Annotated in this window: 53 protein-coding genes (2 of these 53 only partly in view); 30 read left to right on the top strand and 23 right to left on the bottom strand. The window is 61.7% G+C overall.

Going from position 1 to position 56,685, the window contains the following annotated elements:
- The 3 genes in view from AB4O09_RS16510 to wecB are tightly spaced (at most 38 nt apart) and all read right to left on the bottom strand, a layout consistent with a single transcriptional unit that may run on beyond the window.
- Window positions 1–1,699: the 5' portion of a glycosyl transferase family protein gene (locus AB4O09_RS16510; RefSeq protein WP_003201631.1), read on the bottom strand. It extends 416 nt beyond the left edge of the window; the window shows 1,699 of its 2,115 coding nt (coding positions 1–1,699); it begins with the start codon at window positions 1,697–1,699; the stop codon falls past the left edge of the window.
- Between the two features lie 12 nt (window positions 1,700–1,711).
- Window positions 1,712–3,925, bottom strand: coding sequence for a hypothetical protein (locus AB4O09_RS16505; RefSeq protein WP_460107214.1), 2,214 nt, complete (start codon window positions 3,923–3,925; stop codon window positions 1,712–1,714).
- Between the two features lie 38 nt (window positions 3,926–3,963).
- Entirely contained in the window at window positions 3,964–5,190 is a 1,227-nt protein-coding gene (gene wecB, locus AB4O09_RS16500; RefSeq protein ID WP_080560970.1) for a non-hydrolyzing UDP-N-acetylglucosamine 2-epimerase, read from the bottom strand.
- A 936-nt stretch (window positions 5,191–6,126) separates the two neighbouring features.
- Between wecB and AB4O09_RS16495 the strand changes: the two genes are divergently transcribed.
- The 3 genes from AB4O09_RS16495 to AB4O09_RS16485 are packed head-to-tail and all read left to right on the top strand — an operon-like array spanning window position 6,127 to window position 9,039.
- A complete protein-coding gene (locus AB4O09_RS16495; RefSeq protein WP_003201637.1) occupies window positions 6,127–6,687 on the top strand; it encodes a TRAP transporter small permease in 561 nt (186 codons plus the stop codon).
- Window positions 6,684–7,964 (top strand): TRAP transporter large permease subunit, encoded by a 1,281-nt coding sequence (locus tag AB4O09_RS16490; RefSeq protein WP_003201639.1) that lies wholly within the window; start codon window positions 6,684–6,686, stop codon window positions 7,962–7,964. The genes AB4O09_RS16495 and AB4O09_RS16490 overlap by 4 nt, the downstream gene beginning before the upstream one ends.
- Before the next feature lie 55 nt (window positions 7,965–8,019).
- Window positions 8,020–9,039 carry a TRAP transporter substrate-binding protein gene (locus AB4O09_RS16485; RefSeq protein ID WP_027911695.1) on the top strand — a complete coding sequence of 340 codons (1,020 nt, stop codon included), beginning with the start codon at window positions 8,020–8,022 and terminating at the stop codon, window positions 9,037–9,039.
- Window positions 9,040–9,189: 150 nt separating this feature from the next.
- On the opposite strand, the gene AB4O09_RS16480 is transcribed toward AB4O09_RS16485, so the two are convergent.
- On the bottom strand, window positions 9,190–9,981 hold the full coding sequence (locus AB4O09_RS16480; protein ID WP_027911694.1) for a transporter substrate-binding domain-containing protein: 792 nt from the start codon (window positions 9,979–9,981) through the stop codon (window positions 9,190–9,192).
- A gap of 92 nt (window positions 9,982–10,073) precedes the next feature.
- Entirely contained in the window at window positions 10,074–10,727 is a 654-nt protein-coding gene (locus AB4O09_RS16475) for a TetR family transcriptional regulator (protein WP_003201644.1), read from the bottom strand.
- Window positions 10,728–10,868: 141 nt separating this feature from the next.
- On the opposite strand from AB4O09_RS16475, the gene AB4O09_RS16470 reads away from it, so the two are divergent.
- Together AB4O09_RS16470 and AB4O09_RS16465 are read left to right on the top strand one after the other, a co-directional pair.
- On the top strand, window positions 10,869–12,095 hold the full coding sequence (locus AB4O09_RS16470) for an arabinose transporter (protein WP_460107211.1): 1,227 nt from the start codon (window positions 10,869–10,871) through the stop codon (window positions 12,093–12,095).
- A gap of 55 nt (window positions 12,096–12,150) precedes the next feature.
- A complete protein-coding gene (locus tag AB4O09_RS16465) occupies window positions 12,151–13,020 on the top strand; it encodes an SDR family oxidoreductase (RefSeq protein WP_043042270.1) in 870 nt (289 codons plus the stop codon).
- Between the two features lie 59 nt (window positions 13,021–13,079).
- Here the strand turns inward: AB4O09_RS16465 and AB4O09_RS16460 are convergent, their stop codons facing one another.
- Window positions 13,080–13,712 carry a response regulator gene (locus AB4O09_RS16460; RefSeq protein ID WP_013693308.1) on the bottom strand — a complete coding sequence of 211 codons (633 nt, stop codon included), beginning with the start codon at window positions 13,710–13,712 and terminating at the stop codon, window positions 13,080–13,082.
- Window positions 13,713–13,743: 31 nt separating this feature from the next.
- On the bottom strand, window positions 13,744–15,105 hold the full coding sequence (locus AB4O09_RS16455; RefSeq protein WP_013693309.1) for a cache domain-containing protein: 1,362 nt from the start codon (window positions 15,103–15,105) through the stop codon (window positions 13,744–13,746).
- A 310-nt stretch (window positions 15,106–15,415) separates the two neighbouring features.
- Between AB4O09_RS16455 and AB4O09_RS16450 the strand changes: the two genes are divergently transcribed.
- Together AB4O09_RS16450 and AB4O09_RS16445 are read left to right on the top strand one after the other, a co-directional pair.
- Window positions 15,416–17,476: a carbon starvation CstA family protein gene (locus tag AB4O09_RS16450; RefSeq protein WP_003201654.1), complete on the top strand. Its 2,061-nt coding sequence runs from the start codon at window positions 15,416–15,418 to the stop codon at window positions 17,474–17,476.
- Between the two features lie 15 nt (window positions 17,477–17,491).
- Window positions 17,492–17,689, top strand: coding sequence for a YbdD/YjiX family protein (locus AB4O09_RS16445; RefSeq protein ID WP_003201656.1), 198 nt, complete (start codon window positions 17,492–17,494; stop codon window positions 17,687–17,689).
- Between the two features lie 192 nt (window positions 17,690–17,881).
- On the opposite strand, the gene AB4O09_RS16440 is transcribed toward AB4O09_RS16445, so the two are convergent.
- Entirely contained in the window at window positions 17,882–19,678 is a 1,797-nt protein-coding gene (locus AB4O09_RS16440) for a methyl-accepting chemotaxis protein (protein WP_460069020.1), read from the bottom strand.
- Window positions 19,679–19,969: 291 nt separating this feature from the next.
- Here AB4O09_RS16440 and AB4O09_RS16435 point away from each other — a divergent pair, with 291 nt between their 5' ends.
- Window positions 19,970–22,093, top strand: coding sequence for a TonB-dependent siderophore receptor (locus AB4O09_RS16435; protein ID WP_013693312.1), 2,124 nt, complete (start codon window positions 19,970–19,972; stop codon window positions 22,091–22,093).
- Window positions 22,094–22,161: 68 nt separating this feature from the next.
- Here AB4O09_RS16435 and AB4O09_RS16430 read toward each other — a convergent pair whose 3' ends face one another.
- From AB4O09_RS16430 to ribBA, 8 genes are all read right to left on the bottom strand, one after another.
- Window positions 22,162–23,169 (bottom strand): acyltransferase family protein, encoded by a 1,008-nt coding sequence (locus AB4O09_RS16430; protein WP_027913030.1) that lies wholly within the window; start codon window positions 23,167–23,169, stop codon window positions 22,162–22,164.
- 227 nt (window positions 23,170–23,396) lie between these two features.
- Window positions 23,397–24,440 (bottom strand): LLM class flavin-dependent oxidoreductase, encoded by a 1,044-nt coding sequence (locus AB4O09_RS16425; RefSeq protein ID WP_028237709.1) that lies wholly within the window; start codon window positions 24,438–24,440, stop codon window positions 23,397–23,399.
- A gap of 29 nt (window positions 24,441–24,469) precedes the next feature.
- On the bottom strand, window positions 24,470–24,955 hold the full coding sequence (locus tag AB4O09_RS16420; RefSeq protein ID WP_013693314.1) for a flavin reductase family protein: 486 nt from the start codon (window positions 24,953–24,955) through the stop codon (window positions 24,470–24,472).
- A gap of 44 nt (window positions 24,956–24,999) precedes the next feature.
- Window positions 25,000–26,151, bottom strand: a complete 1,152-nt coding sequence (locus AB4O09_RS16415) for an ABC transporter ATP-binding protein (protein WP_027913031.1) — start codon at window positions 26,149–26,151, stop codon at window positions 25,000–25,002.
- Window positions 26,152–26,168: 17 nt separating this feature from the next.
- Window positions 26,169–26,978: an ABC transporter permease gene (locus AB4O09_RS16410; protein WP_003201669.1), complete on the bottom strand. Its 810-nt coding sequence runs from the start codon at window positions 26,976–26,978 to the stop codon at window positions 26,169–26,171.
- A gap of 6 nt (window positions 26,979–26,984) precedes the next feature.
- Window positions 26,985–27,929, bottom strand: coding sequence for an ABC transporter permease (locus AB4O09_RS16405; RefSeq protein WP_013693316.1), 945 nt, complete (start codon window positions 27,927–27,929; stop codon window positions 26,985–26,987).
- Window positions 27,914–28,939, bottom strand: a complete 1,026-nt coding sequence (locus AB4O09_RS16400; protein ID WP_013693317.1) for an ABC transporter substrate-binding protein — start codon at window positions 28,937–28,939, stop codon at window positions 27,914–27,916. The genes AB4O09_RS16405 and AB4O09_RS16400 overlap by 16 nt, the downstream gene beginning before the upstream one ends.
- Before the next feature lie 364 nt (window positions 28,940–29,303).
- Window positions 29,304–30,413 (bottom strand): bifunctional 3,4-dihydroxy-2-butanone-4-phosphate synthase/GTP cyclohydrolase II, encoded by a 1,110-nt coding sequence (gene ribBA, locus AB4O09_RS16395; protein WP_028237712.1) that lies wholly within the window; start codon window positions 30,411–30,413, stop codon window positions 29,304–29,306.
- A gap of 81 nt (window positions 30,414–30,494) precedes the next feature.
- Between ribBA and AB4O09_RS16390 the strand changes: the two genes are divergently transcribed.
- Window positions 30,495–30,788: a DUF1330 domain-containing protein gene (locus AB4O09_RS16390; RefSeq protein ID WP_028237713.1), complete on the top strand. Its 294-nt coding sequence runs from the start codon at window positions 30,495–30,497 to the stop codon at window positions 30,786–30,788.
- Window positions 30,789–30,794: 6 nt separating this feature from the next.
- Here the strand turns inward: AB4O09_RS16390 and AB4O09_RS16385 are convergent, their stop codons facing one another.
- From AB4O09_RS16385 to AB4O09_RS16355, 7 genes are all read right to left on the bottom strand, one after another.
- Window positions 30,795–31,358, bottom strand: coding sequence for an NUDIX hydrolase (locus tag AB4O09_RS16385; protein ID WP_038859623.1), 564 nt, complete (start codon window positions 31,356–31,358; stop codon window positions 30,795–30,797).
- 2 nt (window positions 31,359–31,360) lie between these two features.
- The gene (locus tag AB4O09_RS16380) at window positions 31,361–32,113 is read right to left on the bottom strand and encodes a GntR family transcriptional regulator (protein WP_003201683.1); all 753 of its coding nucleotides are present in this window, start codon (window positions 32,111–32,113) and stop codon (window positions 31,361–31,363) included.
- Between the two features lie 60 nt (window positions 32,114–32,173).
- Window positions 32,174–32,578: a carboxymuconolactone decarboxylase family protein gene (locus AB4O09_RS16375; protein WP_003201685.1), complete on the bottom strand. Its 405-nt coding sequence runs from the start codon at window positions 32,576–32,578 to the stop codon at window positions 32,174–32,176.
- Between the two features lie 133 nt (window positions 32,579–32,711).
- Window positions 32,712–33,197 carry a flavin reductase family protein gene (locus tag AB4O09_RS16370; protein ID WP_003201687.1) on the bottom strand — a complete coding sequence of 162 codons (486 nt, stop codon included), beginning with the start codon at window positions 33,195–33,197 and terminating at the stop codon, window positions 32,712–32,714.
- A 12-nt stretch (window positions 33,198–33,209) separates the two neighbouring features.
- Window positions 33,210–34,691: an aldehyde dehydrogenase gene (locus tag AB4O09_RS16365; RefSeq protein ID WP_003201689.1), complete on the bottom strand. Its 1,482-nt coding sequence runs from the start codon at window positions 34,689–34,691 to the stop codon at window positions 33,210–33,212.
- Window positions 34,688–35,521, bottom strand: coding sequence for an alpha/beta fold hydrolase (locus AB4O09_RS16360; protein ID WP_013693318.1), 834 nt, complete (start codon window positions 35,519–35,521; stop codon window positions 34,688–34,690). The genes AB4O09_RS16365 and AB4O09_RS16360 overlap by 4 nt, the downstream gene beginning before the upstream one ends.
- A gap of 45 nt (window positions 35,522–35,566) precedes the next feature.
- The gene (locus AB4O09_RS16355; protein ID WP_003201692.1) at window positions 35,567–36,157 is read right to left on the bottom strand and encodes an amino acid synthesis family protein; all 591 of its coding nucleotides are present in this window, start codon (window positions 36,155–36,157) and stop codon (window positions 35,567–35,569) included.
- A gap of 203 nt (window positions 36,158–36,360) precedes the next feature.
- Between AB4O09_RS16355 and AB4O09_RS16350 the strand changes: the two genes are divergently transcribed.
- From AB4O09_RS16350 to AB4O09_RS16250, 21 genes are all read left to right on the top strand, one after another.
- On the top strand, window positions 36,361–37,386 hold the full coding sequence (locus AB4O09_RS16350) for a hypothetical protein (RefSeq protein WP_460107207.1): 1,026 nt from the start codon (window positions 36,361–36,363) through the stop codon (window positions 37,384–37,386).
- Window positions 37,383–37,847: a hypothetical protein gene (locus AB4O09_RS16345; protein WP_460107205.1), complete on the top strand. Its 465-nt coding sequence runs from the start codon at window positions 37,383–37,385 to the stop codon at window positions 37,845–37,847. Before AB4O09_RS16350 ends, AB4O09_RS16345 begins: the two co-directional genes overlap by 4 nt.
- A gap of 503 nt (window positions 37,848–38,350) precedes the next feature.
- The gene (locus tag AB4O09_RS16340; protein ID WP_003201697.1) at window positions 38,351–39,760 is read left to right on the top strand and encodes a circularly permuted type 2 ATP-grasp protein; all 1,410 of its coding nucleotides are present in this window, start codon (window positions 38,351–38,353) and stop codon (window positions 39,758–39,760) included.
- Window positions 39,761–39,763: 3 nt separating this feature from the next.
- Window positions 39,764–40,714: an alpha-E domain-containing protein gene (locus AB4O09_RS16335; protein WP_003201699.1), complete on the top strand. Its 951-nt coding sequence runs from the start codon at window positions 39,764–39,766 to the stop codon at window positions 40,712–40,714.
- Window positions 40,711–41,508 (top strand): transglutaminase family protein, encoded by a 798-nt coding sequence (locus AB4O09_RS16330; RefSeq protein WP_003201701.1) that lies wholly within the window; start codon window positions 40,711–40,713, stop codon window positions 41,506–41,508. The genes AB4O09_RS16335 and AB4O09_RS16330 overlap by 4 nt, the downstream gene beginning before the upstream one ends.
- A 763-nt stretch (window positions 41,509–42,271) precedes the next feature.
- Window positions 42,272–42,874, top strand: coding sequence for a transposase (locus AB4O09_RS16325; protein ID WP_003201705.1), 603 nt, complete (start codon window positions 42,272–42,274; stop codon window positions 42,872–42,874).
- 26 nt (window positions 42,875–42,900) lie between these two features.
- Window positions 42,901–44,505, top strand: a complete 1,605-nt coding sequence (locus tag AB4O09_RS16320) for a ShlB/FhaC/HecB family hemolysin secretion/activation protein (protein ID WP_027913037.1) — start codon at window positions 42,901–42,903, stop codon at window positions 44,503–44,505.
- 17 nt (window positions 44,506–44,522) lie between these two features.
- Window positions 44,523–46,322, top strand: coding sequence for a DUF2341 domain-containing protein (locus tag AB4O09_RS16315; RefSeq protein ID WP_003201708.1), 1,800 nt, complete (start codon window positions 44,523–44,525; stop codon window positions 46,320–46,322).
- A gap of 10 nt (window positions 46,323–46,332) precedes the next feature.
- Entirely contained in the window at window positions 46,333–46,758 is a 426-nt protein-coding gene (locus AB4O09_RS16310) for an ExbD/TolR family protein (RefSeq protein WP_003201710.1), read from the top strand.
- A gap of 2 nt (window positions 46,759–46,760) precedes the next feature.
- The gene (locus AB4O09_RS16305) at window positions 46,761–47,465 is read left to right on the top strand and encodes an energy transducer TonB family protein (RefSeq protein WP_003201712.1); all 705 of its coding nucleotides are present in this window, start codon (window positions 46,761–46,763) and stop codon (window positions 47,463–47,465) included.
- A 38-nt stretch (window positions 47,466–47,503) separates the two neighbouring features.
- Window positions 47,504–49,195 (top strand): putative porin, encoded by a 1,692-nt coding sequence (locus AB4O09_RS16300; protein ID WP_003201714.1) that lies wholly within the window; start codon window positions 47,504–47,506, stop codon window positions 49,193–49,195.
- Between the two features lie 15 nt (window positions 49,196–49,210).
- Entirely contained in the window at window positions 49,211–49,858 is a 648-nt protein-coding gene (locus tag AB4O09_RS16295) for a hypothetical protein (RefSeq protein ID WP_013693324.1), read from the top strand.
- A 22-nt stretch (window positions 49,859–49,880) separates the two neighbouring features.
- Complete coding sequence (locus AB4O09_RS16290) at window positions 49,881–50,360, top strand: YbjN domain-containing protein (RefSeq protein WP_027913039.1); 480 nt, start codon at window positions 49,881–49,883, stop codon at window positions 50,358–50,360.
- Window positions 50,357–51,301, top strand: a complete 945-nt coding sequence (locus AB4O09_RS16285; protein WP_003201720.1) for a peptidylprolyl isomerase — start codon at window positions 50,357–50,359, stop codon at window positions 51,299–51,301. Before AB4O09_RS16290 ends, AB4O09_RS16285 begins: the two co-directional genes overlap by 4 nt.
- Window positions 51,302–51,341: 40 nt before the next feature.
- Window positions 51,342–52,322, top strand: coding sequence for a LysR family transcriptional regulator (locus tag AB4O09_RS16280; RefSeq protein ID WP_003201721.1), 981 nt, complete (start codon window positions 51,342–51,344; stop codon window positions 52,320–52,322).
- A gap of 153 nt (window positions 52,323–52,475) precedes the next feature.
- Entirely contained in the window at window positions 52,476–52,973 is a 498-nt protein-coding gene (locus AB4O09_RS16275; RefSeq protein ID WP_003201722.1) for a GNAT family N-acetyltransferase, read from the top strand.
- Between the two features lie 99 nt (window positions 52,974–53,072).
- Entirely contained in the window at window positions 53,073–53,567 is a 495-nt protein-coding gene (locus tag AB4O09_RS16270) for a hypothetical protein (RefSeq protein ID WP_027913040.1), read from the top strand.
- Between the two features lie 94 nt (window positions 53,568–53,661).
- Window positions 53,662–54,333, top strand: coding sequence for a DUF3313 domain-containing protein (locus AB4O09_RS16265; protein WP_003201727.1), 672 nt, complete (start codon window positions 53,662–53,664; stop codon window positions 54,331–54,333).
- 126 nt (window positions 54,334–54,459) lie between these two features.
- On the top strand, window positions 54,460–54,960 hold the full coding sequence (gene tpx, locus AB4O09_RS16260) for a thiol peroxidase (protein WP_013693326.1): 501 nt from the start codon (window positions 54,460–54,462) through the stop codon (window positions 54,958–54,960).
- A 177-nt stretch (window positions 54,961–55,137) separates the two neighbouring features.
- A complete protein-coding gene (locus AB4O09_RS16255; RefSeq protein WP_003201731.1) occupies window positions 55,138–56,454 on the top strand; it encodes an MdtA/MuxA family multidrug efflux RND transporter periplasmic adaptor subunit in 1,317 nt (438 codons plus the stop codon).
- A protein-coding gene (locus AB4O09_RS16250) for an MdtB/MuxB family multidrug efflux RND transporter permease subunit (RefSeq protein WP_003201732.1) crosses the window boundary here: on the top strand, window positions 56,451–56,685 show its 5' portion. It continues 2,861 nt past the right edge of the window; the window shows 235 of its 3,096 coding nt (coding positions 1–235); its start codon is at window positions 56,451–56,453; its stop codon lies beyond the right edge, outside the window. The genes AB4O09_RS16255 and AB4O09_RS16250 overlap by 4 nt, the downstream gene beginning before the upstream one ends.

Below are 56,685 nucleotides of genomic sequence, written 5' to 3'. Positions count from 1 at the left end.
CGGGGCTCAGCGGGGACGTCGAGGCAGCGGCTTTCTCGGCGACATCAAAGACCCGTGGCAGGTCATTCTGGAACGCGATGGCTTCGGCCAGGGTTTCATCGTCCAGCCAGCCGTTATTGAGCAGAATTCGCCCCAAAGGCACGTTGCGCGACTGTTGTTCGTGGAGGGCGCTTTGCAGGGCCGTGTCGGTGATAGCCTGCCAGGACAGCAACACGCTGCCCAGGCGGCGCGGCGCGATGGCGACCAGGTCGGTGGAAGGAAAATCGTGCATGGTCTTGTCCCAGACCAGCTTGCGATTCATCACCTTGCCCACCAGGAACATGCGCCAGGCCCGGGAAGCGGCCATGAAGTTGACGAAGTTGCCCACCAGCATGCGCGGCATGGACAGCAAGCCATGCTGCCAGCCGTACAGCACGGCGGTGAAGTAATAACGGTGCAGGATTCGCCAGACCAAGGCGACGCCGTTGGCCAGCAGCAGGTATTTGATCAGGTCATTGCTTTCAAACGGCGTAGGGAAGGTGACGTCCCATAAGCCGCTGTGGCGCAGGACGATCAAGCCCAGCAGTTGCACCAGAATAACGTAGGCAATGATGCTCACGAACGCCGTCACCACGCCCTTGCGGTCGCGAAACAGCAGGTATCGGTTGGCCAGCGAGCCGTTCCAACCCATCTGCTCCCAGCCTTGCAAGCCGATGCCCAGGGTCCAGCGTGCCTTCTGCCGGAAGGCGGTGCGGAACGTGTCCGGGAAGAACTCGCGCACGCACAATGGCATGGTCAGGGTCGATTCGTAGGGTTTGCGAAACCAGGATTTGCGCAGCACCCGGAACTGCACCGGGAAACGTACGAAGATCGCATTCATGCCAACCTTGGCCAAGCGCGCGCCAACGTCATAGTCCTCGGTGAGGCTGTCGGTGTTGAACGGCTGGTTTTCGGTTTCACCGGCCAGCACCCGCAGGGCGCGATGGGAAAAGCAGGTTCCGACGCCGGCCGAGGGTACGGTATCGGTCATGCTTTCACGCACCACCAGGTCCTTGCCGTGCCATTCGGCGAACTCGTCCATGTAGACGCCCGCCACCCATTCGTACCAGTTGCGCTCCAGCGACACCACGGGCAACTGGATCATGTCCTTGCGCGGCAACAGGTAGTTGAACAGACGCAGTTCCAGCGGATGCAGCACGTCCTCGCTGTCGTGCAGGACGACGCCGGCGAAGGTCATGCCATGGGTTTTCTCATGCAGGAAAATCGCCTGGATCACCCAGTTCAAGCAGTCGGCCTTGCAGGTCGGCCCGGCATGGGGCACTTCCACGCGGTGCAGTTGTTTGTAGCGTCTGCGCATCCGCTCGACTTCGTCGATGGTGCGCTGGTCGTTGATGTACGTACCGACGAACACCACGTAGTTCTGGTAGTCGAGTGTCGACACCATGTTCTCGATCATCGGCGCGATGACGTCGTATTCCAGCCAGGCCGGCACCATGATCGCCAGGGGCTGTTCGTCCCGGGCCAACAATTGCTCGACGGTCAGCGGCCGGTAGCGGCGGTCCACGGTGAACTTGCGGTACAGGCGACGAGACCAGTACCACACGTCAACGATCAGATCGTCCAGGCTGGAGATCAGGATCAGCACCGCGACCACGATGGTCGCGATCTCCAGGTAGTTGTAGTAATGGGCCAGCCAATAGGGCCAATAAATCGACGTCATCGAAGGGTACCGTTACTGGCGATTGCGACGGGCGCTACGGCCTGCCAGCAACAAGAGGAGGAACAGGATAATGGCGCCTGGAATCAACCAGAGCAGCGAAGGTTTACGCCAGGCGTCCAGGCCCTTGGGTTCTTCGCTGCCGATCAGCAGGCTACCGCTTGGGTCTTGGGTATCGAAGATCGCCACGGCCCCGTTGTTGCCCAGAATCGCCACGTCGCCACGGGTCAGCACAATCGGCTTGGCCGGGCTTGGCGGCTGGTTGCCCAGGGCCCGGTAGACCAGGCCCTGCTGGCCTGCGGTCTGCACCACTTGCAGCGAGGCCAATTGGTTGAGGGGTTGTACGTCCAGCAACACCTGGTCCTTGTGGTTGATGCGCAGGCGACCTTGCTCATCGACCTGGACCGATTCCTGGCTGTCCTTGAGCGGCAACTCGAAGGCCAGGAAGGCTTTGTCCGGGCTGACGACGGCTTTCGGATCAGCGCTGACCTTGAGCTGCGCGCGCAGCGGCGATACGCCGCTGGTATCGGCCACCGAAATGACCCGCGTCAGGCTGCTGGCCGGTTGGTCGAGGTAGGCCTGGGGAACCAGGATCTGGGTGTCCACGGCGAAGCGTGCGGCCATGCCGGAGAAGTCGTCGTCAAGCGAGGTTTTTTCCAGGACGATGTGGCTGGTCGGCAGGACCGATACCGGGAAGGCTTGCGGCGTTTCCAGGCAGCGGTCGCTGACCGGCTGGCGCTGGAACGACACGCGCAAGGTGTTCTTCGAGCCCAGGGCGTAGCGTGGGATGTGGGCCTGGATGCGCTGTGGCTCACCATCGGTAGTCAGTTGCTGCGCGCCGATCAGGAAATCATTGAAAAACAGCGAGGCCACCGGTGCTGTAGCGGAAGCCCCCGGGGCTGCGGAGACGTCCACCACGGCCGTGACCGGCAGGCGACCGTCGTAAGCCACGCTGCCCAGAGGGAACGAAGTGCTCCAGTCGAATCGCGAGGCCACGTCGAAGTTGCCAGGGGCGCCGCCCAGTCGCGACAGGGCTACACGGCCATCGTCGCTCAACGGTGTTTGCGCTTCGCTCACGGTCAATTGACGACTTTTCGCCAGTTTGCTCCACGCCGAACCGAGCAGCGACAAGGCTTTGCCGGTGGATTGCGGGGCGATCATCAGGACCGGGCGAGTGCCGAGCAGCGCCAGGCTTACGTTGTCGGTGCCGGCGCTCGCCAGCGCTGCGTTGACGTGCTGTTCGCGCCATTGGGTCAGCGCGCTGGCTGCCGTTGTGTCGAGGCCCTGGACCTGGTTTTGCAAGGCGTCCAGGGACTGGTTGATGGCCTTGAGCAGTTCCGGGTCGTTGATCGCCAGGTCTGCCTGTACGTTCGAGGTCTGGCCCAACACCAGCAGTGCGCCGATCTCGGCCGTGTTGGCCAAGGTGTGCGGGCCTTTGCCGTTGAGGCCGGCGAAGGCTGGAATGCTCAATAACTCGGCAGGAATGCGCAGGCTGCTCAGGTCCACGCTGTCCTGCACGACAGGGAAGGGCAGGATGCGGCTGTGTTTGCCGATGCGTTCCAGTGCCACGCCCAGGCGCCAGGCCAAATCGTAGCTGGCAGCGGACAACGAACCGGGGGCGACGAGGATGCCGGGTTCACCGGGCAGGGCCGCCCAAGCCGTACCAACGTCGCGTAACTGACTGGCGTCGTAGCTGTAGTTCAGGCGTGTCTCGGGTTGGATGCGCAGCACGTTGCCGATGACCCGATCGTCTTCGCACAACGGTCGAGACACCACCGAGGACCAGGCAACGCCCAGGCGCACCAGGCCGTTGTCACGCGCGGCCTTGTCGACGCCGAGTGTGGCGCTGGCATCGCCTTGTGCCTCGCTAAGCCCTTCGGCGCGCACCGGGTAACCATCGAGGGACAGCAGCAGGGTGTTGCGACCGCCTTCGCCATTGAGGTAGCTGGCATCCAGTTGCAAGGTTGCGTCATCGAGGGCAACGCCGGCGGGCACTGGCAGGTAGAGTTCGCGGCGGGCGTCGCTGGCGCTCAAGAGGATCGGCGCAGTGATACCCAGGTCGCTCAAGCGCACTTCACGTGTCTGGCGGGTATCGGCGTTGAGTCGATGAATAGCCTGGGTCAGCGGGCTGTCCGCAGCCAGGGCAAAGGTCGGCATGAGCGCGAGCAGGCTCAAGCCGCAGGCAAGGGCGCTGAGCGCACCCGTAGGGATGGCAACGGAAGGCTTCATTCAGGCAAGTCTCGATCTGATAAGAGGAATAACGGTGGTCAGTTGAAATCGGCGAGCAACTCACGCGGCTCGGACAGTGATGGAGCGACTGGCTGCTGTGCAGGCGGTTGGGCCACGACGAAGTCGTCGACCGGGCGCCCCATCAGGGTATCGACGATGCGTTGGCTGGCATTGCCGTCGCCATAGGGGTTGGCGGCTTGTGAGGCGCGGCGCCACAACGCGTCATCGTCGAACAATGCGTCCACGCCAGCGATGATCGATGCCGGCGAGGTGCCGACCAGGCGCACCGTGCCCGCCGCTACTGCTTCAGGGCGTTCAGTGACATCGCGCATCACCAGCACCGGTTTGCCCAGCGACGGCGCTTCTTCCTGCACGCCACCGGAGTCGGTGAGGATGACATGGGCGTGTTGCATCAAGCGTACGAAGGCCAGGTAGTCCAGCGGCTTGATCAAATGCACATTGAGCAGATCGCCCAGCTGTTCGGTCACCGGGCCTAGTACGTTGGGGTTGAGGTGCACCGGGTAGACGATCTGGATATCCGGTCGCTGGGCCAGGTGACGCAAGGCCTTGCAGATGTCCAGGAAGCCCTCGCCGAAGTTTTCTCGGCGGTGGCCGGTCACCAGCAGCAGCTTGCGTCCGGTTTGCAGGTACGGGAACTGTTGATCCAGTTCGTCACGCAACCGGGCATCGTCATTGATGCGTCGGGCCGTCAGTTGCAGCGCGTCGATCACGGTGTTGCCGGTCACCAGGCAACGGCCTTGCAGACGTTCGCCCAGCAAGTTGTCACGCGATTGTTCGGTAGGTGCGAACAGCAGGTCGGCGCTGAGGTCGATGCAGCGGCGGTTCATTTCTTCCGGCCAAGGGCTGTAGATGTCGCCGGTGCGCAGGCCGGCTTCCACATGGCCGACAGGGATGCGTCGATGGAAAGCGGCCATCGACGCGACCATGGCCGAAGTGGTATCGCCGTGGACCAACACCCGATCCGGCCGGGTCTGTTCCAGCACCGGGTCGATGGCTGCGTACAACGCGGCAGTCAGGGAGTTGAGCGTCTGGTGCGGCGTCATCACGTCGAGGGTGAAATCGGCCTTGAGGTCGAACAGATCCAGGACCTGCTTGAGCATGCTCTGATGCTGGCCGGTGACACAGATCAGTGACTCAATGCCCGGTTCGGCGGCGAGGGCCTTGACCAAGGGGGCCATCTTGATGGCTTCCGGACGGGTACCGAAGATCGAAAGGATCTTGATTCGTGGATGATTAGTTGCGATGACGCCCTTCCTCGCGCAGTTTGCTGCGCCGCACAGCAGCTCGCCCGGACGCGATGAGGCATTCGAGAAAGCAAGCGATTTAAGTTGAGTAGTGACCCGTTGTCAGACAGCGGTTTGACGTACACAGGAAGTGACGCAGTGGCATCTTGAAGTTCGGGGCGGCAGATTATTAGCATCAAAAATCATGAGCGCAAAGATTTATATGCGGAAGTTTCTTAATAATTTTTCTGAGGGTTGTTTAGTGGTCGGGTAGAGGTGTCTTAAAGATGCGCTATAACTTCTGTTACTTGTTGATATAAAAAGATTTTTTATTATTTAGATGCCGATTTAATGGCCTGTGCAGAATTGGGACGGTGGTGCCGATGTTTTTTTGGCGCCTAATTTCTCGCTTGGCCGGTGCGGGGGTGTCATTGGAATGGCGCCTGTAAGTCGTCTGAAATAACGGTTTTTACTTGGTTAGTTGGAGTTGAAGTTGGCTATCTGTAAAAAAGTTCAATTTAATTTTAGCTTTTATACTATTAAGCCAAAAGAATGGTTCCACTCGCAATGGCCCACTAGGCGGAGTCGTTACTTGTAATCGGTAAGTTGCGTAGAACGGTCCCACTCACATCCAAGAGGCGGTAAGTCGTCCTCTCATGGCGACCGATAATCGCACGCTTTGTGTTGTACGCCTGTCGGGGTTATTGACCAAACTAACCGGGTGGTACATTTTATCGGCAACCCGTCTTGCCCAACGAGGCCAAGACCATAATAAAAATAGAGGAATACTCCATGCCTACTCGTCTGCGAGCGCCACACGCCTTTCCCTTGATCCGTTGTTCCAATCCGGAAGCATCTTCCAGCCTCTCAGGTTCGATCCGCTAGCGGTCCACGCTGTTTGCGGTCTTATCGCGCCAATGGGATGTCGGCGCTCGACAAGCCTCGGAGTTCTTCAAGATGACAAAAATCGTCGATCTGTATTTCAAGCTGCTCAAGCTACTGATTGTGTTGTGCATGGTCGCGATGATCGTGCTGGTGTTCGGCAATGTGGTGCTGCGTTATGCCTTCAACTCTGGCATCAGTGTGTCGGAGGAGCTGTCGCGCTGGTTCTTCGTCTGGATGATTTTTCTCGGTGCCCTGGTGGCGCTCAAGGACCGTGCTCACCTGGGCATGGACAGCCTGGTCAAGCGCTTGCCGCCGGCCGGAAAGCGTATCTGCCTGGTGATCAGTCATCTTTTGATGTTGTACATCTGCTGGCTGATTTTCAGTGGCAGTTGGCAACAGGCCGCGATCAACCTGAATGTAGTTGCCCCGGCGTCAGGATTGTCCATGGCGCTGTTTTATGGGGCCGGCCTGGTGTTTGGCGCCAGTGCCGCAGCGATCCTGCTCTACGAGCTCTACCTGGCGCTGTCCGGCAAGCTGGGGGATGACGAGTTGGTGATGGTCAAGGACAACGACGCCGAGGTGATCACACCTAACTCCATCACCCCTGACCACATCAAGAGTACCCGCCCATGACGCTGGTTATTTTCCTCGGTTCCCTGATGGGCAGCATGGCACTGGGCATGCCCATCGCGTTTGCCTTGCTGGTGGTCAGTGTGGCGTTGATGTTCTACCTGGATCTGTTCGACGCGCAAATCATTGCCCAGAACCTGCTCAACGGGGCGGACAGCTTCCCACTGATGGCCGTGCCGTTCTTCATGCTGGCCGGCGAGATCATGAATGTCGGTGGCTTGTCCAAACGCATCGTCAACATTGCCATGGCGCTGGTGGGGCACAAGCGCGGCGGTCTCGGTTACGTGGCGATCATCGCGTCCTGCCTGCTGGCGTCGCTCTCCGGTTCGGCCGTGGCCGATGCGGCGGCACTGGCGGCCTTGTTGGTACCGATGATGGTGCTGGCCGGGCATAACCGGGCACGCTCGGCGGGTTTGATTGCCGCCGGTGGAATTATCGCGCCGATCATTCCGCCGAGCATTGGCTTCATTGTCTTTGGCGTGGCGTCCGGGGTGTCGATTTCCAAGTTGTTCCTGGCCGGCATCGTGCCGGGGATCATGCTCGGAGCGGCGCTCGCCATTGCCTGGTGGTTCGTTTCCCGCAGCGAGAATGTCGAGACGCCACCCAAGCAATCCCGTGCCGAGGTCCTGCGGGCATTGGTTGAGGGCAGCTGGGCCATGGGCTTGCCGATCATCATTATTTTCGGCCTCAAGTTCGGCATTTTCACCCCTACGGAAGCGGCAGTGGTGGCGGCGGTCTATTCGCTATTCGTGTCCCTGGTGATCTACCGGGAAATGAAAGTCAGCCAGTTGTACGAGGTGATCCTGTCCTCGGCCAAGACCACCTCGGTGGTGATGCTGCTGGTCGCCGCCGCCATGGTTTCTTCCTGGCTGGTGACCATTGCCGACTTGCCAGGCCAATTGGCGGCGGTGCTCGAGCCGTTCATGGATAGCCCGACCCTGCTGTTGGTAGTGATCATGCTGATGATCATCCTGGTCGGTACGGTCATGGACATGACGCCGAGCATCCTCATCCTCACACCGGTGCTGATGCCGGCGATCACCCAGGCGGGCATCGACCCGGTTTACTTCGGCGTGTTGTTCCTGATCAACACCGCCATCGGCCTGATTACCCCGCCCGTGGGCACTGTGCTCAACGTGGTGAGCGGGGTTTCCAAGCTCAATATCGAAGAAATCGTTCGTGGCGTGTGGCCGTTCCTTCTAGCGCAACTGGCGGTGCTGTTCCTGCTGGTCCTGTTCCCGCAACTGGTCCTGGGACCCCTGAAATTCTTCACCGGTTAATGCCGGTGCAAGCCGTAGTAGCTCGACTTAAAAACAATAATGATCGGAGAGTGACATGGGACAACTGATGAAAACCCTGTTGGCCGGGGCGTGCGCAACGGGACTGCTGCTGGGTAGCGTGGTCAGCCACGCCGATGAAATCCGCGAACGTACCCTGCGATTCGCGTTCCAGAACGTCAAGGAGCATCCACAAGGGCAGGGCGCGCAGAAGTTCGCCGACCTGCTCAGCGAAAAGAGCGGTGGCAAGATCAAGGTCCGCCTGTTCCCCGGCGGTACGCTAGGCGGCGACGTGCAAACGGTGTCGGCGTTGCAGGGCGGCACGCTGGACATCACCGTGCTCAACTCCGGCATCCTGGCCGCCCAGGCACCGGATTATGCCATGCTCGATTTCCCGTTCCTGTTCAACAACGTCGAGGAAGCCCATGCGGTGATCGATGGGCCGGTCGGGCAGAAACTGGCGGCGCAACTGGATAGCAAGGGGCTGGTAGGGCTGGGTTATTGGGACCTGGGTTTCCGTAACCTGACCAACAGCAAGCACCCGGTGACCAAGCTTGAGGACATGCAGGGCTTGAAGATTCGCGTCATCCAGTCGCCGATCTACCTGGAGACCTTCTCCGCCCTGGGCGCCAACCCGGTGCCGATGGCGTTCCCCGAGGTCTACACGGGTCTTGAGCAACACACCATCGACGGTCAGGAAAACCCGTTCACCGTGATCGAGGGCAACAAGTTCTACGAGGTGCAGAAGTATCTCTCCGTCACGGGCCACATCTTCAACCCGCAGTCGTTGATCATCAGCCAGAAAACCTGGAACCGCCTTAACGACGACGAAAAGGCAATGATTCGCGCGGCCGCGGCCGAAGCGCAAACATTCCAGCGTGAAGTCACGGCGGCGGGCATGGACAAGGCCAAGGTGACGTTGGCCGGCGCGATGACCGTGAATGAGATCACCCCAGCCGAGAAAGATCGCTTTCGTGAACGCGTGCAACCGGTGATCGACAAGTTCGCCAAATCCCTGGATGGCGAGCTGGTGAAGATGATGTACGAGGAGATCGCCAAGGTGCGGGCGGCGCAGTGACGTAAAGCGGTCAGTCCTGAACAGGCCCAACCCTGTGTGGGAGCGAGCTTGCTCGCGATAGCGGTGCGTCAGCCAACATCAATGCGGCAGACGTGGCGCCATCGCGAGCAAGCTCGCTCCCACATGTTTTTTTGTTTTGTCAGAGAACGGTTATTGGGCGGCCGGGACGGCCAACCACTGCCCAATCACTTTCTGGTAGCTGCCATTGGCCTTGCTCAGGTGCAGCCACTGATCGACGTACATCTTCCAGGTGGCGTCATCCCGAGGCAGCAGGTAGGCCTTCTCGCCATATTGCAGGTAGCGGGTCGGGTTGACCGCGCACAGGCCGGGCTTGAGTTTTTGCTGGTAGAGCGCTTCTGACGCGTCGGTAATCATCACGTCGGCTTTCTTGTCCAGCAGTTGCTGGAAGATGGTCACGTTGTCATGGAAACTGAGCTGGCCGTTGGGCAGGAACGCCCGGACGAAGGCTTCGTTGGTGCCGCCGGCCGGCTCCACAAGGCGTACCGAAGGCTGGTTCATCTGTTCGAGGGTCTGGTAGCGCTCCTTGTCTTCGCAACGCACCAGCGGGATCTTGCCATCCACGTCCAGGGTGTCACTGAAATAGGCTTTCTTCTGGCGTTCCAGCGTCACCGAAATCCCACCCATGCCGATGTCGCATTGACCGGCAACCATATCCGGCATCAGGGTTTTCCAGGTGGTCTGCACCCATTGCACCTTGACGCCCAGGCTGGCGGCCAGCGAGCGCGCCATATCGATGTCGATGCCTTCGTATTCGCCCGCTTCGGTTTTAAAGGTATAGGGCTTGTAGTCGCCGGTGGTGCACACCTTCAGTTCGCCGCGTTGCAGGACCTGGTCCAGCAGCGAAGGTGCCGGCTCGGCCAGGGCGCTGCCGGAGAGCGCCAACAGGCCACAGAGCGTCATCGAACTTGTTATGTTTTTCATAGTGATTGGACGTCTCGCAACGGAAGGGAACAAGACCGGGGAGTGTAGTGAAAGCGCCTGCTCGCTGTCACTGCGGTGTTGATCGTGAACAGTCAGCTGAGCGTAGTCTCGGGGGGCTGTCGCTGCAGGCTTTCCAGGTAGGCGCAGAACATATCGGCCATGGCATCGCTATAGACGGCAACTTCCACAGGAGAGCGGGGCGCGGATGAAAATCGCTTGCCCACGGTACTGAGCGTCGTGATCACCAGGTCACCTGCCAGGGCGCGGGCCTGTGCCGGGACGGCAGGCAGTGCTTGCAGCATGAAGGCGTCCACCGATTGTTGTACCGACATCCGCGCGGCCTGGTGTTCGGGGGCGTCGCGGTAGAGCGGCGCGGCGTCGTTGAGCGCGACGCGTATCTGGGCCTCGTCGCATTCGGACTGGATGAACGCCCGCACGAGGCTGCGCAGCCGCTCGAAGGGCGGCTGGCGGCTGTCTTCAAGGATCTCGCGCAGCATATCGCTGGTTTGTCGCCATTCATCACTTTGCAGGCGGAACAGGATCGCCGCTTTGTTCGGGAAGTACTGATACACCGAGCCGACGCTCACGCCAGCTCGCTCGGCAACCCGGGCCACCGTGAAACGTGCCGCGCCCTGGGTCGCCAGAACCTGAACAGCCGCCTCCAGAACGGCGGCGACGAGCTCGGTGGAGCGTGCCTGTTGCGGCTGTTTGCGTGAGGAAATCTGCGGGCTTGAGCGTTCGGACATACGGGCATGAGCCTTGGAAGGGAATGCGAATAGGAAATGCGACGGATTGTTCGTATCTTGAATGCGACGAATTGATCGCATTCTAGTCGGCTCCACAGACAACGTTCAACGTCGCATCGCATCCTTTCTGTGAGTAGGGTTATGACTCAAAAAAACGTTCATCAGGGCGCCTTCTTGGCGCCTCAGGCAAGCGCTGACGTCAAGCCGGTGCTCAAGCTGTTGCCACTCATGCTGACGGTATTCATCGGTTTTCTGACCCTGGGCATGCAATTGCCGGTCTTGCCCCTGCACCTGCATGACACGCTAGGCATGGGTACGCTGGTCATCGGCCTGGTGGTCGGCGCACAATTTGCCGCGGCGCTGTTGTCACGCGCCTGGGCCGGCAACTTCGCTGACATGCGCGGAGGCAAGCGCGCCGTCATGGTCGGCCTGGTGACGGCGGCGGTTTCCGGGTTGGTTTATCTGCTGTCCTTGGCGTTCGTTGCTACGCCTGTCACGTCGGTCTGGCTCTTGCTGGGCGGTCGTGTCCTGTTGGCCCTGGGTGAAAGCCTGATCGTCACCGGCGCGTTGGGTTGGGGCATCGGCCTGGTCGGCGCGCAGCATGCCGGCAAGGTCATGGCCTGGAATGGTATTGCCATGTACGGCGCCTATGCCCTGGGCGCTCCGCTCGGCGTGGCGCTGAATAGCGGCTGGGGGTTCACCGGCATTGCCGTCGCGACGATTTTCATCCCGCTGCTGGCGCTGGCGATTGTCGCGGGTGTCCGGGCTGTCGCCCCTACGGCGACCCGGCGGGCACCGTTCTACAAGGTGCTGGGTGCCGTGTGGGTGCCGGGCATGGGGTTGGCGTTTTGCAGCGTTGGCTTCGGTGTCATCACGGCTTTTATCGCGCTGTTGTTTGCGGCCAGGGATTGGGGCAATGCCTCTCTGGCGTTCACCGCATTCGGGCTGGCGTTCATCGGTGCGCGCCTGCTCTTTGGCCACCTTCCAGACAAGATCGGCGGCGCGCGTGTCGCCCTGGTCTGTGTGGTGATCGAAGCCGTCGGGCAATTGCTGATCTGGGGCGCCGACACTGCGCTGGTGGCCTATCTGGGCGCAGCGCTCACCGGCTTCGGCTATTCCCTGGCCTTCCCGGGCTTTGGGGTGGAGGCGGTGAAACGCGCGCCAGCGCAGAACCGCAGTCTCGCCATGGGGGCCTATGTCGCGTTCCTGGACATTTCCCTGGGGCTGAGCAGCCCGTTGGCTGGGGCGTTGGCGGGCATGTGGGGGATCGGCGCGGTTTACCTGGGCGGGGCCGTTACGGTGATGCTGGCCTTTGTCGTGGCGCTGGCATTGGTGATGCCAGGGATGCAAGGCCGGCAGCTGGCTTGAGCTGCGCCAGAAGTGAGTCTGTGTTCCTCGATGGTTCTAATCAGGAGTTTGAAACATGCATGTATTCGTTACCGGTGCCACGGGCTGGGTTGGGTCTGCCGTGGTCCAGGAATTGATCGGTGCCGGCTATCAGGTCACCGGCCTGGCCCGTTCCGATGACAAGGTTGCCGCACTGGCCGCGACCGGCGCGAAGGTGGTCCGCGGGACATTGAATGACCTCGACGTCCTGCACCGGGCGGCTTCGGCGGCGGATGCGGTGATTCACACCGCGTTCAATCATGACTTCTCGCGGTTTGCCGAGAACGCTGAGTTGGACCGCCATGTAATCGAAGTATTGGGCAGCGCGCTGCAGGGCTCTGAGCGACCTTTGCTGGTGACGTCCGGCCTGTTGGGCTTGACTCGGGGCACGAGCGAGCTGGAGGTGCCCAGCCCGGTTTCGCCGCGCAAATCCGAAACGGCGGCCCGGACGCTGGTCGAGCGTGGTGTGCGCTGCGCGACCGTGCGCCTGGCACCCTCGGTCCATGGCCTCGGCGACCACGGATTCGTTCCGATCCTGGTTCGCCTTGCCCGGGAGACGGGCGTTTCGGCCTATCTCGGGGACGGCGTCCACTGCTGGTCGGGCGTGCATCGGCTGGACGCCGCACGGGTCTATCGGCTGGCGCTGGAGCAGGGCGTGACGCAGTCCGTCTACCACGCCGTCGCCGACGAGGCTGTGCCGTTCAAGGACATTGCCCAGGCGATCGGTCGTGGCCTGGGGTTGCCGGTGGAATCCCGGGAGCGTGAGCATTTCGGCTGGTTCGCCCACATGGCGGGCGCGAACATGGCAGTGTCCAGCGAATACACCCGCGCCTTGCTGGGCTGGACGCCAAGCGGCCCGAGTCTGTTGGATGATCTTGAGTTGCCTGGCTATTATCACGTCGATTGAAATGAATAACCCTGTGGCGAGGGAGCAAGCTCCCTCGCCACAGGGGCTGTGCGGGGCCTCTAGCGCGAAATGATCCCGTGGTCGATCGCGTATTTCACCAGGGCCGCGGGCTTGTCGATGTTCAGCTTCCGGCGGATGCTCAGGCGATGGGTTTCGACGGTGCGTACGCTGATGTCCAGCTCGCGGGCCATTTCCTTGTTGTTCAGGCCCTGGACCATTTTCGCCAGCACCTGGCTCTCGCGCGGCGTCAGCTCGCTGTCGGTGTTCGGGTTGGTGGCGAGCCGCTGGGCGATCTCGGCACTGTAGAACGTGCCGCCGCTGATGATGGCTTCGATGGCCGCGATGATTTCCCGCGACGGCGCGTTCTTGAGCACGTAGCCGCTGGCGCCGGAGCGCACGGATTCGCTCACGTACTCGTAATTGTCATACATGCTGAGGATAAGGATCTTGAGGCTGGGGTATTGCTTGCCCAGCAGTCGGGTCAACTCGAGCCCGTTCATGTCCTTGAGGCTGATGTCCATCAGCAGCAGGTCCGGTTGGCTGCGACCGACCATTTCGATCGCCTGCGCACCATTCTCGGCTTCGCCCACCACGTCCAGTCGGGGCATGACGGACAGCAGGGCCTTGATGCCGTCGCGGACCAGGGAGTGATCGTCGACCAGCGCGACGCGAATCACCGGAGGCAGGTTCATCGGCAGGTGCTCTTGTTGGAAGGGGCGCGCATCAGTTTTCCGTTACCGAGAGGTTCATGGGCAGCAGGATATCCAGTTCGCTTCGTCCCGGTGCCGAGGTCACTTCCAGGCGTCCGCCGAAATGCTCGACCCGTTCGCGGATATTGCGCAGGCCGATGCCGGCGTGGCCGCGCTCTACTTGCGGGACATTGAAGCCCATCCCGTCATCCACCACCGTCAGACGCAAGGACTGGCTGGAGCCGAACAGGGTGATGCCGACACTTTTCGCGCCGGCATGGCGCTCGATATTGGTCAGGGCTTCCTGGGCAATGCGGAACAGCGAGACAGGGGCGCCATTTTCCAGGCGGCAATCGAATTCGTTGCTTCGGTAGGACACTTCAAGCCCGCTGCGCTGTTGGAACTCGGTCGCGAGTTGGCCAATGGCGGCGGGCAGGCCCAGGGTATCGAGCAGGGACGAGCGCAAGTCATGGGAGATGCTACGGATTTCGCCGATGGCTTCGCCTAGCCGATCGGTCGCGTTCTTGAGGATGCCCAGGCCATTCTCCTGGCCGTTCTCCAACACATGGCTGGCCAGTTCGAACTGGAATTTTATCGACACCAGCAGTTGGCTGATGCCGTCGTGCAGCTCGCGAGAAACCCGCGAGCGTTCCTCTTCCTGCAAGCTGACGATGCGCTGATTCAGCCGCTGCAGCTTTTTGTCGGCCAGGCGATGTTCGCTGACGTTGAGGGTCATGCCGCCGGCAAATACCAGCAGGACCGCCACCAAGGCGATCGCGGCGATGGCTTGCATGGTGCTGTGGATGCCGTGGGCAACTTCGTCGCGGGCTTGCTGGGTGGCGCGTTCGACGTCCTCCAGGTAAATCCCGGTGCCGAGCATCCAGCCCCATTGATCGAGCATCACGACATAGGCCAGCTTGTCGGTCACCTGGCCGGAGGAGGGTTTGTTCCAGGCATAACGCTGGAACCCTTCGCCTGACTCGGCACTCTTGAGCAATGCCTGGATGACCGGCAGGCCGTGGGGGTCCTTCATGTCCCAGAGGTATTGCCCCACCAGTTCCGACTGGCGGGCATGCATGAGGCTGCGGCCCTGGCGGTCGTACACGAAAAAGTAACCGTTGATGCCGAAGCTGAGCTTGCGCAGTTCTTCCAGGACCTGCTGCTGTGCGCGCTCGTCTCCCCGACCGTTGTCATACAGCGGGGCGATCAGGCTCTGCGCCATCTCGACATAGTTCTTCAGCTCCGCGCGTTTGCTCGCCAGGATGCTGTCTTCGATCAGTTGCGCCTGTTGATCGCCCAACTGGCGATTGAGCGAGATCACCAGGGCGCAGATGACCGCGATGGCCAGGACCAGCGGCAAAATCCCGAGGGCGACGATTTTGTGTTTGAGCAGCATCTGTACTCCTGTCCGGACTCGGCGGGGAGGCGAATGGCGGCATCATATGCCAAACCCATGGATGAGGCATAAAACCTGTGGCGCAAGACATGTGGCAGCAAAGCTTGCTCGCGATGCAGGCGCCGCGGTTTATGAAAGACCGTATTGACTCTATCGCGGGCAGCCTTGCTCCCACAGAAGTTGGGGTTCTACGTAGTACTACGGATTTATTTATTGACCCATTGCAGGGATATTGGGCCGGCTCCGAATAGCCGGGGCACACTATAAAAACAATCGCCGCAATCCACTGGATATCGGCAGGAGACACGCAATGACAACCCGTCTGGTTAAACACCTCGCCTGGTTTGCCGTGGCTGTTCTGGGAGCCTGTGCGTTGAGTGTCGTGGCCTTGCGCCGCGGCGAACCCATCAACGCCCTCTGGATCGTCGTCGCAGCCGTGGCCATCTATCTGGTCGCCTACCGCTACTACAGCCTCTTCATCGCCAACAACGTGATGCAACTCGATGCGCGCCGGGCTACTCCCGCCGTGCTCAACAACGATGGCCTGGACTACGTCCCGACCAACAAACACATTCTTTTCGGCCACCACTTCGCGGCCATTGCCGGTGCGGGGCCGCTGGTCGGGCCGGTGCTGGCGGCGCAGATGGGCTACCTGCCCGGTACGCTCTGGCTGATCGCCGGCGTGGTGTTGGCCGGTGCGGTGCAGGACTTCATGGTCCTGTTCCTGTCCACCCGCCGCAACGGGCGTTCCCTGGGTGACATGGTCCGTGAGGAAATGGGCCGCATCCCCGGCACCATCGCGCTGTTCGGCTGCTTCCTGATCATGATCATCATCCTCGCGGTGCTGGCGCTGATCGTGGTCAAGGCCCTGGCCGAGAGCCCGTGGGGCATCTTCACGGTGATGGCGACCATCCCGATCGCGATGTTCATGGGCATCTACATGCGCTACATCCGCCCGGGCCGCATCGGTGAAATCTCGCTCATCGGCGTGCTGTTGCTGCTGGGCTCGATCTGGCTGGGCGGGCAGATCGCTGCCGATCCGGTCTGGGCCAAGGCCTTTTCCTTCACCGGGATCCAGATTACCTGGATGCTGATCGGCTACGGTTTTGTCGCGGCGGTGCTGCCGGTGTGGCTGATCCTGGCGCCGCGGGACTACCTGTCGACCTTCCTCAAGATCGGCACCATCGTTGCCCTGGCGATCGGCATCCTGGTCACCATGCCCGAGCTGAAAATGCCGGCGCTGACCCAGTTCACCGATGGTACCGGGCCGGTATGGAAGGGCGGCCTGTTCCCGTTCCTGTTCATCACCATCGCCTGCGGCGCGGTCTCGGGCTTCCACGCGCTGATCTCCTCGGGCACCACGCCCAAGCTCTTGGATAACGAAACCAACGCCCGCTACATCGGTTACGGCGGCATGCTGATGGAGTCCTTCGTGGCGATCATGGCCATGGTCGCGGCTTCGGTCATCGAGCCGGGCGTGTACTTCGCCATGAACAGCCCGGCGGCGATCGTCGGCGGTGACGTGGTGGCCGTGGCCCAGACCGTCAGCAGCTGGGGTTTTGCAATCACCCCCGAGGCGCTGCAAGCGGTGGCCAAGGACATCGGCGAGACCACTGTGCTGGCCCGTGCCGGCGGTGCGCCGACCCTGGCGGTCGGGATCGCGCAGATCCTGCACTCGGTGCTGCCGGGTGAGAACACCATGGCGTTCTGGTACCACTTCGCGATCCTGTTCGAAGCGCTGTTCATCCTCACCGCGGTGGACGCCGGCACCCGTGCCGGGCGGTTCATGCTGCAGGACTTGCTGGGTTCGTTCGTGCCTTCGCTCAAGCGCACCGAATCCTGGCCGGCCAACCTGATCGCCACCGCCGGTTGCGTAGCGATGTGGGGTTACCTGCTGTACCAGGGCGTGATCGATCCGCTGGGCGGCATCAACACCTTGTGGCCGCTGTTCGGCATCTCCAATCAGATGCTGGCCGGTATCGCCCTGATGCTCGCCACCGTGGTCCTGATCAAGATGAAGCGCCAGCGCTACGTCTGGGTGACCATGCTGCCGGCGGTCTGGCTGCTGATCTGCACCACCACCGCGGGCCTGATCAAGCTGTTCGACGCCAACCCGGCGATCGGCTTTTTGGCCCTGGCGCGCAAATACAACGATGCCCTGGCCGCCGGCCAGGTCCTGGCCCCGGCCAAGAGCATCGAGCAGATGCAGCACGTGGTGTTCAACGCCTACACCAACGCGACGCTGACGGCCTTGTTCCTGTTCGTGGTCTTCAGCATCCTGTTCTACGCGCTCAAGGTCGGTATCGCCGCCTGGGGCACCAAGGAACGCACGGACAAGGAAGCGCCATTCCAGGCCTTGCCGGACGCTTGATAGGGGATTGCAACGATGTTCAATGACTTGAGTCGCCTGGGTAAATACCTCGGTCAGGCCGCCCGCCTGATGGTCGGAATGCCCGACTACGACAACTACGTCGAGCACATGCAAACCAAGCACCCGGACAAACCGTTGATGGACTACGAGGCGTTCTTTCGCGAACGCCAGGAGGCCCGTTACGGTGGCAAGGGTGGGCCCAAGTGCTGTTGAGTTGAGGTAGCCTCGAACCCCATGTGGGAGCGGGCTTGCTCGCGAAGGCGGTGGATCAGCAGCATTGATGTTGACTGACCCACCGCCTTCGCGAGCAGGCTCGCTCCCACAGTTGTTTTTGGGGTGGTCTCAAGATGTGCATACACCACAGATCCCCTTTGGGAGGATCTCAGGAGTCGTGCGAGCGCTTCATCACTCCGCCAACAACACCGCCGCATCGAAGCCCACCCGCAAGTTGCCCCAATGACGGCCGCCGAAGAAGAACGGTACGTCGATCTCGGTCATGATTTCCCCGGTATCGCGCAGGTAGGTCTGCAGCAGGAAACGCTGGACGTTGCCCGCCGCGCGCAGGCCGATCGGGTCGTTGAAGATTCGCTTGTTGCGGCACACCGGCAAATCCACCACCCGGTCGCCGGTTGGCGGCTTGGAGACCCAGCTGTTGTTCACCGGGCAGTAGCCCTTGCTGTCGACAATGAACGAAACCTTGCCACCCGGCGTGCTGCGGGTGAGTTTGTCGCATTCTTCCTGGCAAACCTGGGCAAAGCGTTCGGTGTAGCTGGCCATGTACTGCTTGGGGTCGGTGCCGGGAATCGGTTGGTAATTCTGATCGAACAGATTCAGGCCTTCACTTTGCAGCGCCTCCAGGCGAACCTGGAGCGTGTCGCGGCACTGACTGGCCCGGGTGATGGCGGCATCCAGCTTGCCGTGGCCGAGCACGAAGCGACCCAACAGCGCCTGGACCTTTTCGGCCACGCCGGACAGGTCGCGGGTGGCCGTCGCCGAATGCTGCATGCGCTGGTCGATCAACTGACTGTCGGCGTGAATCTGGGTGACCCGGTCGTTGATCCCCGTGTTGCTGTCGGCGAACTGCTGGATATGGGTCGCGATGTCCGCCAGCTTGCCGTTGGTGGATTCGAAATCACCGATCATGCTTTCAAAATGACCGGAGGCGCGTTCCACCACTTTCTGGGTTTCCCGGGCGCTGTGGCTGATCTGGGTGGTCTGTTCGTGGGTGGAGCTGACTTCATCGAGCATGGCGTCGATGTTGCGTGAGATGTCATCGGTGGCCCGGCTGACGTTTTGTGCCAGGGTCCGCACTTCATCGGCGACCACCGCGAAGCCACGGCCGCTTTCGCCGGCCCGGGCGGCTTCGATGGCGGCATTGAGGGCCAGCAGGTTGGTCTGGGCAGAAATCTGTTGGATCAACCCGACAATCGACTTGATGCTTGAGGAACGCTGGTTCAAGGCGCTCACCAGCGTGGCAAATTCACCGAGGCTGTTGGAGATTTCGCTGATGTTGCCGGTCACTTCCAGCAGCTCGGCGTAGGAGTCGCGGGCCATGCTCAGGTTCTGGGCGGTGGTGCTGGAGATGCCCTGGGTCTGGCGCGAGACTTCTTCGATGCGGCCCACGGCGGTGTTGCTCTGGTCCATCACCTCCTTGGCGAAGCGGGCCTGGTGGGTGGCACTGTCGCTGGAATCGCTGATGTTCTTCAACGAGCGGGCCGATTCGACGGCGATGTGCACGGTCAGTGCCTGGACGTTGCTGATGATCTCCCGCTGCTTGGCCAGGAAACGGTTGCAAGTGCCGGCCAGCACGCGGATCTCGTCGTGAGTCACCAGCGGCAGGTCCTTGGACAGGTCACCTTCGCCGTTGGCGATCTCTTCCAGGGCCTTGGTCATGGCGGTGACGGGGCGCACGATGAGATGGCGGAAATACCAGACCATGAAGCTGATCATGCCCAGCGTCAGGAACGCACCGAAGAGCAGGGCATGGGTGAGGCTGTCGAGCCGGCCTTCGATCTGCCCCAGCAAGGCGCCGTCCAACTGTGCGTCGCGCAACTGCAGCACGATCTCGGCGCGAGCGCTGAGGGCCACCCAGTACAGCAAGCCACTGACCAGCACCAACAGGAAAAGGCTCGACAGTTTTTTGGTGAGGGTATCGAAAAACTGCATCTCGATAGACTCGTACAAGGCCTTTAACGTCTGCATGCCGCTGCTCCTGGGCAAAAAAATCTCTCAATGGAATACATTCGACCGCGCACGCCAAAGCTTTAGGGCGGTGGGGCGATTTGATATCACCGTTCGCGAAATCCGTGGGCGCGAGCTTGCTCGCGATGGCGGTGGGTCTGTTGCATTGATGTTGGATGTACCGCCGCTATCGCGAGCAAGCTCGCTCCCACGGGGGTTTGGGGACGATCAGCATTTGATACAAAAGATTTACTGGGAATGATTCTCAAAGTATATTTGCTCTCATTAACGTCCCTTCTATGAGTGCGCGTCTTGAAACGTTCCACCCCCCTCGCTAATCGCAACGTCTTTATCAAGTGTGTGTTGCCAACGCTGTCCTGCTGCTTCATTGCCAGCCCGTTGTGGGCGCAGGACGCTCTCGAACTGCCGGCCACGGCCATCCAGGGCAGTCGCGTCACTCAGGAAGAGGGCTATACGACGTCGCAAGCCAGCACGGCGAGCAAGAGCGATGTACCGATCAAGGAAGAAGCGCAATCGATCAACGTGGTGACCCAGCAGACCCTGGCCGACTATCAGGTGCGCTCGCTGAGCGACGCGATGAAGTTCGTCAGCGGCGTCAGCCAGGGCAACACCTTGGGCGGTTCGCGAGACTCGCTGGTCAAGCGCGGGTTTGGCACCAACGACGATGGCTCGATCCTGCGCGACGGCGTGCGCTCGAACCTGGGGCACAACTTCAGCGCTACCACCGAACGGGTCGAAGTGCTCAAGGGCCCGGCCTCGATGCTGTATGGCGCGCTTGAGCCAGGCGGCCTGGTCAACGTCATCAGCAAGAAACCGGAGTACACCCAAAGCACCACGTTGAGCGGCTCGGCCTATAGCGAAGGCGGCGGCACCATGGCCCTGGACACCACTGGGCCGCTGGGCGACACCGGCCTGGCTTATCGCCTGATCGCCGAGCGCGGCCACGAGGACTACTGGCGCAACTACGGGGTCAACGAGAGCACCCTGGTGGCGCCGTCCCTGGCTTGGACGGGGGAGCGGGCTTCGTTGAATCTCAGCTATGAGTACAACGAATATTCCAATCCGTTTGATCGTGGGACGGTGTTCACCAATGGGCATCCGGCCGATATCGATTACGACAAGCGTCTGGATGAGCCGTGGGCCAAGAGCGTGGGGATTCGCGAAACGGCGACGGCGCGGTTTGAGTATGAGTTGAGCGAGGATTGGAAAACTCGCGTGACCTATGGCTGGAACAATGATCGGTATAGCCTTTCGATTGCGCAGCCAAGTCTGTCGAAAACCGGCGTTTTTCAGCGAGCCGCCAACGGCGCTCATTACGATGACGAAACCCGTTACGCCAGCTGGGACTTCATCGGTAAACAGGAGCTGTTCGGCCAGCGCCATGACGTGTTGATCGGTGCTGATAATCAGGTGTCGGACCAATACCGTGGCAAGACCTACCGTGGGGCAGTGCGGGGGGGCTTCGATATCTCTGCGCCGGTGTACGGCGGCCTGGGAGAGCCCAGCGTCATCAGCCCGACCCAAAGCAATCTGAGCAATCAGCTGACTTCCAGCTCGGTCTACCTTAAGGACAACTGGCACCTGAATGATCGTTGGATCCTGGTCTTCGGTGGTCGCTACCAGCATTACGATCAGTTCGCCAAGCAAGGGTTGGTCACCAGGGTGCCGGTCCGCGACGACAACGGCGATGCCTTCGTCCCGTTCCTGGGCCTGGTCTATAAAGCCACCGGGGAGCTGTCGCTGTATGGCAACTACAGTCGTTCGTTCAAGCCTAACGACACCGTGGACGACAACCTCAGTACCTTCAAGCCGGAGGAGGGTCGTAGCTACGAAATTGGCGCCAAGTACGATCCGCTGCCGGGCCTGAACATCAACCTTGCGCTGTTCGATATCGAGAAGAAAAACGTCGTGACGTCCTCTACGGTCAACGGCGTAACGCTGGCAGAAGCCGCGGGCAAGGTCGGCTCCCAAGGCCTCGAACTCGACATCACCGGTCGTCTGGCGGAACGTTGGGATTTGATCGGGACTTATGCTTATACCCACACTGAAATCCTCGATGACCCGAAAAACGAAGGTCACCGCCTGTCCGATGCGCCCAAGCACACCGCCAGCCTGTACTTGTCGCACCACTTGAACGTCCCGGCCGAATTCGGTGCCTGGCACGCCGGTGCCGGTGCGCGTTACGTCGGCGAGCGTGCGGCTAACGCGGCCAACGATTTCTGGCTGAGCAGCTACACCGTCGCCGACGCCTTCCTGCGCTGGGAGTCGCCGGTACTGGGGCACAAGACGTCGCTGCAACTGAACGTCGACAACCTGTTCGACAAGCAGTATTACCCGTCGTCCACCGGCAGCCAACTGCAAGTCAATGTCGGTGAGCCGCGTACTGCCAAGCTGAGCGCCAGCGTGACGTTCTGATTCGGCTGCGCTGAAACACAAAATGCCCGGGACCTGCGTTCCGGGCATTTTTGTATGGCAGTCAGAGGCTAAGCCGCCGTGCTGCCAACGGGAGCCTGCGTGGTACCGTATTTAACGCCCGCCCTGAGCGCATGACGAAGCTTCAGCGCCGGTCGCTCGACCGCATAGTACGAAACACCACTCATCGCGAACGACAGCACCAGCACCGCCGTGATGATCAGGATGCTGTACTCCACCGGCCAGAATGCCCGCAACACGTACATCACCACAAAATGGTTGAGGAACACGCCGTAGCTGATATTTCCCAGGAACTCATCGAGCCGGTGATGCTTCAACCTGCTGAGCAGAAAAACCGCTGGCAGGCCCAGAGCAATGCCCAGGGTCACCTCGGCGTTGAACGGCCGACGCGGAATGATCCCCACAACAATGGCGAGAAACATCAATGCTGCGACGAATCCGGTAACGAACGCGATCCACAGCCCCTTGGCCTGGGCCCGATACAGGTAGCTGCCGCAAAGGAAAATGAACAGCACGCCCGGCAGCAGGCGGTAGCCGTAGATGTCGGTGTCGAGGTAGCCCAGCGAGGCGACCATGAACACCGTCACGGACAGCGCAAAGGCTATACCCCGCGTCTTGTAGAGAATCAGGAACGGGATCAGCAGGTAAAAGCACATTTCCAGGCCGAGGGACCAAGCGGGTGGCAGGATCTCGGGCACGGTGATGCCAAACATGTAGAAACCCAACGGCACGATCGGCAGGCTGGTGGCGATGTTTTCGAGGGTCAGGGCGGCTGCCTGGGGCGTTCCCGGCAGAAGGAAATGTATCACCGCGCAGGACAGGACGAAGTACACCAGAAACTGTGGGTACAGCCTGAGCAATCGATCCATGTAGAACAGGCCGATCTGGCCCGGGGTGTTGTAGGTCCTTTCGATCAGCGAGGTCATCACGAAGCCGCTGATGATCAGAAAGGACACCACGGCAACGACGCCGGGGTTAAAACCCATGAACGTCATGCCCATATGAGAAACCGCTACCAGCATGGCCAGCAGCAACCGATAAACTCCCACGCGCATCATCCTTAAACAAATTGCGCGGTAAATTATGTGGCTTTGCGAGCCGTTGATAGCAGTTTGCGGGGCGGCGGCGGGGTAGTGGGGGGAATTGTCACATTTGACACATATGTTTCAATTGGATGGCCATCGCGAGCAAGCTCGCTCCCACAGGGCCGTCGGTGCACACAAATATTGCGTACGCCGTGGAACCTATGTGGGAGCGAGCCTGCTCGCGATAGCGATGTCACTGATCACCGAAACGCTGGCACCACCTGCTGGATAAACAGCTCCAGGGATTTTTTCTTCTCGGCATGGGGCAGGCTGTTGTCGCACCAGAAGCTGAACTCATCCACCCCCAGTTCCTGGTAATACTTGATCCGCTCGATGATTTCCTGCGGGGTGCCGATCATGGTGTTCTTGCGGATGTTCTCCAGTTGGAACTCCGGGCGCTCGGCGAATTTTTCTTCCGGGCTTGGCGCGAGAAAACCGTTGACCGGCACTTGTTTGTTGCCGAACCAGGCATCGAAGGTGCGATAGAACTTCGAGATCGCCTGGGCGCCGACCTTCCAGCCTTCGGGATCATCCACCGCATGCACGTGGGTGTGGCGCAGCACCATCAATTGCGGGCGCGGCACGTCGGGGTTGTTGTCCAGGGCGGCCTGGAACTTGTTCTTCAGGTCCAGGACTTCCTCATCGCCCTTCATCAACGGCGTGACCATCACGTTGCAGCCGTTGGCGACGGCGAAGTTGTGGGAGTCCGGGTCGCGGGCGGCGATCCACATCGGCGGATGAGGTTTGCGGATTGGCTTGGGTACGCTGGTGGAGGTTGGGAATTTCCAGATCTCGCCGTCATGGGCGTAATCGCCTTGCCACAGGGCGCGCACCACCGGGACCATCTCCCGCAGGGCCTGGCCTCCGGAGGAAGCCGGCATGCCGCCGGCCATGCGGTCGAACTCCACCTGATAGGCGCCCCGGGCCAGGCCGACTTCCATGCGGCCATTGCTGATCACGTCCAGCAGTGCGCATTCGCCGGCCACCCGCAGCGGGTGCCAGAACGGCGCGATGATGGTGCCAGCGCCCAGGTGGATGGTGGTGGTCTTGCCGGCCAGGTACGCCAGCAGCGGCATCGGGCTTGGCGAAATGGTGTATTCCATGGCGTGGTGTTCGCCGATCCACACGGTGCTGAAACCGCCGGCCTCGGCCAACAGGGTCAGCTCGCTCAGGTCTTCGAACAACTGGCGATGGCTGATGCTTTCGTCCCAGCGCTCCATGTGTACGAACAGGGAAAATTTCATGGCGCTATCTCTTGTAGTTGACGATCGGTTCAGGCGAGGACAGGCAGGGCGCCCATCTTGCCGTGGCAATAAACCAGCGGCCCCGGTGTGTGCTGCGGGACGATCAGGTTCTTTACGGCGCCGACCATGATGGCGTGGTCGCCGCCTTCGTATTCGCGCCACAGTTCGCATTCGATGATGGCGGTGGCATTGCTCAGCAGCGGATTACCCAGTTCGCTCAAGGTCCATTCGATGCCCTGGGCCTTGTCCTTGCCTTTGCGGGCGAAGGCATAGGCTTCATTCTGCTGGCCTCCGGAGAGCAGGTGGATGGCGAAGCGCTTGTTCTTGATCAGTACCGGATAGGAGTCGGAGCTGTAGTTGGGGCAGAACAGCACCAGCGCTGGCTCCATCGACAATGAGCTGAACGCGCTGGCGGTGAGGCCGACGATCTGGCCGTCGTCATCGAGGGTGGTGATCACGGTCACGCCGGACGGGAACGAGCCCATGACTTGTTTGTAGACGCTGGCATCGATCATTGGACGATCCTCGGGCTTTATCGGTTGTGGGCGCGCAGTGTTCATCAGTGGGCACCTGCGGCCTTGTTCAGGTCGCTCTCGGCCCATTGGGTGTAGACGCAAGCATCGGCGGTGGCCCAGCGCACACGCACCGGGTCGCCGGCCTTGAGTGGCATGCCGGCGGCGGACAGCGCCTTGACCGTCATGGCCGTGCCGCCAGACGTCACCACGCTGCAGGTCTGGCTTTCACCCAGGAACAGCACTTCGACGACCTTGGCCGAAACCTCATTCCAACCGGCTGCCAAGGGTTCCTGGGCGGCCTGTTCGACGCTCAAGGCGAGGGCTTTTTCCGGGCGCACCATCAGCAGCACGTCCTGGTCCGTTTGCAGGCCGGCGGTCAGGCGGATCGACAGCGACTGGCCTTCGAAGGTCGCCACTGCGTTGCCCTGGGCCTTGAGCTTGAGGAAGTTGGAGTTGCCCAGGAACGAGGCCACGAAGGCGTTCGGCGGGTTCTGGTAGAGGTCATAGCCGCTGCCCAGGCCGACGATCTTGCCGTGGCTGAAAATCGCGATGCGCTGGGACAGACGCATGGCTTCTTCCTGGTCATGGGTGACGTAGACGATGGTGATGCCCAGGCGTCGATGCAATTGGCGCAGTTCATCCTGCAAGTCTTCCCGGAGCTTTTTGTCCAGCGCGCCGAGGGGTTCGTCCATCAGCAGGATGCGTGGTTCGTAGACCAGTGCCCGGGCAATCGCCACGCGCTGCTGCTGGCCGCCCGACAGTTGCGAAGGGCGGCGATGGGCGAACTCTCCCAGTTGTACCAGTTTGAGCATGGCGTCGACCCGACGTTCGCGCTCGGCGCCGGCCAGTTTGCGAATCGCCAGCGGAAAGGCAATGTTGTCGCGCACCGACAGATGGGGGAACAACGAGTAACGCTGGAACACCATGCCGATGTCGCGTTTGTGCGGCGGTACGTTGACCAGGGATTTTCCGCCTACCAGGATCTCGCCGCTGCTGGGGGTTTCAAAGCCGGCCAGCATCGACAGCGTGGTGCTCTTGCCCGAGCCGCTGGAGCCGAGGAAGGTCAGGAATTCGCCGTCCTGGATCTCCAGGGAAATATCGTCCACGGCGGCAAAGTCGCCGTAGTGCTTGTTCAGGTTGCGCAGGCTGACCAGGGTCTTGTTGTTCTGTTGTGCGGGGTCTTTGACGGCACTCATCGTGTTCTCCTAGGCGCTCAGGCGCTGATTTCATTGCGCCGGCGCAGGGCGGCGGCGATCACCATCACCAGGACCGAGAGGCCGATCAGCAGCGTCGAAGCGACGGCGATCACAGGCGTCAGGTCCTGGCGCAGGGTGGTCCACATCTTGACGGGCAAGGTTTGCAGGGTCGGGCTGGCCATCATCACGCTCAGCACCACCTCATCCCACGACACCAGGAACGCGAACAGGGCGCCGGCGACCATGCCTGGGCGAATGGCCGGGAAGGTCACCTTGAACACCGCTTGCAGGCGTGAGGCGCCGCAGATGACCGCTGCGTCCTCGATGGACTGGTCGAACAGCTTGAGCGAGTTGATGATCGAGATGATGGTGAACGGCAGTGCGACGATGACGTGGCTGACCACGAACGCGAACATCGTCCCGGTGTAGCCCAGCTTGAGGAACAGCGCATACACCGCCACGGCGATGATCACCAATGGCACGATCATCGGCAGGGTGAACAGGCCGTAGAGCATTTCCCGGCCCGGGAAGCGTCCACGTACCAGGGCAAACGCCGTTGGCAGGCCCAGCGCCACGGCGCAGACGGTGGTCAGCACCGCGACCTTGAGGCTGGTCAGTGCCGCGTTCATCCAGTCGGGGTTGGAAAAGAACTGGCCGTACCATTTGAGCGTCCAGCCCGGTGGCGGGAAGACCAGCCATTGGGACGAACCGAACGACAGCAGTACGATGAACACGATCGGCAGCAGCAGGAACAGCGCGATCAGGCCGGTGGTGAAATACAGGCCGAACCGCATGCGCCGGCTCATGGCATTGGGAGTCAGGAGCATGACGGCTTACCTCGCGTTGCTGGCACCCACCGGGGATTCCGGCTGGAGCTTCAGGTAGAAGTAGAACAACACCAGGGTGATCGCCACCAACAAGGCTGCACCGGCGCTGGCCAGGCCCCAATTGAGGAACGACTGCACCTGCTGGATGATGAATTCAGGCAGCATCATGTTCTGCGCGCCGCCCAGCAGTGCCGGGGTCACGTAGTAACCGAGGGACATCACGAACACCATCAGCCCACCGGAGAACAGCCCCGGCCGGCACAGCGGCAGGAATACCCGGAAGAAGTTGGTCCAGGGGCTGGCGCCGCAAATCGAACCGGCCTGCAGGATCATCGGGTCGATGGCCTGCATGGTCGCCTGCAACGGCAGGACGATGAACGGGATCATGATGTAGCTCATGCCGATCACCACGCCGGTGAGGTTGTGCACCATCTCCAGCGGCTGGTCGATGATGCCCAGCGCCATCAACGCCTTGTTCACCACCCCGGAGGCTTGCAGCAGCACCAGCCAGGAGTAGGTGCGGGCCAGCAGGCTGGTCCACATCGACAGCAGCACGATGTTCAGCATCCAGCGCCCCCAGCCACGGGGCACCAGGGTGATGGCCCAGGCCAGGGGGAAACCCAGCAGCAGGCTGAACAACGTCACCAGCCCGGCCACCGAAAAGGTGTTGAACAACACCCGGGCGTAGGCTGAGTTGGCGAACAGTTGCTCGTAGTTGCCCAACCCAGGCACCGGCTCCAACACGCCGCGCAGCAGCAGGCCGATCAGCGGCGCCAGGAAGAACAGGCCGAGGAACAGCAAGGCGGGGAGCAGGTTGCCGGCCCCGCGCCAGCGCTGCATCAGCGACGGCGCTTGTGGCGCAACGGCCTTGGTGGTTACCACACCGGCTGCGCCAGCGGCGCCTCCGGTGTGTCGGGTTGCCGTTGCCGACATTTTTATTTGACCAGCCATTCGTTCCACCGTGTCGCGATGTCCTGACCGTTCTTGGCCCAGTACGCGAAATCAAGCGTGATCTGATCCTTGGCGTAGGCGGTCGGCAGGTTGGGGGCGAGCACCGAATCCAGGCGTGCGACGCTGTCGACGTTGACCGGGGCATAGGCGGTCAGGTTGGAAAAGTCGGCCTGGCCTTTGGCGCTGCTGGCGTTGGCCAGGAATTTCATGGCTGCGGCCTTGTTTTTCGAACCCTTTGGAATGACCAGGATGTCGGCCATGACCAGGTTCTGCTTCCAGCTTACGCCGACGGGTGCGCCGTCCTGTTGCAAGGCATAGATGCGACCGTTCCAGAACTGCCCGATGCTGGCCTCGCCGGAAGCGAGCAACTGCTGGGACTGGGCGCCGCCGCCCCACCAGACGATGTCTTTCTTGATGGTGTCGAGTTTCTTGAAAGCGCGGTCCAGGTCCAGCGGATAGAGCTTGTCTGCCGCGACGCCGTCAGCCAACAGGGCCAGCTCAAGCACACCGGGGCTAGGCCATTTGTACAGGGCGCGTTTGCCGGGGTAGGTCTTGGTATCGAACAGTGCGGTCCAGTCCTGGGGCTTGCCGGAACCGAGCTTGCCTTCGTTGTAGCCGAGGACGAACGAGAAGTAGAACGAGCCGACGCCGTGGTCGGAGACGAAGCGCGGGTCGATCTTGTCGCGCTGGATGACCGAAAAGTCCAGGGGTTCGAGCAGGCCTTCGGCGGCGGCGCGCAGGGCGAAGTCTGCTTCGACGTCGACCACGTCCCACTGCACGTTGCCGCTTTCGACCATGGCCTTGAGCTTGCCATAGTCGGTGGGGCCATCCTGGACCACGGTGATGCCGCTGGCCTTGCTGAACGGGTCGGCCCAGGCCTGCTTCTGCGCGTCCTGGGTGCTGCCGCCCCAACTGACGAAGTTGACGCTTTCAGCGGCCATCGTCGCCTGGCTGGTGACACTCAGCAGGCCGGCAAAAAGAATTGCGGCTGCACTTTTCTTCAACACCATTTTCACGCCCTCATTGTTGTGTTTTTGAGCGGGCTTTTGTCGCCCGCCTATCGGGAGCAGTAGGTCCATCTGGCCTTAAAGGCGACCGTGCCAAGGGCTCTTGTTTGTACTTTCCCTCTCGGGGGCACTTGGCTGAAGTGTTCGGTCTATGGAATATCATATTATGGTATTCCAAACTTTCTGCAAGCATTTTGCCGTACCGGCTATCTGTCTGGGGCGAACTTTTCCCTGTTATTCCTGGGGCGAACTCTGTGGGAGCGAGCTTGCTCGCGATAGCGGTGTGTCAGTCAACATTTAGGTTGGCAGGTCCATTGCTATCGCGAGCAAGCTCGCTCCCACAGGGGATTTGGGTGTTGCCTAGGGTTTATCCGGTGAAGGGAATGCTCTCCACTACCTCCAAGTCATACCCCGTCAACCCCGCGTACTTGAGCGGTGGTCCCAGGTGGCGCAATTTGCCCACCCCCAGGTCCTGCAGAATCTGCGCCCCGGTGCCCACTTCAGAATAGATGCGCGATTGCGACCGGCTGAACTGTCGTGGTGGCTGGATCAGTTGCGGCACGCGCTCGAGTAGCGCCTGGGAGGATTCGTGGTTGGCCAGCACGACCACCACGCCGCGACCTTCTTCGGCCACCCGCTGCAGGGCCGCCCACAGCGTCCAATTGGAAGGGCCGTTGTATTCGGCCCCGACCAGGTCCCGCAGCGGGTCGATCACATGTACGCGCACCAGCGTCGGCTCATCCCGGCGAATCTCACCCATCACCATCGCCATGTGCACGCCACCTTCGATGCGGTCTTCGAAGGTGAACAGGCGGAAAGTGCCATGCACTGTAGGCAGTTCCCGTTCACCAATGCGCACCACGGTGTGCTCGGTGCTCAAGCGGTAGTGGATCAGGTCGGCGATGGTACCGATCTTGATCCCGTGCTTGCGGGCGAAAATCTCCAGGTCCGGCCGACGGGCCATGGTGCCGTCATCGTTCATCACTTCGACGATCACCGACGCTGGTGTGAAACCTGCCAGGCGCGCCAGATCGCAACCGGCCTCGGTGTGTCCGGCGCGGGTCAGCACACCGCCTTCCTTGGCTCGCAGCGGGAAGATATGCCCCGGCTGCACGATGTCGCTGGGCCCCGCATCGGCGGCCACGGCGGCGGCGACAGTGCGCGCCCGGTCGGCGGCGCAAATACCGGTGGTCACGCCGGCGGCGGCCTCGATGGACACGGTGAACGCGGTGCTGAACACGCTGCCGTTACTCGGCACCATTTGCTCAAGGCCCAGGCGCTGACAGTGTTCGTCGGTCAGGGTCAGGCAAATCAATCCGCGCGCTTCGCGGGCCATGAAGCTGATGGCCTGGGCATTGCAACAGTCGGCGGCCAGCAACAGGTCGCCTTCGTTTTCCCGATCTTCGTCATCCACCAGCAACACCATCTTGCCCAGGCGGTAGTCTTCGATGATTTCCTGAATGCTGTTAAAGGCCATGGCGGGCTCTCTTTGTTTTGATGGGGCTTGCTGGAATGTTGTTGTGGTATACCATAATACAAAACAAACCGAGAGGTCACTATGAAGGCGTACTGGATTGCTCATGTGGATGTCACCGACCCCGATCAATACAGCCAATACACCCAACGGGCGCCGGCGGCGTTTGCCTTGTATGGCGGTCGGATGTTGGCCCGGGGCGGGCGTAGCGAAGCGATGGAGGGCAGGCCCACGCCGCAGCGCAGCGTGGTGATAGAGTTCGACTCCTACGAACAGGCGCTGGCCTGCTATCACTCGGCGCAGTATCAGGAGGCCAAGCACCATCGCGAAGGCGTGGCCCGAGCCGAGGTGATCATTGTCGAGGGTGTGGCGCCCTGAGATACGTCAGCGGATAAAGTGAATCTTGCCGCTGTCGTCGTTGCCCATGTAGATGCCATAGACCCCGGCCTGGCGTTCCTCGATATAACGTTCGAGGATCTGCCGGATGGCCGGGTAGTAGATGCTGTCCCAGGGAATGTCTTCGGGGGCGAAGAATTGGCAGGCGAGGGTTTCCGGGCCGAACTGGCCAGTGATCTCCAGTGCGATGGCGCGGAAGATGATGTACACCTCGCTGATCTTCGGCACGCTGAAGATCGAGTAGGGCGAAACGATTTCAGCGCGTACGCCGGTTTCTTCCCAGACTTCGCGCAGCGCCGCCTGTTCAGTGGTCTCACCGCCTTCCATGAAACCGGCCGGCAGTGTCCAGGTGCCTGGGCGCGGCGGGATGGCGCGCTGGCACAGCAGGTACTTGCCGTCCTGCTCGATGATGCAGCCGGCAATGATCTTCGGGTTGACGTAGTGGATGTAGCCGCAACCGCCACACATCAGTCGTTCATGGGTATCGCCCGTTGGCAGGCGATGACTCAGGTCACTGCCGCCACACTTTGGACAAAAGCTCGGGCTGAACATGGCTAGCGACCTATGCGCGGTTCTTTGAGGGCGATGGGCGGGATGATCTCGGGGATTTCACCGGTCTCTTCCTGTTTGCGCTTGAGGTAATCCAGGGCGACCTTGGCGGCGGCGCGCACGTGGTCGACGCAGGCCTGGTGGGCCGCCAGGGGATCGCCGCTCTTGATCGCCTCGACCATGCGTTCCATTTCCTGGTTGCTGTCGCCGCGACGGTTTTCCTGGGACACCGAGGTTGCCCGCAAATAGCTGATGCGTGCCTGCAACTGGCGCAACTGGGTGGCGGCGACATGGTTGCCGGAGCCTTCGAGCAATACGTCGTAGAAGCCTTGCACCGAATCGATGACCTGTTGCAGTTCGCCCTCCTTGAGGGCCTTGCGGTTTTCCGCGAGGGCTTTTTCCAGGGCCTTGATGTCCTTGGCCTTGGCCCGCAGGGTGAACAACTGGACGATCAGGCCTTCGAGCACGCAACGCAGCTCATAGATATCCACGGCGTCGGCCAAAGTAATAATGGCGACCCGTGGCCCCTTGGCATCGGCAAACTCCACCAGGCCTTCGGATTCCAGGTGGCGCAGCGCTTCGCGTACCGACGTGCGGCTCACACCCAGGCGATCGCACAGATCGCGTTCGACCAGGCGATCACCCGGCAGAAGCTGGAAGTTCATGATGGCGCTTCGCAGTTTATCCAGCACGATCTCGCGAAGGGTAACGGGGTTGCGATTGACCTTGAAGCTGTCGTCGAGTGGCAGGCGTTTCATGGGGTCCGCTCTGTAATATGGCTGTCCATGCCAAACGGGCAACATCCGTGCACGTTCAGATCAAACAGCCGAGGGTTGACTGGAGGCCTCGGCATCGGCTTCGGCGAAGGCTTCACGGGCAAGCCGGAAACTGTCCACGGCAGCGGGGACGCCGCAATAGATACCGACCTGAAGCAGAATTTCGCGTATTTGCTCACGACTCAGGCCGTTACGCAAGGCACCGCGCACATGCAGCTTGAGTTCGTGCGGGCGATTGAGCGCCGAGATCATGGCCAGGTTGATCATGCTGCGCTCCTTGAGCGATAAACCCTCGCGACCCCAGACATGGCCCCAGCAATATTCGGTGACCATTTCCTGCAACGGCCGGGTGAAATCGTCGGCGTTCTCGATGGAGCGGTTGACGTAGTCCTGGCCCAGCACCTGGGTGCGGATCTTCAGGCCTTGTTCGTACTTGTCGTTGCTCATGCGGACTCCCTGAAGAAGTGATGAACCTGTGGGAGCGAGCTTGCTCGCGATAGCGGTGGGTCAGTCACAGTAATGTTGGATGTGCTGCCGTCATCGCGAGCAAGCTCGCTCCCACAGGGGATGTGTATGGTCATCAGGCCAGCGCAGGCAGCGGGCCCAGCTTGCCTTTGTGGTAGATCATCGGTGTTACCGGCTGTTCAGGCAGGATCAGGTTCTTCACCGCGCCGACGATGATCGCGTGGTCGCCGCCATCGTATTCGCGCCACAGCTCGCATTCGATGATCGCCGTGGCTTTGCTCAGCAATGGATTGCCCAGGTCGCTCAGGTGCCAATCGATGCCCTTGGCCTTGTCCTTGCCTTTACCGGCAAAGGCATAGGCTTCGGCGGTCTGGTCGGCGGACAGCAAGTGGATTGCGAACTGCTTGCTGTCGCGCAGCACCGGGTAGGTGTCAGAGGCGTAGTTGGGGCAGAACAGCACCAGCGCCGGGTCGATCGACAGCGCGCTGAAGGCGCTGGCGGTGATGCCGACGATATTGCCGTCCGGGTCCAGGGTGGTGACCACCGTGACGCCGGACGGGAAGGAGCTCATGACTTCTTTGTAGATACCGGGTTCGATCATTTCTCAGGACTCCTAGCGCATCACGAACGGATCAGGCATAGGCGCCTGGGACAGGTTGATCCACACCGTTTTCAGTTCGGTATAGGCCAGCACCGAATCGATGCCGCTCTCGCGTCCATAGCCACTGTTCTTGAAACCACCGATGGGCGCCATGGCCGACACTGCACGGTAGGTGTTGACCCAGATGATGCCCGAGCGCACATCCCGGGCCAGGCGATGGGCACGGCCCAGGTCGCGGGTCCAGATGCCGGCGGCGAGGCCGAATTGCGAGTCGTTGGCGATCGCCAGGGCTTCGGCTTCGTCCTTGAAACGAATCACCGAGGCGACCGGGCCGAAGACTTCTTCCTGCATGATCTTCATCGAGTTGCGGTCGCATTCGAACAGTGTCGGCTCATAGAACCAGCCATCCCCGAGATCCTCTGGACGCTTGCCGCCAGTGCGCAGGCGCGCGCCTTCGGCGATGGCGTCGGCGACCAGGCCTTCGACCACGGCCAGTTGCTGCGCGGTGGCCATGGGGCCCATTTCGCTGGCGTCTTCCTGCGGGTTGCCGATGCGGATGCGCTGGGCCCGTTCGACCAGGCGCGAGACGAACTCATCGTAGATTTCGTCCTGCACCAGCAGGCGTGAGCCGGACACGCAGCTCTGGCCGGATGCCGCATAGATCCCGGCAATTGCCCCGTTGATCGCACTGTCCAGGTCGGCGTCGGCAAAGATAATGTTTGGCGACTTGCCGCCCAGTTCCAGCGACAGCTTGGCGAAGTTCTCGGCGCTGCTGCGCACCACATGGCGAGCGGTGGCCGCGCCGCCGGTGAAGGCGATCTTGCGCACCAGCGGATGGCGGGTGAGGGCGGCGCCGGTGCTCGGGCCGTAACCGGTGACGACGTTGACCACACCCGGTGGAATGCCCGCTTCCAGGGCGAGGCGAGCCAGCTCGAGAATGGTGGCCGAAGCGTGCTCGGATGGTTTGATCACGATGGTGTTGCCGGCCGCCAGTGCCGGTGCCAATTTGATCGCCGTCAGATACAGCGGGCTGTTCCAGGGAATGATCGCCGCGACCACGCCCATGGCTTCGTGCACGGTGTAGGCAAACAGGTCGGGCTTGTCCAGCGGCAGGGTGCCGCCTTCGAGCTTGTCGGCCAGGCCTGCGGTGTAGTGGAAGAACTCCGGCAGGTAGCCGACCTGGCCGCGGGTTTCACGGATCAGCTTGCCGTTGTCGCGGCTTTCCAACTGGGCCAATTGTTCTTTGTTCTCGGCGATCAGGTCACCAAGGCGACGTAGTAGCTTGCCGCGTGCGGTGGCGGTCAGGCCGCGCCAGGCCGGGCTGTCGAAAGCGCTCTGTGCCGCCTGGACGGCGCGCTCGACATCGGCTTCGTCGGCGTCGGGTAACTCGGCCCAGGGTTGGGCCAGGGCCGGGTTCAGACTTTCGAAGGTCTTGCCGGAGAGGGCATCGACCCATTCACCGCCGATACACATCGAAAAACGTGCGAGTGTCATGCAACGATCCCCTTTATTTGGTTTTGTCGGGCGTTTGCTGTGTCGAGAAATTCCAGCAACAGCTGGTTGACCAGGCGCGGCGACTCTACCGGCATCATATGCCGCTGCTCGGCGAGTACGGCAACCGTGGCGCCGGGAATTCGCTCGGCCAGTTGCCGGGCCATTTCCGGTGTCGAGCCGGGGTCCAGTTCGCCAGTGGCGATCAGCGTCGGTACCTGAATATTGCCCAGGTCATCGGCGCGGTACATGTCCTGGGTGGCGAACAGTTCATAGGTGGTCAGGTAGCCCTGGGGATCATTCTGCGCCAGGGTCTGGCGCAACGCGGCAATCTGCGCCGGGTTGGCCGCCTGGTATTCACGGCTGAACCAGCGCGACAACGCAGCCTCGGCATTGGCGTCCGGCCCATGCTCGGCGGCCTGGGCCGTGCGGGCGATGACCCCGGCGCGCTGTTCGGTGCTGCGGTTGAACACACTGTTGAGCACCACCAGGCCTTGCAGGCGTTGCGGGTAATGCAAGGCAAACGCACGGGCTACCAGCCCGCCCATGGAAAAGCCGATCACCGTCGCCTGGGGCAGTTGCAAATGATCGAGCAACTCCAGCAACTGGTCGGCGTAGCCCAGCAGCGCGGTACCGCTTTGCGGACGCGGGCTGGCGCCATGGCCGAGCATGTCGTAGGCAATTACACGGTATTGCGTGGCCAGGCCAACGACCTGGCCGCCCCACATTTCTTTGTTCAGGCCCACACCATGGATCAAGACCACGGGTTGGCCTTGGCCGGTTGCCAGGTAGCTGGTGCCGGCCGGGGTGAGTTCAGCGGTGAGCCGAATCATGGAGCGCTCCTGCATGCCTTTTTTATTGTGGTTACCGAGGCTGGATTACTGCGCATTCTCGGCGGCCAGTTCTTCCAGGTCGATGTAGCGGTTGCCGATGCGCGGGTGCAGGCGGCCGCCATCGGCGCAGCCCAGCACCACGACGATTTCGTCGGCGCGCGGGGCGTCTTCAATTTGCATTTCCAGGGTGATGTAGTGCGAACGCAGGCCTTCGTCGTCCTTGTGCATCATCGGGATCTGAATCGAGGTGCCAGGGCCGCCGCGCTTGTTGGTGAAGCTCAGGTAGCTCTTGGCCTTGACCGCTTCGCGGTAATGGTTGCCGAAGCGCAGGGTGTGGATCACGGCGGAGGCGTGCTCGATTTCGCCGTCGGCGCCCACCACAGCGGCCTTGCCATAAGCTTCGATCTTCTCGGCGCCGCCGATGATGCTCACCAGGCGCTCGACCATCAGCGCGCCGAGGTCGGAGCAGTTGGCGCGGATTTCCGGCTTCAGGTCTTCGACGAAACCGCGACCCAGCCAAGGGTTTTTCATTACCACCGCCAACCCGACCATGGTCACCGGTTTGTCGGTGGCCTTGCCGCCTTCGATAAAGGTTTCTTCGACATAGCTGACGATCTTGCGAATTTCGAAACTCATGAGCTGCTCCCTGGGTGGGTGATTAGGTCTTTGCGTATGATGGTATACCATAATACTGAAGGCGCAAATCCCCACGGCGAGTTTGTGTTCGGGAGGCGACCGAAGGCAGCTTGCCCGCGACCCAAGGGGAATTGGTCTACGCTTGGTGCGCGGACACCCGATTGTTTTCGGATAACCCTGCAACGTGTCCCGGGGGAGGAAGGATGCCCTTCGAAGTCGCCGATATCTCAATCACCGCCTGGTCGTTGATGAGCCCAACTTACGAGACGCTCAAACCCCACGAAGCCCTTATCAAGCGTTTCCTGGGGAGCGATCTGCAGGTTCGCTTTCCGACGACCCAGGCGGCCGCGCAGGCGCTGGCGCAGCCCGCTCAGGCCTTTCCCCTCAAGTGGCGGGTGGGGGCCACTCCATTGGCCGAGGCCAATCAAAGCATCAACCAGTGTCTGGATGCCCTGGCGCTTTATTTGCGGGACCAGGACAAACGCAAGTACCAGGACATGCTGGACGAGGCGAATGCCACAGGTGGCTCGCTGTTCACCGATGCGCGGAAAAACACACCGGCGCAATTCGTCGGTCAGAAGTGCACTTATTACTACCAGGGCGCGTACATGTCGGGTGATCAGTTCGCTGTCGGCGCGGCGTTGCGCCATGACCCCAGCTCACGACTGATCTTGCTCTACGCGGCCGCTGACGAGGCGGCGGCCAAGCGGCTGGTCAAGTTCTATGGCACTTCCTGTGGGGTAAAGGCCGCTCGGTTGCTGCCGGTGTTGGTCACCGATGCCAAGGCTGCCTGCGAGACGTGTCGCCTGGTGGTCGACGCCAGGATCAATAAAAGTGCGCTGCCACCCTTCACCGACGCGGTACTGGGATTCCTGGCCGGCGTCGCCAACGGTGCAAAATTGTGCCCCGTGGGCGGCGCCACCACCGATGTCGCAGCGTCGGTGCTCAGTGGCGACGGCAAGGGCAGCATCGCCAAGTGGGACAATGTCGATCCAAATACCAATCGCTACTGGGCGTATCGCCTCGACAAGTTCCTGGGGCTCAAAGGGGTGGTCAAGGGCCAGAGCTACGTCATTGTCTGGACCCGCTTCAGCGGCAAGGACGGCGGTGCCCATCCGGAGTTGGACGACAGTTGGACGGGGTTGGGGCAGGTGTGTCACCGGCTGTTGAAAAAGGTCGGAACGTCATCGTGGTCGGACGCCCGAGGACCAACCGGGACCTCAACGTGAAGCTGACGACCCACCTGGGTCAACTCGACCAAGCTGACGGTCTCGTGTCCCGAGCCAATCTTCAGGTCTGGGGTGAGTATTGGAAGTTGGACAACGGCAACCCCAACCAGAAAATCATCGGGCCGAACCGTGCTGCCGAATATGCCATTTTCCTGCGCATGAAAAGTGCCGAATGGAATTGCAAACTGGTGCACCTGGGCATGCGCAGCGGTGCGATGGATGCCGCGGCCTTGCTGGGCATGCGCACTCGATTCATCGAAAACGCCGGCAACGAGCAGATCGCGCGAACGACCAAATGGACCGGGGCGACCAATACCAATCTTCTCTACCAGCGCATCCCGGTGGCCGAACTGCCTACCTGGAGGGCGCGAGGCCGAGAGGAAAACCTGGTGGTCAAGCGAGGTTACCTGCCCACAGACCTGGAGATGATCGTCGCCAGTGTCGAGGGCGCATTGACTTGAGGTGAACGGCCGTGCTGCTTCAAGCTGGGGCGGCGGGTATGAATCCGTGCATTTTCCTGCAACGTTGCAGTGCGTTCAGGTTTTCACTGCCTGGGGTTGAGCGCGGCGCGTGAAGGGTCAGCCGTGGATGAATGAGTAAAAACTTCCCTCTTGTGGGGCAAGGCTGTCCCATTCCACCCGCTCAAGAACCGTTCAAGCCGCGTTCGAGAGAAAGGGCGCCCGCATTTATGGTCGTTAATGTCGCTAGATCGAAAAATAATTTCGCCTTTTAGTGGTTTTGCAATACTTTTTCTATTCAGGGTGTGACGCCGTGACGCTTAGGCACACCCTTTGCTAAGCATTGAAAAGCCGGCCTCCCAGGCCTGGACACACCATCCATGAAGAAACAGAGGGGAATCCCAGGACCGCACTCAATAAAGCAGGGCTCAAAGCAAGGCAAGGCCGAACCGTCGGAATGACGAAGTGATAAGAAATGCCGTGTAGAACGCGGCTGGGAGTTGGCTATGCCCCACGCTTTTTTTAATGAAATGTATGACGCCAAGGGTGACTGCCGCCCGCATTACCAAGCCTTCTCGCGCTGGCTGGCGGACACACCGCTTGAGCTGCTAGAGCAACGCCGCCGCGAAGCCGACCTGCTGTTCCATCGAGCCGGTATCACTTTCACCCTCTACGGGGACGAGCAGGGCACCGAGCGGTTGATTCCGTTCGACATCATCCCGCGCAGCATCAAGGCCAGCGAATGGCAGATGGTCGAGCGTGGCTGCATTCAGCGGGTCCAGGCCCTGAACATGTTCCTGGCCGACATCTACCATGGGCAGCACATCCTCAAGGAAGGCATCATTCCTCCCGAACAGGTGCTCGCCAACGAGGGGTATCAGATTGCGATGCAGGGCCTGAACCTGCACCGCGGCATTTACGCCCATATCGCCGGTGTCGACCTGGTTCGCGACGGTGACGGCAGCTACTACGTGCTGGAGGACAACCTGCGTACCCCCAGCGGCGTGAGCTACATGCTCGAAGACCGCAAGATGATGATGCGCCTGTTCCCCGAGCTCTTCGCCGCCCAACGCGTGGCTCCCATCGATCATTACCCGAACCTGCTGCTCGACACCCTCAAGAGCTCAAGCCCCCTCGAGAACCCCACCGCCGTGGTGCTGACCCCGGGGCGCTTCAACAGTGCCTATTTCGAGCACGCGTTCCTGGCCCGTGAAATGGGCGTGGAGCTGGTAGAGGGCGCGGACCTGTTCGTGCGTGACGACCATGTCTACATGCGCACCACCGCCGGCCCACGGCAGGTGGACGTGATTTATCGTCGTCTCGACGATGCCTACCTCGACCCGCTGTCGTTCAACCCCGATTCGATGCTGGGCGTGCCCGGGCTGATCGCTGTGTACCGCGCGGGCAATGTGGTGCTGGCGAACGCGGTCGGCACGGGCGTGGCTGATGACAAATCGATCTACCCCTACGTTGACGAGATGATCCGCTTCTACCTCACCGAAGAACCGATCCTGAAGAACGTGCCCACCTGGCAGTGTCGCAAGCCTCAGGACCTGTCCCATGTGCTGGCCAACCTGCCGGATCTGGTGGTCAAGGAAACCCAGGGCTCCGGCGGCTACGGCATGCTGGTCGGGCCGGCCGCCAGCGCGGCGGAGATCGAAGATTTCCGCGCACGCCTCAAGGCCCGTCCTGAAGCCTACATCGCCCAGCCAACCTTGAGCCTGTCCACGTGCCCGACCTTTGTCGAGAGCGGCATCGCGCCGCGCCACATCGACCTGCGTCCGTTCGTGCTGTCGGGCAAGGAAACGCGCCTGGTGCCCGGCGGGCTGACCCGCGTGGCGCTGCGCGAAGGCTCGCTGGTGGTGAACTCGTCCCAGGGCGGTGGCACCAAAGACACTTGGGTAGTGGAGGACTAAGACATGCTTTCAAGAACTGCTTCGGACCTCTATTGGATGTCCCGCTACCTGGAGCGCGCCGAGAACCTGGCGCGCATGCTCGAAGTCAGCTATTCGTTGTCGCTGATGCCCCAGGCCGGGCGCAGCGATGGCCATGCCGAGCTGGCGATGTCGCTGCTGGCGGCCGGTACGCTGGACGATTACAACGCCCGTTATGACGCGCTCAACACCGAGCGCATGCTGCATTTCTTCGCGCTGGATGAAACCAACCCCGGCAGTATCTACAGCTGCCTGCGGGCCGCGCGGACCAATGCCCATGCCGTGCGCGGGCGCATCACCGCCGACATGTGGGAGAACATCAACGCCACCTGGCTGGAAATGCGCAACATCGCCAGCAACGGCCTGGGGCGCTACGGCATCAGCCATTTCTGCGAGTGGGTCAAGGAGCGCTCGCACCTGTTCCGTGGCGCGACGTCGGGCACGATCATGCGCAACGATGCCTACTGCTTCATTCGCCTGGGCACCTTTATCGAGCGGGCCGACAACACGCTGCGCCTGCTGGACGCCCGCTACGAAATGTTCGGCGAGGAATCGGAGGAGGTCAGCGACAACTCGGCCCGTGGTTATTACCAGTGGAGTGCCTTGTTGCGCGCGTTGTCTTCGTTCGAGGCGTTCAACGAGATCTACCGCAATGCGCCCAATGCCGAGCAGGTTTCCGAGATGTTGCTGTTGCGTGCTGACGTCCCACGCTCGCTGCATGCCTGCATCGAGGAGCTGGACCATATTCTCGCCAGCTTGCCGGGCAACAACGGCCGGCCAGCGCAACGCCTGGCCGCCGAGCTGAATGCGCGCCTGCGTTATTCGGGGATCGATGAGATCCTGGCGTCGGGCCTGCATCAATGGTTGACCGACTTGATTGGGCAGATCCGCCACTTGGGCCAGACCGTCCATGAGTCTTACCTGGAGGTCGTATGAAACTATCCATACGCCATGACACGACCTACAGCTACGCCGATGAAGTCTGCACCAGCATCCAGTTCCTGCGCCTGACGCCCCGGGACACTCAGCGCCAGCGCATCCTGGAATGGCACCTGGAGCTGCCGCGACTGGTACGCAGCCAGATTGATCCCTATGGCAACATCTTGCATGTGATGACCATGGACGAGCCCCACGGCGCCTTGGTACTGACGGCTTATGGCGAGGTGGAAATCCATCAGTCCATCGCGATGGAACCGGACAACCAGTCGCCGCTGCCTTTCTTGCGCACCAGTCGCCTGACCCAGGCGGATGAGACCCTCAGCGCCTTCGCCGTCGAGCAATGCGCTGGCCGGCGCGATCGTTCGGCCTTGACCGATCTGATGAATGGTTTGGCGGCGCGGATGCCCTACAGCCCCGGCACGACGGCGGTCAACAGCACCGCTGCCGAGGCGTTTGCCGGTGGAACGGGGGTGTGCCAGGACCATACTCACGCATTCCTCGCCTGCGCCCGCAGCCTGGGCATTCCTGCGCGCTATGTTTCCGGCTATTTGTGCACCGAAGATGAAAGCCACCTGGCGAGCCACGCCTGGGCGGAAGCCTGGCTGGACGATGGCTGGTACAGCTTCGACGTGACCAACCGCCTGACCCTTCCCGACCGCCACCTGAAACTGGCGGTCGGCCTGGACTACCTCGACGCCTGCCCGGTACGCGGCATGCGCCGGGGTGGCGGAGCGGAACAGATGCAGGCGAGGGTGCAGGTAAGCTCGATGGTGCAGGTGCAGCACCAATAACGGCAGGCTTCATCGCCAACACCCGATCCCACATGGAATCTGGTGGTGGACAGCAAACCTTGTATCCACCCGAGAACCTCTGTGGGAGCAAGGCTTGCCCGCGATGGCGGCAGCCCATCCAACATCGATGCAAACAGATCCACCGCTTTCGCGAGCAAGCCCGCTCCCACATGGAATCTGGTGGTGGACAGCAAACCTTGTATCCACCCGAGAACCCCTGTGGGAGCAAGGCTTGCCCGCGATGGCGGCAGCCCATCCAACATCGATGCAAACAGATCCACCGCTTTCGCGAGCAAGCCCGCTCCCACATGGAATCTGGTGGTGGACAGCAAACCTTGTATCCACCCGAGAACCCCTGTGGGAGCAAGGCTTGCCCGCGATGGCGGCAGCCCATCCAACATCGATGCAAACAGATCCACCGCTTTCGCGAGCAAGCCCGCTCCCACATGGAATCTGGTGGTGGACAGCAAACCTTGTATCCACCCGAGAACCACTGTGGGAGCAAGGCTTGCCCGCGATGGCGGCAGCCCATCCAACATCGATGCAAACAGATCCACCGCTTTCGCGAGCAAGCCCGCTCCCACAAAAATCCTCCAGTCGCCCCAAGTCTGGGCATCTCCCTGGTCTCTCCAAAATGAAGCTTTCATGACAAAAGTTCGGTAGCACATCGCCATTCCCGTCATGCCTGTGTGACGTGTTCAAGGGGGCCTGCAAGGTCGTTTTGGAGCCGGGGCGCGAAGCCGGGAGTGAGGCGATGGGGACTATGGAACGTTATTCGAAAGTGGGCATGCAGGAGCTTGACCAGCGGCTGTCGAAGATCGTCGAGGCGGCGCGCAAGCAGCCGGTCTCGGTGTATCGCTACGGCGCGCCGTGGGTCTGGATCGTTTCCCAGGATGACTGGCAAGGCGCGCTCAAGGAAGTGTCCAGCTACATTCCGCAAGGCCATTCACTGGTCTTGCTGCGTCCGCAGATCGACGACCTGCTGGATGACCATCGCGATGTGTTGCAGGGCCTCAACGCTGGTGCCCAGATGTTGATCGCACCGCAAACCGCCATGCATATCCTCCTGCTGCAACTGCTCTATTCGGTGCCCAGCGAGCAGCAACTCTACGAACAACTCAACTACAACCTGCTGTTCCGCTGGTTCGTCGGCCTGGACCTGAACCAGAAGGTCTGGAGCTTCAACGTCCTGAGCAAAGACCTCGCCACACTGCTGGGCGACGCGCGGGCGGTGCGGCTCATCCAGAAAATCATCGGTGAAGTGTTCTGTGGCGCCTTGCTGCAAATGCCGGAGTTCTCCTTGAACTTCGCGCTGCTGCACACCTGGCTGGCCCGGCACGCCACGACATCGATCGCAAGCAATTGAGCCGTATTTTGAATTCAGGGGGTGGTGTGGAGCATTTCTTCAAATCGCGGCCGGCGCTGTGGGGCTGGTTGCTGCTGGCGGTCGGGGGGCCGTCGGCGTTCGCCGCCGAAGGAGGGCAGGAGGCCGAAGCGGCGTCGGCGCGCCTGGTGGACGTGAACGAGTATTTCGTGCGGGGCAACACCGTGCTCGATGCCCGGGCCATCGAGGAAGCGGTGTACCCGTTCCTCGGCCCGCAAAAGGCCTTGAGCGACATCGAAGGCGCCCGGGAGGCCTTGCAAAAGGTCTATCAGGCCCGGGGTTATCAATCGGTGTTCGTTGAGTTGCCAGAGCAAAAAGTCGAAGACGGCATCGTCTACCTGCAAGTCAGCGAAACCAAGATCGGCCGGGTACGGGTGGTGGGGGCCAAACATTATTCACCCGTCGAAATCCGTGATGACGTGCCGGCGCTCAAGGAAGGCGAGGTGCCTGATTTCGCCCAGGTCCAGGCAGAACTGGCGCTGCTGAACAAAACCCCGGGGCGCCAGGTCATGCCGCTGGTGCGTGAAGGCCAGCGCCCCGGGACGATGGACGTGGATTTGCAGGTCGAAGACCAGGACCCCTGGCAGGCCAGCCTGGGGCTGAACAACGACTACAGTGCCGACACCGAGAAGCTGCGCACGGTCGCCAGCCTGGGTTACAACAACCTCTGGCAACTGGGCCACAGCGTTTCGCTGACCTTCTTCACCGCACCCCAGGACACCGAAAACGCCAAGGTCTGGTCGGGCTCCTATACCGCGCCGCTGAGCGAACGCTGGAGTGTGCAGTTCTCGGGTTACCAATCCGACAGCAACGTAGCGACGGTTGGCGGCAGCAACGTGTTGGGCAAAGGTCATTCCTACGGGGTGTCGGCGATCTACAGCCTGCCGTCCAGTGGGGCATGGGCCAACAGTTTTTCGGTCGGGGTGGATTTCAAGGATTTCGAAGAAGAGCTCAACCTCGGTGGTGCCAGCGATAAGGCACCGCTCAAGTACGCGCCGTTCACCTTCGCCTACAACGGCTTTCGCTACACCGAACACAGCCAGTTGGGCCTCGGCCTGAGCCTGGTGGCGGGTACCCGCAGCCTGCTGGGCTATGGCAGCTCCGACGAAGAATTCGACTACAAGCGCTATCGCGCCAGCCCCAGCTTCGCCGTGCTCAAGGGCGACGGCAATTACACCTTCACCTTCGGCAATGATTGGCAGACCGCCTCCAAGGCCGCCTTCCAACTCGCCTCCGGGCCGCTGGTTTCCAACGAACAATTCTCTGCCGGTGGCGCCACCTCGGTGCGTGGCTACCTGGCCGCCGAGCGCACCGGTGATGACGGCTACTTGCTGTCCCAGGAGCTGCGCACACCGTCCCTGGCCAAGTTTCTCGGCAGTTATGTCCAGGAGTGGCGCTTCTATGCCTTCGCCGAAGGCGCGCAGTTGTACTTGCGCGACGAACTGCCCGACCAGGAGGCCGACTACAGCCTCGCCAGCGTCGGCCTCGGCACCCGCGCCAGCCTGAGCAAATGGCTGTCCGGCAGCCTCGACTGGGGCTATCCGCTGCTCGAAGGGCCGAACACCTCGAAACAGGAATCGCGCCTGCATTTCAACCTGCAAGCGACGTTTTGAACCCAGGAGTCATGTCCATGCAACGCTTATTGTTATCCCTGTTTATCTGCCTGGGGCTGGTGCTTCCGGCGACCGCCAACGCCTGGTGGCAGGATGATTGGCACTACCGCAAACAGATTTCCGTGGACACCACGCCCCAGGGCGCCGCCATCGCCCAGGCCTTGGGTCGCACCGCGTTGCTGGTGCGCCTGCACACCGGCAATTTCACCTTCGACGGCGTCAAGGACGACGGCTCGGACCTGCGTTTCGTCAGTGCCGATGACAAGACCGTGCTCAATCACCAGATCGAAAGCTTCGACCCGTTGATGGGCATGGCGCTGATATGGGTTGATGTGCCGAGCGTGGAGGGTGGCCAGCGTCAGGACGTGTGGATGTATTACGGAAACCAGAAGGCGCCGGCCACGGGCAGCGGCCAGTTGACCTTCGACCCGGACTACACCGCGTTGTACCACTTTGACGGCGCCACCGGCGTACCGCCCCGGGACACCACGGCCTACGGCAACAATGCCCAGGGCGCGGCCGGTGTCAGCATCGACGGCGTGATCGGGCGTGCCTTGCAGTTCAACGGCCAGCCGCTGTTGTTGCCGGCCAGCCCTTCGTTGCAACACAGTGCCGGTGCAGCGTTCACCTTCAGCACCTGGCTGCGCCAGGACCAGGCCAGTGGCGAACAGATCATCCTGGCCCGTCGCGAAGCCGTTACCAGCCTGTTGGTTGGCGTCAACCAGGGTGTGCCGTTCGTAGCGATCAATGACCAGCGTGCGGTCTCGACCCAGCCACTGAACCCTGGCCAGTGGCAGCACCTGGCGTTGACCGCCTCGGGCGACCGGGTCGTGCTGTACGTCAATGGGCGTGAAACCGCGAGCCTGGCGGTGGCGATGCCAGCGTTCAATTCGCCGATAGCCCTGGGGGCCGACCTTTCCGCAGGTGCCTTCGCGCCATTTGGCGGGGCCATGGACGAAGCGCGCCTGTCCAAGGTCGCCCGTCCGGCGCCGCTGTTGTTGGCTGACGCCAATGCCCAGGGCGCCGAGTCGAAACTGGTGGCCTACGGTGTCGATGAAGAACAGTCCGGTTTCGGCTTTGGCAGCCTGGGTTTCCTGCTCAAGGCCGTGCCGATGGACGCCTGGGTGATCATCGGGGTACTGGTGCTGATGATGTTCCAGTCGTGGATCATCATGATCCGCAAGAACCGCATGGTCAGCCGTCTCAGCGCGGCCAACGATGCCTTCCGCGAACAGTTCGCCCAGATCGGCACACGCCTGGAAATGTTCGCCGACGACCAGGGCCTCGCCCAGCGCCTGCAACATTCGTCGCTGTGGCGTTTGTACCTGGTGGCCGTCAAGGAGATCCGCACCCGCCGCGAGCAGGGCGCTGACACTTCGTCGGTGTCGGCAGCCACCATCGAAGCGATCCGCTGTTCCATGGACGGCGTGCGCACCCGGGAAAACCAAGCACTGAGTTCGAAGCTCTCGACCCTGTCCAACGCCATCGCCGGCGGTCCGTACATCGGCCTGCTCGGCACCGTGCTGGGGATCATGGTGGTGTTCCTCGGCACGGCCATGGCCGGTGACGTGAACATCAACGCCATTGCCCCGGGCATGGCCGCGGCATTGCTCGCCACCGCCATGGGCCTGTTCGTCGCGATCCCGGCGCTGTTTGGCTACAACCGCCTGATCACCCGCAACAAGGAAGTCAGCGCCGACATGCGGGTCTTCGTCGACGAGTTCATTACGCGCCTGGCGGAGATGCACGGCGAAGGCCAGTCCGGTGAAGCGGCGCATCGCCGTAATCATCACGTCCAATCGTCCGTACCGGCCTGAGGGAATCGCCATGGCTAGCGTAAACGCTTCACACGATGACGACGATGACGCGGCGGTCGACAGCATCAACATCACGCCGCTGGTGGACGTGCTCATGGTGGTGCTGGTGATGTTCATCCTCACGGCCACGGCCCAGGTGTCGGGTATCCAGATCAACCTGCCCAAGGCCAGTGCCTCGGTGTCGTTGTCCGAAGCCAAGACCAAGGCGATTTCGGTGAACGACGGCGGGCAGGTCTTCCTCGATGCCTATCCGGTGACCCTGGCCGAGCTGGAAGAGCGCCTGCGCATCGAAAAGGCCCAGAGCCCGGACTTCCCGGTGATCGTGCGCGGCGACGCGACGGTGCAGTACCAGAAAGTCATAGAAGTGCTGGACCTGCTGCGGCGCCTGGAACTGTCCCAGGTCGGTCTGGTGACCGGCAAACCGAGCCAGGGCTGACCATGACCGCCAGACTTCCCATCGATCCGCCCCCGGTGAAGACCTCGCCGTTGCGCCTGCTCAAATGGGCCGCCGGCCTGGCGCTGGGTGCCGTGGCGGCCTGGCTGCTGTGGCAGTGGGCCAATGACATGAGTGGCGTGCGCCGCGAAGCGCCGAAGGTGCCGACCATTATCCCGCTGCCGCCTCCGCCCCCACCACCGCCGGAGAAACCCAAGGAGCCGGAACCCCAGGTCGAGGAGAAGGTGGTCGAGCCAGAGCCGACCCCGGAACCCGAAGAGGTCAAGCCCGAGGAAGAGGCACCGCCGTCGCCGGTCGATGACCTGGCGAACCCGATGCAGATGGACGGCGATGCCCAATCCGGCAACGACGCCTTCAACATCGGCGCGGGCAAGGGCGGCGGCATGGCTGGGGCAGGGGGCGGGCGCCTGGGCAATGGCACTTACAGCCAGTTCCTGGCATTCACCTTCCAGCGCTTGCTGCGAGAAAACCCCGACTTGCGCAGCCTGGCGTTCTCGCTGCAGGCCGATGTCTGGCTCAGTGCCGTGGGCGAAATCACCCGGGTCGAGTTGGTCAAGTCCAGCGGCAACCCGCAAGTGGACGAACAAGTTATTTCCGCCCTGCGTGCCGCGCCCCATTTGAGTGAACGGCCACCGGCCTCCCTGACTTTACCCGTGCGCTTGTCCTTGCAGGGACGGCGGCCGGGTTAACCGACTATTTGAAAGTTTGCCAAAGGAGTTGTGTGCAGATGATTTCCAATGTGAATCGATTATCGTGGGCGATCGGCCTGGTGGTCCTGAGCCTGGCCGGGCACGCGGCCGCCGCCCCAGCGCCCTCGGAAAACGCCACGATCAATCTGATCCGCCTGCTGGTGCAGCAGGGCGTGTTGAAACAGGATCAGGCCGATGGCTTGATCGCCCAGGCTGAACGGGAAGCCGTGCAGGCCCGCCAGGCAGCCACGGCGGTTGCCGCAACGCCGGCCGGCGCGCCGGGGGACGTGCGGGTGCAATACGTGCCGAACATCGTGCGTGAGCAGATCCGCGACCAGGTCAAGGCTGAAGTCATGGCCACCGCCAAGCAGGAAAACTGGGCCCAGCCCAACACCTTCCCGGATTGGGTCTCGCGCATCAGTTTCGATGGCGACATTCGCCTGCGGGATGAGTCGCGCTATTACTCGGGCACCAACAGCAACGAAATCGTCGACTTCGCCCGGCTCAATGACAAGGGCCCCTACGACGTCAACCCCAACAGCAGCTCCAGCCTGCCGCCGTTGCTCAACACCCGTGAAGACCGCGAGAACCTGTTCCGCCTGCGCGCACGCCTGGGCATGAAGGCCGTGATTGCCCCGCAATGGACCGCGGGCATCCGCATCGGTACCGGCTCCGACAACAACCCGGTGTCCACCACCCAGACCCTCGGTGGTGGTTTTGGCAAGAAAGACATCTGGCTCGACCAGGGCTACCTGACCTGGAAGCCATCGGACGAATTGACCCTGACCGGCGGGCGTTTCGCCAACCCGTTTTTCTCCACCGACCTGTTGTATTCCGGTGACCTGAACTTCGACGGTGTGGCGGCGAACTTCAACCACAAGCTCAATCAGGACTGGGGCGTGTTCGGTACTGTTGGCGCGTTCCCGGTGGAGTACACCAACGACACCAGCACCAGCAACGGCAGCGACAAGGAGGAGAGCGACAACAAGTGGTTGTACGGTGCGCAACTGGGGGCCAACTGGGCCATCAACGACAGCAACCGGATCAAGGGGGCCATGGCCTATTACCGCTTCGACGACATCGAAGGCCAGCGCTCTTCGTCGTGCCAGCCTTGGGCCGGTGATCCAGGCTGCGACAGCGACGGTTCACGCGTGGCGTTCATGCAAAAGGGCAACACCGTGTTCCTGCTGCGCGACATCGCGCCCAATCCTCTCAACCCGTCCACCACGCCACAGCCGCAATACGTCGGCCTGGCCTCGGAATTCAACCTGCTGGACCTGAACCTGGCGTGGGACACCGATCTGCCCGAAGACCTGAAGCTGCGCAGCCAGGCCCACTACGTCCACAACCTGGGCTACGACGAAGGCGAGATGCGCAAGCGCTCCGCCGGGCAATTCGCCAACAACCTGGACAGCGATGGCGAGGTGGAAAGTGGCGCCAACGCCTGGATGCTCCAGTTCACCCTGGGTAACTCCCTGGAGCTCAAGCGCGAGGGCGACTGGAACCTGTTCGCCGGCTACAAGTACATCCAGCCCGATGCCTTGCCGGACGGCTTCAACGATTCGTCATTCCACTTGGGCGGTACCAATGCCAAGGGTTATTTCCTGGGCGGCAACTATGGCCTGGCGAGCAACGTCTTCGCCACCGGTCGCTGGTTGAGTTCCGAAGCGGTGTACGGCGCGCCGTACGACATCGATGTCTTGCAGCTTGAAATCAACACGCGCTTCTAAGCGCAGGGAGACCTCATGAAAAGGCGAGCCAAATACCCATGCCCGGCTGCGTTGCTGATGCTGGGTCTGCTGCTCAGTGGCTTGGCGCACGGCGAAGGCCTGGAAGAGCGGCTGCGGGCACAGCTGCGCAGTACCACCGCCCAGTTGCAGGCCCTGCAAAGCGAGCAGGCCCAGGCCAGCGCCGCTCGTCAGGCTGCCGAGAGCCAGGCCAAGGAGGCCCAGGCGCAGATCAAGCAATTGACCGCACAACTGAGCAAGGCCCAAGCCCTGGCCGAGCAGCTGGCCGGACATCAGCAAAACCTGCAAAACCAGGCCCAGGCCCAGGTGGCGGCGAGCAACGAGCAAATCGGCAAATTCAAGAAAGCCTATGAAGAACTGTTGACCCTGGCCCGTGGCAAAGAGACCGAGCGCGCCCGCCTGGAGGCGCAATTGACCGAGCGTGACACACAAGTGCAGCAATGTTCGGTCAAGAATCAGCAAATGTACGAAGTCGCCAAGACGCTGCTGCATGCCTACGAAACCATTGATGTGACCGACATCATGAAGATCCGCCAGCCGTTCGCGGCCAAGGCCCGGGTGCGTTTCGAAGAGCTGGCCCAGGGCTTTGGCGATGATCTCTACAAGAACCGTTTCGATGCGCCCCAGGCCTCGATCACTCACTGAACAGAACAAGGAAGACGCGAGCATGACCTCAATGATTGAATACGTCGGTGCAAAATCCCTGACCGAGTGGTTGCAGGCTGCGGGTTATCGGGTCAACGAAACCGAGCAGAACGGCATCGTGCAACTGCTCAGTGCCAGCCAGGGCATCGGCTTTGCGGTGCGTTTGGGTAATCCTGCGCCGACAGCGGGCCAATACCTGGACTTCACCTTCAGCTGCGCCTTGCGGGTACAGGGCGAGTTGCCAGCTGGGTTGGTGGCGTTGTGGAACGCCTCGCGCCGCTTTGCCCGGTTGTCGCTGCAGGGTGAGTTCCTGGTGATGGAAATGGACGTGGTGGTCGCGGCAGGCGTGAGCGCCGATCATTTGCGCAGCCACCTGGAACTGTGGGATCGCCTGTTGCAGGAGTTCATTGTCTACCTGCGTGAGTACAGCCAGAACGCGGCGCGCCTGCAAACCCCGGCCGAGCCCGTCGAGGCGCCATCGGAGGAGGCCGTCGCATCGTGAAAAAGCCGACCTTCGTCATCAGCGCCGCAGCGCTGGGCCTGCTCGCCGTGGCGCTGGTGCTGGGTCTGCGGCCGGGAAGCGATCCGGTCGCCGCGGTACAGACCGTAAGCGTTGCTACGGCCGACTCGCCGAGCCTGGCGCGCTTGGGCAACCAGCACGTCAGCCCCGATGAACTCAAGGCATTGCTGGCCGCGCTGGCTCCTGAAGTTCGCCAGCAAATGCGTGGCAATCGGGCTGCGCTGGAAGGCTGGATTCGTGCCCGCCTGGCGGAAAAGGCCGTGTTGGAGCAGGCCGACGCCCAGGGCTGGCGCGAGCGGCCCGAGGTGGAGCGCCAGACCCGGGCGGCGGCTGAGCAGATTGTGTTTCGCGACTACTTGCGGTCGGTCAGCCAGGTGCCCGCCGGGTATCCCAGTGAAGACGAGTTGAAGCAGGCTTATGACGCCGGGAAAGCCAACTGGACCGCACCGGCGTTGTACCGCGTCAGCCAGATTTTCCTGGCAGCCACCGAGCCGCAAACCGTAGAGGCGGTGCGCCGGCAAGCGCTGGAGTTGAGCAAGAAGGCCCAGGCCTCGCCCGCTGAATTCGGCGCCCTGGCCAGTCGTTTTTCCCAGGACCGCAGCAGTGCCGAGCGCGGCGGTGACAGTGGTTTCCAGCCCTTGCAGCAACTGGTCCCGCCGGTGCGTGAGGCGGTGGCGCGCCTGAAGGTCGGCGCGGTGTCGGACCCGGTGCAAAGTCCGGCGGGGTTTCATGTCATCAAGCTCACCGAACAACAGCCGGCCCGGGAAGCGACCCTGGACGACGTCCGCGAACGCCTGACCCAGGCCCTGCGCGCCCAGCGCCAGGAACAGATCGCCAAGGCCTACCTGGACGGCATGCTCGACACGGCCACGTTGAGCATCGATGGCGCGCAGTTGAGCAAGGTGCTGGAGGAGGGGCTTTAGGCCGGCCCAAATAATTCGTACAACCGACAGGGAGTCACCCATGACCTTCACCGAGCCCGCAGGACGCCAGGCTGTCACCGCATACCGCACACCGTTGCGTGTCCCCGATCCCTGGCTGACATTGGCCGGCGGTATTGAACCGCAGGTGGCGCAGTGTTTCCTGGTCAGTGCCCGTTGCGGCTGCTTCATGCAAGCGGCTCGTAGCCTCAACGTCAAGGCAACCTGGCTGCGCAAGCAGTTGGCGCAGTTGGAGACGCGCCTGCAACGCTCGCTGTTCAGCTTCCAAGGCAGCGCCTTGACCCTCACTCGTGAAGGCCGGCAGTTGCAGGCGCGATTGATCACCCTGGCCCACGAAAGTGCGCCGCCGCTGAACGATCAACCCTTGATTCGCCTCGCCGTGGCCGAGTCGATTCTGCATGACATCCTGGGACGCGACCTGATCTCGTTGCTACGGCGCAACGCCAGCGTGCGACTGCAGATCATCACCCTGGACAGTGAACTGGCACTGCAAGCCGTCAGCGCCGACCTGGTGCTCTGGTTGAGTGATGCCCAGGTGTCGGTGCCAGGGCCGAGCTTCGCCACGTTGCCCGCGGATCGACTGGCGCGGATGGACTATGTGCCGCACATCGCCAAGCGCTATTCACGACCGGCCACGCGCCCGGATTGCCTGGAGGACCTGAACGACTACATGCTGGTGCAATGGCAGGCGGACCGACACGTGGATGGCTTCGCCCCGTGGAATGCCCTGATAGAACAGCGCCGGGCCGGCGTGGTGCAGGTGCAATCCTACGAATTGATGCTGGAAATGATTCGCTGCAGCGCCTGCATCGGTCTGTTGCCGCAGTACATGAGCCGTTTCGACCGAGGCCTGGTGGCATTGCCGCAAGTGTTCGGCCCGTCGATGCAACGGTACTTGTGGATGGCCGTCAATGCCCAGGCCGAAGGCTCGCCAGAGGTGCAGATGCTTCGTGAGCTGATCCATCACACGCTGGATGAGCGCCGGGATTGGTTCCAGACCTAGCTGGTAGCACGATAATCCTGTGGGAGCGAGCTTGCTCGCGATAGCGGTGTATCCGTCAACGCGGATGCCAAAACCACCGCTCCCACAGGTTCCCCATAGCGCCTGGCGCGGCTTATAGTGATTGGCCTTGTCACGCCTCCAGGGAGGAGCTGCATGTCCGAATCATCGATCACCCTCGTACGCTTCACTGAAGCCCACATCGCCGGTGTCACCGCGCTCTACAACGATCCGGCGGTGACTCGCCAAGTGCTGCAAATGCCTTTCCAGTCCACCGAAGTCTGGCGTAAGCGTCTGGCAATGGACGACGAGCGTTTATTGAAACTGGTGGCCCTGCACGAGGGTGAAGTCATCGGCAACCTGGGACTGGAGCAGTTTTCGCGCGTGCGCCGTGCCCATTGCGGCAGTCTCGGCATGGGCGTGGCTGTCGCCTGGCAGGGCAAAGGCGTGGGGTCGATGCTGCTCGCGGCCGCGCTGGAGGTTGCGGACAACTGGATGAACCTGCGGCGGGTCGAGTTGACGGTGTACGCTGACAACGAAGCGGCCATCGGGCTGTACCGCAAGTTCGGCTTCGAAACCGAAGGCCTGATGCGCGACTACGCCGTGCGTGACGGTCGCTGGGTGGATACCCTGGCGATGGCGCGGTTGCGCTGAAGAGCCCAGCGCGCAGGCAAAGAGGGCTTTTACGTACGCCAACGTCTTGAACCTGTCATCATCGCGCTTCGCAGTACTCCCTTAATCGAGGACCGGCCCATGGACGATGTACAGCAATTGGGCGAGATGCTTCGTCACTACGCCGACAGCGAAGCGCACAAGAAACAACTGCACCAGGCCCAGGCAACGGTCTGGGCCGAACAGATCAAGGCGTTGTACGGGCAAATCGAGCAATGGCTGGCGCCCGTCATGGCGCTCGGCCTGCTGGAACTTAGCCGTGAGACCTATGTGGCGCACGGGCCGAGCGCTCCGGTAGAGACGTCCGGTTTCAAGACTGAAAAACTGACCTTGACCATCACCGGTAGACCGGTGGAATTCGTTCCGGAGGTGATGGGCGTAGGTGGGCTGATTTCTTTGTCGATCATTGGCCTGGCGGCGACCCGTCACGGCAGTATTTCGCTGGTTTGCCAACCGCCATCGGTGCAATGGCAATGGCGCCGGACCAACGGCTTGAAGGACCCCGACACATTTGCTTTCGATGCCAACTTCCTCGCACAACAGTTGCAGAGCCTGATACCGCGTGAACGCGGCTGAATCACGCACGCGCTTCTCAGCGCAGGCAAAAACCTGTCCATTGGCTATACCTGTAGTTCCGGCCCCGCCTCGTGTGGCTTACAGGAGTGACAGCATGAAGTTTTCGTCGATGATCGGCACTGTTTGCATTGCCTCGCTCGCCTTGGCGGGTTGCTCCAGCAAAGTCACCCAGCCGGATGAGTACTCCGGGTTCCTGGGGGATTACAGCCGGCTCAAGGAAGAGAAGTCGCCGTCGGGGGCCGAGGTGATGCGTTGGGTCGATCCGAAGATCGACCCGGGCAAGTACACCAGTCTCTATATCGAGCCGACACAGCTTTACCCCAAGCCGCAGCCGACCGTGAAGATCCCCCAGGCCACGCTGTCCGGTATCACCGCTTATTACGATCAGGCCCTCAAGCGGGAAGCGGGAAAGTCCTTGCCCCTGGCGACAGCTCCTGGGCCGGGTGTATTGGTGATGCGGGCGGCCATCACGGCTGTCGGCAGCAAGACCGAAGGCTTGAAACCTTATGAGGTGATCCCGATTGCGCTGGTGGCGGCCGCTGTCAGCACGGCCAGCGGCATTCGCGACCAGGAAACCACCCTGGGCACCGAAGCGGTTTTTCTCGATGGTGGCAACAACGCGGTGGTCGCCCAGGTGGTGCGCAAAGGCACGGGCAAGCCGTTGTCCAACGAGTCCCAGGTGATGAAGCCCGATGACGTCAAAGGGGTCATCGATGGCTGGGCGTCGGATTTGCATCAGTCGTTTCTGAAATTCAAGGCTAAATAACCACCGCCGTTACCTCACGCGCCGGCGTCCAAACCACGACTTTTTATGTCCAACCATAGGTCGCGCAAGCATTTCGTGGTTAACTCCGGCCTCACCATTTTCAAACCTGTCAGAAGGAATCCGTTCATGGCTCAAGTCACCCTCAAAGGCAACCCGGTCCAAGTCAACGGCCAGTTGCCACAAGCCGGTTCCAAGGCGCCAGCCTTTTCCCTGGTTGCCGGCAATCTGTCGGACGTTTCCCTGAAGGACTTCGCCGGCAAGCGCAAAGTGCTGAACATTTTCCCAAGTGTCGACACGCCGACCTGCGCCACCTCCGTGCGCAAGTTCAATGCCCAGGCCAACGGCCTGACCAACACTGTGGTGCTGTGCATCTCCGCCGACCTGCCGTTTGCCCAGGCGCGTTTCTGCGGTGCCGAAGGCCTGGAAAACGTCCAGAACCTGTCGACCCTGCGCGGTGCCGAGTTCATCCAGGACTACGGCGTGGCAATCGCTGATGGCCCGCTCAAAGGCCTGACCGCCCGTGCCGTGGTGGTGCTGGACGAAAACGACACCGTGCTGCACAGCGAGCTGGTCAAGGAAATCGGTGAAGAGCCAAACTACGACGCTGCGTTGGCCGTTCTGAAATAAGGTATTTATTACAATTGTTAACGGCCTGGCCCTGTCCAGGCCGTTTTCTTTTGTGCTTCAAGGCGTTAGCCGACTATGTGCCAGGTAAGCCCAACGTAAATTGCCGGTAAAGGCGCTTTGCTAAACACCCGCCAGTGCTTATCGTTCAGCCTCCCGTAAAAGAAGTCCACGCGCCCAATGGTTGATCACTCCATGCAATCCTCTGTTTCCCGCAATTCCCGTCGCTGGTTGTTCGGCCTGTTCATCGTATTGGTGGTCGCGGCGCTGGCCTGGAAGTTCTGGCCCAGTGGCTCGGCGCAGAAGCCTGGGGCAGGGGATAAAGCCGCGGCGGGGCACATGGGGCGCTCGGGTGGCATGCGGCCAGGGTTCGGTGGGGCTACGGGGCCGATTCCGGTGCGGGTGGCGCCGGCGGTGACCGGGGATTTCCCGCTGTACTACAAGGCGCTGGGCACGGTCACGGCCCTCAATACCATCAACGTGCGCAGCCGCGTGGGTGGCGAACTGGTCAAGATCGCTTTCGAAGAAGGGCAGATGGTCAAGGCCGGGGACCTGCTGGCCGAGATCGACCCGCGTCCGTACCAGAACGCCTTGCTCCAGGCCGAAGGCACGCTGTTGCAGAACCAGGCCCAGTTGAAAAATGCCCAGGTAGACTTTGAGCGGTATCGCGGCCTGTACGCTGAAGACAGTATTGCCAAGCAGACCCTCGACACCGCCGCGGCGCTGGTGGGTCAGTACCAGGGCACGGTCAAGACCAACCAGGCGGCGGTCAACGACGCCAAGCTCAACCTCGAATTCACCAAGATCCGCGCGCCCATCTCCGGGCGGGTCGGCTTGCGGCAACTGGATATCGGCAACCTGGTGGCGGCCAACGACACCACGGCCCTGGCAGTCATCACCCAGACCCAACCCATCAGCGTCGTGTTCACCTTGCCGGAAAACAACCTCGACACGGTGCTCGCCCGTTATCGCAGCGGGGCGAAACTGCCAGTCGAAGCCTGGGACCGGGGCGATGTGAAGCTGCAGGCCAGCGGCGTGCTGCAAAGCCTGGACAACCAGATCGATGTCACCACCGGCACCTTGAAGTTCAAGGCCCGCTACGAGAACCGCGACCAGTCGCTGTTCCCCAACCAGTTCGTCAATGTCCGCCTGCTGGCCGACACCCTCAAAGGCGTGACCCTGGCACCGACGGCGGCCATTCAGTTCGGCACCAATGGCACCTTCGTCTATGCCCTGGATGGCGACAAGAAGGTCACCATCAAAAAGCTGAAGATCGGCGCCAGCGACGGTGCGAACACCGTGGTCACCGAAGGCCTGGTCGCCGGTGACCGGGTGGTGCTCGAAGGCACCGATCGCTTGAAGGAAGGCAGTGAAGTGGAAGTGGTCAGCGACAGCCAGGAAGTGCCCACCACGCCGACCGAGCACCTGCAGGGCAAGTCCGCAGCGGTGCCCGCTGAGCCGGTTGCGGCCGACAAGGCGAAAAAGGGCGGCGCATGAATCTCTCGCGGCTGTTCATCCTTCGCCCGGTCGCCACCACCCTGAGCATGCTGGCGATCATCCTGGCCGGCCTGATCGCCTATCGGCTGCTGCCGGTGTCGGCATTGCCCCAGGTCGATTACCCGACCATCCGTGTGATGACCTTGTACCCGGGCGCCAGTCCCGATGTGATGACCAGCGCGGTGACCGCGCCCCTGGAGCGCCAGTTCGGACAGATGCCGGGCCTGACGC

It is taken from the genome of Pseudomonas sp. H1_F01, from assembly GCF_054681425.1.
This window is presented reverse-complemented; position numbering and strand designations above follow the sequence as displayed.

Excerpts from the sequence above, each read along its gene's own strand:
- AB4O09_RS16505 (WP_460107214.1), bottom strand. The coding sequence starts at position 3,925 with ATGAAGCCTTCCGTTGCCATCCCTACGGGTGCGCTCAGCGCCCTTGCC.
- AB4O09_RS16495 (WP_003201637.1), top strand. The coding sequence starts at position 6,127 with ATGACAAAAATCGTCGATCTGTATTTCAAGCTGCTCAAGCTACTGATT.
- AB4O09_RS16490 (WP_003201639.1), top strand. The coding sequence starts at position 6,684 with ATGACGCTGGTTATTTTCCTCGGTTCCCTGATGGGCAGCATGGCACTG.
- AB4O09_RS16485 (WP_027911695.1), top strand. The coding sequence starts at position 8,020 with ATGGGACAACTGATGAAAACCCTGTTGGCCGGGGCGTGCGCAACGGGA.
- AB4O09_RS16480 (WP_027911694.1), bottom strand. The coding sequence starts at position 9,981 with ATGAAAAACATAACAAGTTCGATGACGCTCTGTGGCCTGTTGGCGCTC.
- AB4O09_RS16475 (WP_003201644.1), bottom strand. The coding sequence starts at position 10,727 with ATGTCCGAACGCTCAAGCCCGCAGATTTCCTCACGCAAACAGCCGCAA.
- AB4O09_RS16470 (WP_460107211.1), top strand. The coding sequence starts at position 10,869 with ATGACTCAAAAAAACGTTCATCAGGGCGCCTTCTTGGCGCCTCAGGCA.
- AB4O09_RS16465 (WP_043042270.1), top strand. The coding sequence starts at position 12,151 with ATGCATGTATTCGTTACCGGTGCCACGGGCTGGGTTGGGTCTGCCGTG.
- AB4O09_RS16460 (WP_013693308.1), bottom strand. The coding sequence starts at position 13,712 with ATGAACCTGCCTCCGGTGATTCGCGTCGCGCTGGTCGACGATCACTCC.
- AB4O09_RS16455 (WP_013693309.1), bottom strand. The coding sequence starts at position 15,105 with ATGCTGCTCAAACACAAAATCGTCGCCCTCGGGATTTTGCCGCTGGTC.
- AB4O09_RS16450 (WP_003201654.1), top strand. The coding sequence starts at position 15,416 with ATGACAACCCGTCTGGTTAAACACCTCGCCTGGTTTGCCGTGGCTGTT.
- AB4O09_RS16445 (WP_003201656.1), top strand. The coding sequence starts at position 17,492 with ATGTTCAATGACTTGAGTCGCCTGGGTAAATACCTCGGTCAGGCCGCC.
- AB4O09_RS16440 (WP_460069020.1), bottom strand. The coding sequence starts at position 19,678 with ATGCAGACGTTAAAGGCCTTGTACGAGTCTATCGAGATGCAGTTTTTC.
- AB4O09_RS16430 (WP_027913030.1), bottom strand. The coding sequence starts at position 23,169 with ATGATGCGCGTGGGAGTTTATCGGTTGCTGCTGGCCATGCTGGTAGCG.
- AB4O09_RS16425 (WP_028237709.1), bottom strand. The coding sequence starts at position 24,440 with ATGAAATTTTCCCTGTTCGTACACATGGAGCGCTGGGACGAAAGCATC.
- AB4O09_RS16420 (WP_013693314.1), bottom strand. The coding sequence starts at position 24,955 with ATGATCGATGCCAGCGTCTACAAACAAGTCATGGGCTCGTTCCCGTCC.
- AB4O09_RS16415 (WP_027913031.1), bottom strand. The coding sequence starts at position 26,151 with ATGAGTGCCGTCAAAGACCCCGCACAACAGAACAACAAGACCCTGGTC.
- AB4O09_RS16410 (WP_003201669.1), bottom strand. The coding sequence starts at position 26,978 with ATGCTCCTGACTCCCAATGCCATGAGCCGGCGCATGCGGTTCGGCCTG.
- AB4O09_RS16405 (WP_013693316.1), bottom strand. The coding sequence starts at position 27,929 with ATGGCTGGTCAAATAAAAATGTCGGCAACGGCAACCCGACACACCGGA.
- AB4O09_RS16400 (WP_013693317.1), bottom strand. The coding sequence starts at position 28,939 with ATGGTGTTGAAGAAAAGTGCAGCCGCAATTCTTTTTGCCGGCCTGCTG.
- ribBA (WP_028237712.1), bottom strand. The coding sequence starts at position 30,413 with ATGGCCTTTAACAGCATTCAGGAAATCATCGAAGACTACCGCCTGGGC.
- AB4O09_RS16390 (WP_028237713.1), top strand. The coding sequence starts at position 30,495 with ATGAAGGCGTACTGGATTGCTCATGTGGATGTCACCGACCCCGATCAA.
- AB4O09_RS16385 (WP_038859623.1), bottom strand. The coding sequence starts at position 31,358 with ATGTTCAGCCCGAGCTTTTGTCCAAAGTGTGGCGGCAGTGACCTGAGT.
- AB4O09_RS16380 (WP_003201683.1), bottom strand. The coding sequence starts at position 32,113 with ATGAAACGCCTGCCACTCGACGACAGCTTCAAGGTCAATCGCAACCCC.
- AB4O09_RS16375 (WP_003201685.1), bottom strand. The coding sequence starts at position 32,578 with ATGAGCAACGACAAGTACGAACAAGGCCTGAAGATCCGCACCCAGGTG.
- AB4O09_RS16370 (WP_003201687.1), bottom strand. The coding sequence starts at position 33,197 with ATGATCGAACCCGGTATCTACAAAGAAGTCATGAGCTCCTTCCCGTCC.
- AB4O09_RS16365 (WP_003201689.1), bottom strand. The coding sequence starts at position 34,691 with ATGACACTCGCACGTTTTTCGATGTGTATCGGCGGTGAATGGGTCGAT.
- AB4O09_RS16360 (WP_013693318.1), bottom strand. The coding sequence starts at position 35,521 with ATGATTCGGCTCACCGCTGAACTCACCCCGGCCGGCACCAGCTACCTG.
- AB4O09_RS16355 (WP_003201692.1), bottom strand. The coding sequence starts at position 36,157 with ATGAGTTTCGAAATTCGCAAGATCGTCAGCTATGTCGAAGAAACCTTT.
- AB4O09_RS16350 (WP_460107207.1), top strand. The coding sequence starts at position 36,361 with ATGCCCTTCGAAGTCGCCGATATCTCAATCACCGCCTGGTCGTTGATG.
- AB4O09_RS16340 (WP_003201697.1), top strand. The coding sequence starts at position 38,351 with ATGCCCCACGCTTTTTTTAATGAAATGTATGACGCCAAGGGTGACTGC.
- AB4O09_RS16335 (WP_003201699.1), top strand. The coding sequence starts at position 39,764 with ATGCTTTCAAGAACTGCTTCGGACCTCTATTGGATGTCCCGCTACCTG.
- AB4O09_RS16330 (WP_003201701.1), top strand. The coding sequence starts at position 40,711 with ATGAAACTATCCATACGCCATGACACGACCTACAGCTACGCCGATGAA.
- AB4O09_RS16325 (WP_003201705.1), top strand. The coding sequence starts at position 42,272 with ATGGAACGTTATTCGAAAGTGGGCATGCAGGAGCTTGACCAGCGGCTG.
- AB4O09_RS16315 (WP_003201708.1), top strand. The coding sequence starts at position 44,523 with ATGCAACGCTTATTGTTATCCCTGTTTATCTGCCTGGGGCTGGTGCTT.
- AB4O09_RS16310 (WP_003201710.1), top strand. The coding sequence starts at position 46,333 with ATGGCTAGCGTAAACGCTTCACACGATGACGACGATGACGCGGCGGTC.
- AB4O09_RS16305 (WP_003201712.1), top strand. The coding sequence starts at position 46,761 with ATGACCGCCAGACTTCCCATCGATCCGCCCCCGGTGAAGACCTCGCCG.
- AB4O09_RS16300 (WP_003201714.1), top strand. The coding sequence starts at position 47,504 with ATGATTTCCAATGTGAATCGATTATCGTGGGCGATCGGCCTGGTGGTC.
- AB4O09_RS16295 (WP_013693324.1), top strand. The coding sequence starts at position 49,211 with ATGAAAAGGCGAGCCAAATACCCATGCCCGGCTGCGTTGCTGATGCTG.
- AB4O09_RS16290 (WP_027913039.1), top strand. The coding sequence starts at position 49,881 with ATGACCTCAATGATTGAATACGTCGGTGCAAAATCCCTGACCGAGTGG.
- AB4O09_RS16280 (WP_003201721.1), top strand. The coding sequence starts at position 51,342 with ATGACCTTCACCGAGCCCGCAGGACGCCAGGCTGTCACCGCATACCGC.
- AB4O09_RS16275 (WP_003201722.1), top strand. The coding sequence starts at position 52,476 with ATGTCCGAATCATCGATCACCCTCGTACGCTTCACTGAAGCCCACATC.
- AB4O09_RS16270 (WP_027913040.1), top strand. The coding sequence starts at position 53,073 with ATGGACGATGTACAGCAATTGGGCGAGATGCTTCGTCACTACGCCGAC.
- AB4O09_RS16265 (WP_003201727.1), top strand. The coding sequence starts at position 53,662 with ATGAAGTTTTCGTCGATGATCGGCACTGTTTGCATTGCCTCGCTCGCC.
- tpx (WP_013693326.1), top strand. The coding sequence starts at position 54,460 with ATGGCTCAAGTCACCCTCAAAGGCAACCCGGTCCAAGTCAACGGCCAG.
- AB4O09_RS16255 (WP_003201731.1), top strand. The coding sequence starts at position 55,138 with ATGGTTGATCACTCCATGCAATCCTCTGTTTCCCGCAATTCCCGTCGC.